The organism is Geomonas silvestris, assembly GCF_014193515.1.
Taxonomy (GTDB): Bacteria; Desulfobacterota; Desulfuromonadia; order Geobacterales; family Geobacteraceae; genus Geomonas; species Geomonas silvestris.
Map to the genome: position 1 here is coordinate 1 of NZ_BLXX01000007.1, position 57430 is coordinate 57430.

The following is a 57430-nucleotide window of genomic DNA, read 5'->3' on the forward strand; positions in this document are numbered from 1 at the left end:
ACTGGTGGATGAACGACTACAACGAGCTACGCCCGCACGATGCCCTTGGGGATCTAACGCCCTCTGATTACATGAATCGCTACACCAGAAACTCTACTTATGAAATGTCTACTTGACGGGGGAGCTTACGGTACGGCCCACCCTTTTTTACATGTTTTCCGGCAAGGATCACGGTGCCGGACTCAATACCGAGCCGTGTCCTCTTATGTTTGGCCATCAAGACTACCGGCACCGTCACCGGAGCGATGCGGGAGCTGCTGCGAGTCGGCTTGTTTTCTTTGAGCGGCAGCCCGGTGTTCTGCAAAAGGGTCGGATCCTGCTTCTCGAGGGCTCGCATCACCACGTAGTTGATTATCAGCAGGATATCGAGTTCGGCCCGCGCCCTGACCTGGTCGCGCAGTGCCTTCATTTCCCGGTCGCCCCGGTCTGCCCCTACCCCGTACTCCTTCATCTTAGTCACGTGGCCCCGCAGATTTAGGAAGTTCGGCACATAGGATTCCCAGTTATCTTTGAAGAAGTGATGAACCTCCAGAGCATCGGCGGAATCGGAGAGTACCAGGTAAAATTCCGGATACGGCAGTTTGCGCAGGTTGGGTTCAAAGATGGCGTACGCTTCAGGTATAGGCATCTACATCACCTCCAGACGAGAGTAGAATTTGTTTTCACTAATCTTACAGACCCTAAAGGGCGATGCAAGCCCCTTCCAACGATTTTTTTTCGTGATCAGCAATTTTTTTCGACCCGGGCCATTTTCAGGCTGCTCGCCAGAGGTCCCCTTTCAGCCGCGAAACGAAGATGGGCGCCCCTCGAGGAGCGCCCATCAGTTATGCTGCGTTTGCGGTAAGGATCTTCTTTCCGAAAAACTTATTTGGCCAGCTCTGCCAGGATTTCCTTAAGGTGGTCGATGTGCGACTGGAGGTGGAACTCCCCCACCCCCGCGATGAGGCCGTCCAGGGTCGGGTAGTCGCCAAGGGGAGAATCTTTCAGCTTCGGTATGTATGCGGTCCGCGCCAGTTGCTCGTCGGAGAGCTCGGTCGCGAACCTCGCTATCCCCTGGTACTCCTGCTCGCACTCGCGCACCAGTTGCGAAAAGCTGGTTTGCGCCCGGGTTTCGGTGAAAAAAGGGTCCTCGGTCCGAAGGTCGATGGTGGGGGTCTCCTCCTTGAGAAACGCCTTGAAGATCGGCAGGTGCCCTTCCCTCTCGGGGCCGCAGAGGTGAGAGAGGATCTCCTTGGGCGACCACCTTCCCGAAGGGGCTCGGGATGCGGTGGCCTCGTCGACGCCGTCGCAAACCTCCTTGAGGCTCGCCATTTTCTGCAGGATCTCCTGCGCCAGCTGTTTGCCGCGTGAACTTGCCATGTCAGATGTTCCTCCTTGCCAAGACAGTCCGAGTTACTGGCTCAAGCATAGCACGTTGCAGGCGTTCGGCGAATGTTCCGGCTGGCGATGGCGGCCGCCCGGCACGGGCAACCCTGAACCCGGGGCGTGATACCGAGGCTCTGCCGCGTTATGACTTTGCAGAGCTGCACGGAGGTGGTACCGTATGCCAAGGTGCTGCGTTACCGGTATCTCTCAAGGAGGATGACATGGTGCAGCCAGCGAAGAATACAGTCTGCCTTTGGTACGATGGGACCGCCGAGGAGGCGGCGCGGTTTTATGCGGAGACGTTTCCCGATTCCTCGGTCGATGCAGTGCACCTGGCACCGGGAGACTTCCCCTCGGGAAAGGAAGGGGTCGTGCTGATGGTCGAGTTCACCGTGATGGGGATCCCCTGCATCGGGCTCAACGGCGGCCCCGAAATCAAACACAACGAGGCCTTTTCCTTTCAGGTAGCAACCGCCGACCAGGAGGAAACGGACCGTTACTGGAACGCGATCGTCGGCAATGGCGGCCAGGAAAACGCCTGCGGCTGGTGCAAGGACAAGTGGGGGATCTCCTGGCAGATTACCCCGACCGCCCTGATGAAAGCGGTCACCGATCCCGATCGCGCCGCCGCCAAGCGGGCCTTCGAGGCGATGATGCAGATGATGAAGATTGATATCGCCGCTATCGAGGCAGCTCGCCGCGGCTGACCTCCACAATTTTTTTACCGGAGCAGGAAACGAAAGGCCTGTCGTGAATAAGCGACAGGCCTTTGCATTCTTTCCGCGGCATTGATACCGCTACAACAAGGGGTTGATATTCCGACGGAGACCGGCTATCTTCCAGTTTCGATTTTTGCTGATGGGCACCCGTTTCGTAGCAAAGTCGATAGGAATAGCGGAATGGGTTCGCATCGGGCCCGTTTCTCAGAAATGAGTTGGAAAGGACCAGGAACGTGACCAAGAACGACGCTCTCTACGCTGCGCCCCTGCAGGAAATCATCGATTTCGCTTTCGATGAACGGGTCGTCGCAGTTTTTCCCGACATGATACAGCGCTCGGTCCCCGGGTACGGGATGATCATTGCCAATATCGGCATCGTCGCCGCGAAGTACGCCCAAGCCGGCACGCACTGCTACGACCTCGGCTGCTCCCTGGGGGCGGTCACCCTGGCCATGCGCCAGCGCATCACCCAGCCGGACTGCGACATCATCGCCGTCGACAACTCTCCGGCGATGATCGAGCGCGGCCGCGAACTTCTGGCGCGCGACAACGGGTCGAGCGTCCCGGTGACCATGATCTGCGCCGACCTCAAGGAGGTGAAGGTCGAGAACGCCTCGGTGGTGGTTCTCAACTTCACCCTGCAGTTCGTCCCGCCGGCGCAGCGCCTCGCGGTGATCCGTTCGATCTACCAGGGGCTCCGGCCGGGAGGTGTCCTGGTCCTGTCCGAGAAGATCGCCTTTGCGGACCCCGCACAGCAGCAGGTTCTCATGGAACTGCACCACGACTTCAAGCGGGCCAACGGCTACAGCGATCTGGAGATCAGCCAGAAGCGGACCGCTCTGGAGAATGTCATGATCCCGGAAACGCTGGCCTGCCACCAGGAGCGGCTTGCTGCCGCGGGATTCTCGGCCAGCTATCTTTGGTTCCAATGCTTCAACTTCGCCTCCCTGGTGGCCATCAAATGAACTGCTACGATCCCCTCTATCGGCAACTGGCGGAACTTGGCCTGGGTGCCTGGGCGGAAAAGCTGCGGGCGCACCTGCCCGAGAGACTTGCCGAGCGGCTGGCTGCGGTAGAGTCGCTACCGAAGCTGCGCCCGTCGGGAATCGAACTCAAGGACGAGGTGCGCATCGGCCAAGGTGCGGATCTGGGCGATCTCGACCGCGATCAGCTGGTCGCCCAGCTCCAGGGCTTCCACCCCTGGCGCAAAGGGCCCTACCGTTTCTTCGGCATCGACATCGACACCGAATGGCGCTCGGACTGGAAATGGGAGCGCGTTCTCCCGCATATCCAGCCGCTCGCCGGGCGCAGGGTTCTCGACGTCGGCTGCGGCAACGGCTATCACGGCTGGCGCATGCGCGGCGCCGGCGCCGAGTTCGTCCTCGGGATAGAGCCCTTCTTGTTGTCGGTGCAGCAGTTCCTGGTGATGCAGCGCTACCTTAACGACCCGCAGCACCACGTCATCCCGGTCGGGATCGAGGAGGTCCCGCAGGATATCGCCTGTTTCGACAGCGTCTTCTCGATGGGGGTCCTCTACCACCGCCGTTCGCCCCTCGACCACCTCTACCAGCTCAAGGGGTGCCTGCGCCCGGGCGGGGAGCTGATCCTGGAGACGCTCATCGTGGATGGGGGGCGGGAAACCGTCTTCGTGCCGCAGGGGCGCTACGCCAAGATGCGCAACGTCTGGTTTCTCCCTTCCCTAGCCGCGCTGACCTTGTGGCTTGAGCGCTGCGGCTTCACCGACGTCGCCTGCGTCGGCACCAACCGCACCAGTGTGGAGGAGCAGCGCTCCACCGAGTGGATGCGTTTCGAGTCGCTGAGGGATTTTCTGGATCCGGAGGACGCGGAGAAGACGATCGAGGGGCACCCGGCGCCGGTGCGGGCGGTATTCACCGCGACACGGCCTTAGGAGAGGGATATTCGCCACGGAGACACGGAGCACACGGAGGACGTCAAGAACAGGAACTTGTTTTTCTCCGTGGCCTCCGTGTCTCCGTGGCAGGCTTTCGTTTCTTTGACAAAGTAAAACAACAAGGAAGGAGGTATTCATGCGCTACATCAATACCGACAGGATCCTCGCCGCACAGCTGACTACACCCGCGGAAAACCCTCTTTTGGGCGACGACACGCGACTGGTCGACGCCTGGTTCGACGGCGGCGCGGTGCATAAACAGCTTTTCAAGAAGGTGACGAAGGCCGAACAGGAATCGCTGGCGCAGGACCTCGTAACGAAGGGGTTCATCCGCACCGGAAACCTCCTCCTCAACCCGCGGGCGGTCCTCTTCGCGGAGATGGAACACGAGATCGTGGGGGGCGTCGTCACGATCGGCTACCAGGACAACGGCAACCCGGTAGAGCTTAAGGTGGACGGCGGCGCGTTCAAGGAGCTCTGCGAACGACTCAGGGCTTAAGGGGCGGCCGGGCCGGCCGGCGCGGTACCGGCCTTCCCCCGCAGGGCCTTGTCATAAAACTCGACGAGCGCCTTTCGGTAGGGGGAGTCGGACTGGGCAAAGGCCCCGGCGTGCACACCCCCGGGCACCTTCCAGAACTCCTTGGGCTCGCGGGCCTTCTGGTAGAGCTTCTCCCCCTCGGAAATCGGGACGATGTTGTCCTCGGTCTCGTAGATGAGAAGAAGCGGCACGGGGGAGATGGCAGCCACCGCGTCGATGGGGCTGTAGCTGTCCCCGATCAGCAGGTAGGAAAGCGGCCAGCGCAAAAGGGAGAGCACGGGAATCTGCGCCATCTTCTCCCTGACGATGCTTCGATAGCTGGCAAAGGCGGACTCGACGGCCACCGCTTGCACGCGGGGGGCACCGGGCACCCCGAGTGCGGCGATCGCATTGGCGCCCCCCAGGCTCTGCCCCAATACCACGAGGCGCTCGGGGTCCACGTCGCTTCTCCCCGCTACGTAGCGCAGCGCCGCCTGCGAATCCCGGAAAAGCCCGGCACGGTCCGGAGCGCCGGCAGACTTTCCGTAACCACGGTAATCGAAGAGGAACAGGTTGTAACCGGCCCGGGGAAGCCAGTGCACGAAGCTGAAATGCGCCGTCATGTTCTGGGCGTTGCCATGGAAGTGGACCACGGTCCCTCGCGCCGCGCCGGGCGCCGGGATGAACCAGCCGGAGAGGCTCGTGCCGTCGGAACTGGGAAAAGTCACCTCCTCGTAGCCAAGCCCGACCTTCGCGGGGGTATGGTACACGTTGCGGTCGGGATAGTAGAAAAACCTCCCGAGACACCCCTGACAGCAGACAACCACGAGCAGCAGCACCGCCCGAAAACTCCACCTGGTCATCACGATCGCTCCTTTAGCTGCAGCTCTCCCCCCTTGCGACTTCCCGGCTGCAATAATAGCCCAGCCCGCCTAGGAGTCCACTGAAACCATTATAGTTTCACCTGGCGCCTTTTCCGCTGCGCCCCCCGCCTGGAAAACCGCGCCGACAGGAGCGAGCCCTCCCCTCCCCTTCCCTGCACGACAGTTTCAGCCATTATTTTTCCCCAATCAGGGAGAACCGGACGCCGAGACTGGTCTTACCAATTCGGCGCCGATAAAACAGGGTGCCAAGGATTTTGCCGTGGAAACCACCGGTGGAACCGCCCCTTTCACCTGCGGCAACAAGGCTCCCTGCCGGAAGCAGAACACCGTTAGCCTTATTTCTCATTGGACTGCCAGCAACCCGGCTGTAAACGGGATGAAATTACCTAAAGTTATCAGGTGGTTCACCGAATGAGTTTCCTAACATGTAATATCTGCACCTACACGCATAGGAGGATACGGTGAAAAATTGGACCATCGGTAAACGGTTGAGCGGGGTATTTGCGGTAACGATCACGTTGTTCGTGGCGAGCATCGTTTACACGTCGTTAGAGTTCAGCAAGATCCAGAAAAGCAGCAAGCACATCTCCGAGGCAAACCTGCCGAAGATCACGCTGATAAGCAACGCGGCCAACTCCATCCAGACCATAACGCGCACGGTGGCCCTCTATGCCGCGATCCAGGACCCCGAGTTCCGCAAGAGCGCCCGCGCCACCATCGACTCCGACCGCGCCGTGTACCGCGACGCCATGAAGAAGCTTGAGGATACCCCGGTAGCGGACACCCCGGCCGGCAAGAAGTACAAGGAGCAGCTGGTCGCCTTCAAGGACGCCATCAAGGAGTGCTCGGGGCTCAACAACACCGTGATCGAGGTTGCCACCGCGGGAAACCAGGAAGACACGGCCCGGGCCCTGAAGGCAGCGGCACCGTCCCTGGTGCGGGTCAACGAGGCCTCCTCGTCCCTTTTGAAGTCGCAGCAGGATGCGGTTTCCGGCCGCATCAAGAACGACATCGTCGCTGCCCTGGGAGAGGCGCAGGCAGCACTGTCGGTGATAAGCCTGCTGGTCGTGGCGATTTCCGCGCTCTCGGCCTACCTCTTGATCCGCAGCATCATGAAGCCGGTGAACGCGCTCGCCGAGGTCTCTGCCCGGCTCACCACCGGTAGCCAGGAGCTCTCCGCGAACGCCCAGACCATGTCGCAGGGGGCCAGCGAACAGGCGGCAGCGGCCGAAGAGGCCTCCTCGAGCATGGAAGAGATGAGCGCCAACATCCGCCAGAACGCCGACAACGCGGCCCAGACCGAAAAGATCGCCATCAAGTCCGCAGAGGCTGCCAAGGAAGGGGGCAAGGCGGTCGAGGAGACCGTCGGCGCCATGAAGGAGATCGCCTCCAAGATCAACATCATCGAGGAGATCGCCCGCCAGACGAACCTTTTGGCACTGAACGCCGCCATCGAGGCGGCCCGCGCCGGCGAGCACGGCAAGGGGTTTGCGGTGGTGGCAAGCGAGGTGAGGAAACTCGCGGAGCGCAGCCAGCGCGCGGCCGGCGAGATCTCCGAGCTTTCGGCGAACAGCGTGAACGTCGCGGTACGGGCAGGCGAACTCCTCTCCCGGATGGTCCCCGATATCCAGAGAACCGCGGAACTGGTCCAGGAGATCAGCATCTCGAGCCGGGAGCAGGACAGCGGCGCCGAGCAGATCAACAAGGCGATCCAGCAGCTGGACCAGGTCATCCAGCAAAACGCCAGCGCGGCGGAGGAGATGTCCTCCACGGCCGAGGAACTCGCCGGCCAGGCGGTGCAGATGCAGGAGGCGATCACCTTCTTCAAGGCAAGCTCCGAAGATCCGCGCTACCAGGCACCGCAGGCGCAGATGCGGCGCAACGCGGCACGGCCGGCTGCCGCCCCCAAAAGGGTAGCGGCTCCCATGGCCTACCGGCACCAGGGGGTCGAGCTGGAGATGGACGAGAAGTTCGAGAGGTTCTAAGGGTAGTCCGGCCGCGGCGTCGTGGCAAGGGATTCGGTGCTTCGCGGGCAGTAGCATCTGGGCATAAACGAAAGGCACCCGGCCGAAACCGGGTGCCTTTCATCGTTTGGTGCGTGCGGGAGAGCCTTTAACGGGGGGGGGCACTCCTTAGCTGCCGGCGGGCTCCCCTTCGGCCGCGGAAGGCTCATCCTCTTCGGCGGTGTACCCGAAATAGATCTGCCTGTGCAGTTCCTCACTCCAGTTCGGGTTTTCCTTTTCCTTGCCGTTCACCGGCGTCTGTGCCTCTTCCCACTCCAGTAGGTCAGCGAGCTCCCGGCCGATGTCCCTCACGGTCAGGGTCTGGCTCTCCTTTTGATAGTCGTAAACGTACCAGCTGCGCGCCGGTTTGGTGCCGACCAGGCGGCCGAGCGCAAACGACTGGGAAATTCTGTTCTCCCCGTAATGGTAGAGAGCTGCCTTCTGCCGTAAGCGAACCATCAAGGTGCCGGTCTCGGGGCTCAGACCGAGCTTGCGGTGATTTTCGGCGAAGAAAAAACAGCACGACGAGTTGGAATAGGTTATGCGGTTTTCGTAGTCGGCAATGTTGGCCCTCTTCAAAATCGCGCGGTCGAAGTAGTAGAAATGCCCGTTAGCCGCGTCGATTTCCCAGACGTCGCGCGGCGGCATGTCGAGACTGTAGTCCGAGGTGAGGTTCTTGAAGCAGAACTTCATGATGTCATCGCACCCGATGATGAATTTGTCGGGGTAGCTGGAAATCCGCAGCACCTCGGGGCGCAGCCTGCTGCCGACCTGCAAGTTGACCGCCTGGCATTTGTTCCCAATCTTCCTGCGGACCACCCTCCCCGGCTGGGTTTCTTTCGCGTCCCAGATGACGACATAGTAGTCGGAGGCCCGCTCGGAGGAAAAATAAACGGACACGGGAACGTCGTCTCCGGTTTGACTGAACTCCCTGATGTCGACACAGGCGGTGAAGACGCATTCCTCGTCGTTGAGCACCGCCCGCCACTTGTGCAGCGGGTCCTCCGTGCTGCTGAAGAGGAAGGTATCGTCGGCCGGAAGAGCATCGAGAAGGTACACTCCCTTCAGATGCGGCGAGACGAACCTCCCCGCCTGGCGCTTGTTGACATCCAAGACCACCAGGGCATCCTCGCCATCCTGCCACACGATATGGCGGTCGGTGGAGCCGATCCACTGCAAGGGTGCCTCGCCGAAAAGGTCCGGGGGGAGCGTGCCGGAGAACTCCAAGCGCAGGGGGGTGCGTTCGATGGCCAGGTCTGCGGCAACTTCGGCAGCGCACCTTTTAAAATCCTCATCACGACCGGGGAGCATGTTTCTCACCAGGTCGGCCCGGTCGTGCACCCCCGACCTGACGAAGTAACGGTAGGCCTCGAAAACATCCTCGTCGGAGTGGGTGGGGGTCAACTCCGCGATCCGCGCCTCCAGTTTCCGGCCGATCTCGGCCCTTTCCTCCAAGGGAAGGTGGAGCATCGCCTTGCGGGCCGTGTTGGAAAAAGCCTGGACCTGGCCCAGGGTGGTACCCTCCCGCCCCGCTGCGGCGAGTATCCCCTCGATCTCCTCCCGTGCCCTCCCCTGTTCCCAGACGAGAGCCGCGTCGTAGACCTCCTGGAACTCCCGGTACTTTTCGAAGTAGTGCCTCACCCGTTCCAAGATGTCCAGGCACCCTGCCGGTTCTCCCGCCTGGCAGGAGCCGAGGGCAGCAACCAGGTCGAGCCAGGCCTGGCGCGCGCTTTTATCGGGAAGCCTCTCCAGCCTGCGGTTTCCCAGCAAAAAGGCAAGGTAGGGAGAGAGGGAGCAGGCCTCGCGGCAGTCTTCCCGCAGCTCCGCCTGTTCGTTAAGCCACCAGACGATGTCGAACGCCTCCGGCCAGCAACCCTCGACAACCAGGACGCGCAAGCGCTCGAGGCGCGTTTGCGCCCAGGCCTTTTTCTGTTTCCCCCTCTCCTGCGCGACCAGGGCGGCGAGCGGTACCTCGTTGGCGCGGTCCCGGGCCAGGAGTTTCTCCAGAAGCTCCAGCCGCGCCTCGCACCCTGCGGTCTGCGCGAGACGCTCCCACAGGAGGGCGATCTCGGCGGCTTCCCGGTCGGCCGAGATCGCCGCCACGACCTCGCGCGCCCGCGGGTTGCCCGGGAAAAGGTGCAGCACCTCCCGCGCCAGGGCCTCGGCCCCGGCCAGATCTGCGCCCTGCAGCGCGGCGCAGGCCGCATCGAGGAGCGGGGCGACCTGCACCTGCAAGGCGGCTTCCACCTCCTGCTTCAACCCCTCCAGCCCCCCGGCGAACCCTTCGGTCTCCTCCGCGGTCTGCAGCAGCTTGAGGGCCAGGGCCAGGTTCCCGTCCTTGTGGGCGATGTCGGCATAGGCCACCAGGGCTTCCTTGTCCAGCTCCTTGCGCTGCAGGCCGTCGAAAATAGCCCGCGCCTCGGCAAAGGCGCCGCATAGGTGGTAGGCCCGGGCCGAAAGGACGCGCAGCCTGGGGTCGCGCAGGAACTGGTGCTGCTGGGCCAGAACCAGGTCGACAGCCTGCTGGTACCCCCCCATCTCCTCGATCAGGGCCCGAACCGCCCTCTCCACGGTCGGGACATCGTCCCGGTCCGTAATGCGGATGCTGCACAGGACCTCCTCCGCAGCCGCGAAATCGTACCCGGCGAGAAACTCCTGCGCACGCCTCAAAAGCTCCCGCGGGGTCCCGGCGGGCTCGGGGGCTTCCTTGTTCGCCTTGCGCGCTTTTTTCGGCGCTACCTGGGCGACAGGTTCGGCTTCGCTCAGGGCCTGGTCGAGGGCCTTTCTGGAAAGAGCGGCCAGCGGGGTGTGGCAGGCGTCGATGGATGGCAGGGCGGCGTGCTTGATGAGAACGATCTCGGAGTTGAGGGGATGGGGAACGAGCCGGAAGGTCTCTCCGTAGTGTTCCAGCAGCAGGTTCTGCAGTCTCGATTTGATCTCGTACCCCTTCAGGCGCTGGGTTTCGGAGAGGCAGACCGTGGTCGGGTTCACCTTCTTGATCAGGGAGATGAGTTCGAGCGAAGAGGGAATGACGGCGGAGTCCAGCGTCTTCAGGGCGTCCTGCACGGCGGCATGCCAGCTCATAGCGCATCTCCTTTTGGTCGCACGTAAATTTGAGAATTTTAATATTATAACAGGCGCTGTCAAAGGGGAAAGGTTCGAAACGGGAGGGGCGCTCCGTCAGGGGCGGGATGCCGCGGCATTTTCGGGCCAAACGGGAAAGAGCGCCGCGTTGCGGGGAAACCCGGTGTTCCCGCAGCGCTCCATCCCGATAACCTGCTGGTTTACCCGGTAAATGCCGGAGGAACCGACCTTCACGGGGAGGTCTGAGACCGGCAAAAGTGCCGGATGTAGGATCTGCCGTTGCGGTGACGGGGGTCACCAACGGTTCGCTCTTCCCTGTGCTACCGTCCTTGCAACGAAACGAAAACGGAATAGCGATAGACGACAATACTAAAACTTCCGCGAGGGAGTGACGGAAAGCCTAAGGGTCTCACCGAGACAGCCGGGTCGCCGAAATATCACAGCATGCTGATATGAGGCCCCGGTTTTTTTGCGTCCGGAGTCGGGACCACGGGCTCATCAGCACCAGGCAAAGGAGAGTCAATGAGGGGGAAGGAACCGGAAAACTCGACCGGCTGGCAGCGCAAAAGCCTAAGAGGTGAGCACCGTCCTGCACCGGCCCGACGACCGCAACCGTCACAGAAACAAGGAGGCTACATACGTTTATGATGAACACCGGCTACTCGAAACGAACCAACCTGCCCGCCCGGATCGCGTTTTGCGCGCTCATCCTGGCAACGCTTGTAACGGCGCAACTGTTGCCGACCGCCACCGCCCACGCAGCACAGGCGACCATGTCCTGGAGCGCTCCGACGACCTACTCCGACGGCAGCACCCTTTCCGGTCTGAAGGGGTACAAGCTCTACACCGGCACGACCCGCGGGAGCTACTCGAACCCTGTGGACGTCGGCAACACCAATTCCTACACCATGACCGGGCTTGGCGACGGCACCACCTACTACTTCGCCGTCACCGCCTACGACAACCTGGGTAACTCGAGCGGGTACTCCAACGAGGTGAGCTACAGCACCCCCGCAACCGGCGGCACCGGGAGCACAACCGGCGGCGGGACCGCTTCCGCCTACACCGTGACCGCCTCGGCAGGTAGCGGCGGCAGCATCACCCCCGCCGGGGCAACCGTGGTCTCCAGCGGCGCCACCCAGGCCTACACCGTCACCCCGGCAACCGGCTACTACGTAGCGAGCGTCACCGTCGACGGCAGCCAGGTCGCCTCGAACATCGCGGGGGGAGCCGGGTACAGCTACAGCTTCACGAACGTGAGCGCCTCGCACACCATCGCGGCCAGCTTCGCGGTCCGCTCCTACCACATCGTGGCAAGCGCGGGCGCCAACGGTACGGTATCCCCCGGCGACAGCTGGGCCCAGTACAACACGGCGCAGACGATCAGCATCACCCCGGCCAGCGGTTACCAGGTGGCCAACGTCACGGTGGACGGCAAGTCCGTAGGCGCCGTCACCTCCTACACCTTCAACAACCTGAACGCCGACCATACCGTCGCCGCCACCTTCGGCAACGCAGGCTATACCATCACGGCCTCGGCCGGGGCAAACGGTTCCATCACCCCCGCGGGTACCGCTACCGTCAGTTCGGGGAGCACCCCGACCTACACCGTCACCCCCGCCACCGGTTACTACGTGGCAAGCGTCACGGTAGACGGCACGGCGGTGGTTTCCAACATCCCCGGCGGTGCGGGGTACAGCTACACCTTCACCGGCGTGACGGCGCCCCACACCATCGCCGCCAGCTTCGCGGTGCGGTCGTACCACGTGGTGGCAAGTGCGGGGACCGGCGGCTCGGTCACCCCGGGCGACAGCTGGGTCGCCTATAACACCGCGCAGACCATCGCCATCACCCCGGCAAGCGGCTACCAGGTAAGCGACGTGACCGTGGACGGCAAGTCGCTGGGCGCCGTCACCTCCTACACCTTCAACAACCTGGCCGCCGACCATACCGTCGCCGCGACCTTCGCCGCCGGCTACACCATCGCCGCCTCCGCAGGGGCCAACGGCAGCATCACCCCGGCCGGGACCAGCGCGGTCACCGGCGGCGGGAGCAAGTCGTACACCATCACCCCGAGCACCGGCTACTACATAAAGAGCGTGGTGGTCGACGGCGCGACCGTGGCCTCCAGCGTCGCCGGCGGTGCGCCCTACAGCTACACCTTCAGTAACCTGAGCGGCAACCACACCATCTCGGCCAGCTTCGACGTGCGCTACTACAACATCCAGACCACCGCGGGGAGCGGCGGGAACATCAGCGCGGGGAACTGGGCACTCTTCAACACCTCGCCGGTGATCACCATAACCCCGGCAAGCGGCAAGAAGATCGCCTCCGTCACGGTGGACGGCGTCTCCGTCGGCGCCCTCTCCAGCTACACCTTTACCAACGTGAGCGCCGACCACAGCATTTCGGCAACCTTCATGTAAGCGCCCCCTCCGGGCCGCCAGGCGGCCGGAAGAGGCCCACGGCGCGGCTAACGAAGGCCGCGCACCGGGAAGCGGGCGGCGCGTCCGCCCGAGCAAGAAGCCGGCATCCGGGACGACCGTGTCCCGATGCCGGCCCCGCTCAGGCTTGCGTTCGGCGCACCGAGCACACCACGTACACCAATCGAAACAGGAGATACTGATGTCTTTTAAGAAACCGACCCAGTTGCGACGCATCACCATACTGAGCGCGCTGGCAGCTCTTTTGATGTGCTCCTCGAGCTGGGCTGCCACCTACTACGTCGACCCCAACGGCAACGACACCTCGGGCAACGGCAGTTCGACCTCCCCCTGGAAGACCCTGTCCACCGCCTGCTCCAAAGTGACCAGCTCCGGCAACACCATTTACCTGAACGCCGGCACCTATAGCGACAACAACCGCTGCAACCTCGCCCTGGGGGTCAACATCCAGGGCGCCGGCAAGGGCTCGGTGCTCATCAAGACCGCCTACAACGGCGGCTGGGGCACCGGCTACATCTTCCGCCAGACCTCGCCGAGCGCGCCGATGGTGCACGGCAACAACGAGATCAGCGGTTTCACCCTGGACGGCAGCGGCAAGACGCTCTCGGCCGGCATCTTCATCCGCGGCACCGACCAGATCAACATCCACGACGTCAAGTTCCAGTCGATCAAGAGCAACGCCATCTGGCTCGAGGGGTACTACGACTGGTCCAACAACACCATGGTCGAGCCGCCGGCCTACGGCCTCAACGACATCATCCACGACGTGGAGACCAACGACACCACCACCGACGCGAACAACGGCCCGGGCGAGCGGATGGGCGCCATCAACATCGGCGGCATGGCCAACGCCCAGCTCTACAACCTGACCATCAACGAGAACCTCCCCAACAGGGGTACCGGCGTGAAGTCCGTCCCGGGGTGGCTGAAGAACTTCAAGGCCTACAACTGGACGGTCAAGACCGACGTCACCGACACCAACGCCTTCGTCTTCGAGATGTACAACTTCCTGGGCGATTCCGAGATCTACGCCTCGACCTACTACCACACCCTGTCGCTCAACGGCGGGCCGCAGAGCCTCTCCTCGGGGAGCACCTGGAACCTGAAGATCCACGACACGGTGACCGACCTGACCAACGTGAACCTGCCGGGGGTGGTGGGGCACGAGTTGTCGCACAACTACCTGGATTTCTACAACAACTACATGGCGGGGATTCAGGGGCGTGCGGCCGGCCTCTGGAGCACCAACTACACCACCGGCTCCGGGGTAACGCACTGGAGGTTCCGCAACAACGTGGTCTACAACTGCGGTGACGGCCTGCACATCGTGCGCGGCAACAACTCGTACGTGGAGATCTACAACAACGTCTTCGATACCATCACGGCCAAACCGTGGGGCGGCAGCGGCATCGACGGCTCGGCCTTCTCCGGCTCGCTCTCGGGGACCAAGATCCAGAACAACCTGATCATGAACACGGCGGCTGCGCCGATCAGCATCGGCGGCTCCATGAGCAGCACCCTGGTGGACCACAACTGGTTCTACAACACCGGCAACGGCAACACCGTCGCCAACTCGAGCTCCAGCACCACCCAGACCAACAACACCAAGGGGGTGGCCCCGCAGTTCTCGTCTTCCGGCGTCCGGCCGGACCCCTACTACCGCAGCACGAGCGGGAACCTGGTCGACGCCGGCGTCAACGTGGGGCTCCCCTACTCCGGCCAGGCACCGGACATCGGCGCCTTCGAAGGAAAGCGCCTCTCCGCCCCGGTCCTGAGCCTTAACTAGGCGGGCTCCGGCCGAACCGGCCCCTAACCGCAACAAACGAACTCCCCCAGACCTCCGGGTCCGGGGGAGTTTTTTTTGGCGGTCGGCTGCGATGCCGAAAAGATGGAGGAGTGTACTTCGGGGACCTGCCGGGGAGGGAGTTTCGGTTTCTGAAGGTGGCGTGGCGCGCGGGGATTGGGCGGATGCGTTCCCGGGGGAAGACCGCCCTCTTTACTTAAGCGCCGCCTGATATACCTTGCGCAGCGAAGCGGTGAGGTACTCCCAATCGTAGGTTTTCTCCACCAGTTCGCGCCCCTGCGAGGAGAGCCTCAGCCACTGCGAGCTGTCTTCGATAAGGGAAACCACCTTTGCCGCGAAGGCTTCGGGGGAGTCGGCGATCATGATGTGTTCCCCGTCCGAGACCTCGAGCCCCTCGCAGCCGACCGAGGTGGATACCACCGGGGTCCCGGTCGACAGCGCCTCGATGATCTTAAGCCTGGTTCCCCCGCCGGAGCGCAGCGGAATGACCGCGACCAGCGCCTTTTGGTAGTAGGGCCTCAGGTCGTCCACCCGCCCGGTCACGACCACGTCCGGATTGCGGGAGAGTTCCCGGACCTCCCGGGGAGGGTCGCTCCCCACCACCATAAAGCCCAAGTCCGGCACCTTTTCCTTGATCAGCGGGAAAATTTCCCGGTGGAAGTAGAGGACCGCGTCGGCGTTCGGCCCGTAGTCCATGAGCCCGACGAAGATGATGTTCCGCTTTCGGCCGGCAAGCGGGGTACAGGAGAACTTCCGGGCATCGACCCCGTTGGGGACCACCGAGACGTCGAGCCCCGGGTTCATCAAGCGCAAAAGGATCCGGTCCAGCTCGGACACCACCAGCGACTTGTGGAAGCGCTGGGCGATCTTCGACTCCCACCTGAGCATCGGGACCCACTCGAAGAGGCACTCCACCTTCCTGACGAGCCGCTTTTCCAGCTGGTAGATCCGGTAGTACTGCAGCGAGGCGATGTTGTGGAAGGAGAGGACCGTCTTGCAGCTCAGCTCCTTCGAGAGGTATTTCACGTTGTACGCCATGTAGGAGTGCTCGAACTGGATGATGTCGTAGTTGTCGCGCTCGCAGACCTGCTCGAGCGCCTTTTTGAGCTCGGGGGCCTGGGCGTACTTGAGCATGAAGGGGAGCCCCCTGACGAAGTTGTAGAGCACGCCGGGGAGCTGCAGGAGGGCCGGGCGCCTGTTGGTGCGCACCGCGTGGACCTTCTTGCAGTAACGCTGCATCTCGGGGACCGCATCGTCGTCGCTGCAATCGGTGAGGCTGATCAGGTGGACCTCGTCTTCCCGGGAGAGGTACCTTATGATGTTGAAGATCCGTATCTTCGCGCCGCTGTCGGGCGGGTAGGGAAACGAGGGGGTCACAATGAGTATCTTCATGCGCAAAGCTCCTTTGGATGAACCTGCCCGGTACCGGCCGGCTGCAGGGGTCTTATCCTTTCACCGGTTGTTCGCGGCGCCCCCGGTACCCGGTGAGCCAGTGCCAGTACCCCGATGACATGCAATTGGCCAGGCGGAACTCCCCCTTGGCCAAAAGCCTGAGAAATTCCCAGAGGTCGCTGCCGAAGCGGCTGAGCCAGCGGGCCTTTGCGCCGTTTCGGCTCATGAAATAAAGCCTGTTGCGGGTCATGTAGTAGACCCAGGCGCCGGCGAGCTTCCGGGTCGAGACCGATTCCTTGTGCCAGACGATCGAGGCGGGCACGTAGAGCAGCCGGTACCCTTGCCGCTTGGCCCGCAGGCACCACTCGCTCTCCTCGAAGTACAGGAAGTACCCCTCGTCCATCATCCCGACCTGCTCGACGACCTCCCTCTTGACGAGAAGGCTGCAACCGGTGACGTACCCGGTGTCGGTCACCTGGTCGAACTGCCCCCGATCGGGGACCCCCAGCCCGATGTGTCCGGTTTCTCCCCGGTCCGCCTCCACCCAGCCGCCGGCGAACCAGATGAGCGTCGGATCGAGGTAGCTTAGGATCTTCGATCCCAGGATCCCGGCCTGCCGCTCCGCCTCCGCGACCCGGACCAGCTCGGTAAGCGCCTCGGGGTGCACCGTGGTGTCGTTGTTCAAAAGCCAGACGTAGTCGGCGCCGCGGTCCAGGGCGTAGCGGATCCCGACGTTGTTCCCCCCGGCGTAGCCCAGGTTGCTGCCGGTCTGGAGCACCGGGAGGCCGGGAAACCTTTGCCGCAGCTTTTCTTCGGAACCGTCGCGGGAGGCGTTGTCCACCACGACGACGGTGGCCGGCCGGTAGCTCAGGGCCCGGCACGACTCGATGCACTCGACGGTATCCTGAAATCCGTTCCAGTTGAGCAGGACGATGTAGACGGTTTTTCCTTCCGACAAGCCGACGGCGCCCATCAGTTCTCCTCCGTTTTTCAGGTGGCCGGCTCCTCGGCCGGTGCCGGCAGCACGGCCTGCGGCGCGGGGTGAGCGCGGTTAATGAGTATCGTTTCCGACAGGCCGATCAGGATGGACAGGACCACGATGGAGTGCCATTCCAGAAAGAGCGGGATCACCAGGGCCATCGGCAGGGCCGCCACCCCCATCAAGAGAGCTCCCGCCGCTATCGACCTGAGGTACGGGTCCTGCTGAGTCCTGGCACTTTTGAAGGCGCGCCATAAAAAGGTCAGGTAAAAGGCGAAGAACAGCAGGCACCCCGGAAGCCCGAAGTCCAGCACCAGCCAGAGGTAGACGTTGTGGACGTAGTAGGTGATCTCGTCGTCGGGGCCGTAGAGCTTGGGACGGTAGTCCTGCCCCAGTCCGATCCCCAAGAGCGGATGCTCCCCGATCTCCTTCAGTGCGTAGCTGTTCTCGATCTGGCGGTCGTTGAGCGAGTTGGTCTGCACCAGCTCCTTTCCGGCGAAGAGGGTGGAGAACCGCCCCGATATCGCCGTGAGCGTGCTTTGGAACCTCCCGCCGGCCCCCCAGGCCCCTGCGGCGAGCAGAGCGAAGAGGAGCGACCCGCAGACGACGAACCTGGCCAGGCGTCTGCGCTCATCGGGGCGCGCCACCGCGAAGTAGAACGTGATGACCAGCGCAATCGCCAGGAGGTAGGTGCGCACGTAGGTGAGCAGCACCCCCCCCCCCAACAAAAGCACCAGGTACAGGTAGCGCGAGCGCAGCGACAGCGCGGAGCGCAGGTTGGCGAGCAGGGCGATGACCGTGATGAGGCAGGCAAGCAATAGGGTCTGCCCCGGCGGCTGAAGGCGCATGGCGTCCACTTCCGCTTCCATGACGTCGACCCGGTACTGCTTTCCCGGGATGAGCTGGACGGAATCCCCGATCACCAGTTGAACCAGCATGGTGAGCGCGACCAGGGCGGCGACCAGGAACAGGGCGTTCACCAGGAACCTGATCTGCTCCTTGGTGCGCACCAGGTTGGTAATCATGAAATAGATAAGGTAGTAGCTGACCACCCGGAAGAGCCTCAGCACGGTGTTCAGGTCCATCCCCAGGAGTACGATCGACAAGATTGCCGTGCCCACGGCGTAGACCATGAAGAGGAGCAGCAGCCTGCTGACCGGGCTGGGGGTTGCCGGGTGGGAATCCCGGGTGGAGAGGTGTTTCCAAAACGACATGGCGAGAAGCACGAACACCAGGATGTCCGTGACGTTGAGGCTGCCGGGGCCCAGCGGGACGAGAGGAAGCGTGTAGACGTCGATGACGCTGGCGATGATGACGACGATGGCGACGATGCTCAGCTCGGGTTTCTTGACGGTGACAAAGAGCGCGAAGAGCGCCCCCAGCAGGGCGAAGGTGTACAAAAGTGACATCTTCACGAGGAGAAATCCGATGGCGAGCCCGCACGCCAGGTAGGCAGCGAATGCCAGAAGCGAAGTCCCGTTGCGGTCCGCAGCGACAGTCATAGCGGACCCCCGACTTGATCAGCGGCGCCGTTACCTTGCGGTATCCCGATTTGCAGACACTGTTCGCACATTTTCCACACTCTCGGCAGATCACGGTATCGGTGGCAGGTTCAGCACTGGTTAAGGGTATATTGGATTTTTCTAAGGTCAACAGGATTGGAGAGAGAGGGGGGCGGGGCTCGGAGCACTTCCGACAAGGAAGGAGCCAGAGCGTTTAAAAGGCCCTGTGGCTAGTAGGCTAGGCATGACGCGTTTGAGGGAAGGCTGGGGATCTGAAGAGCGGGGACTGGGACTGGAAGCTGAGAGCGGGGCAAAAGAGAGGGGGGATTGACGGAGAAGAGGGACGAGCGGCGCTGCTCGAATCGAAAGAGGCACCTGGCCGAACCGGGTGCCTCAGAATCCAAAGCCGGAAATGATGCGGAGACCTCAACAGTCAGGCGCCGCCGGCCCGACGGTTCTGGCTGCGGAACAGGTGGTGCTCTTGAGCCAGGAAGCGAAGCGGTCCCGGGTCCTGCGCGAGAGGATGCGCTGGAACTGTTCCGGATCGTAGAGGTACAAACAGTGCCGTATCGAGGTATAGGCGCTGAACCCTTTCTCGGGATTCTCCGCCCGCACGAAGTCGCGGTACTCCCGAACCGTCTTCAGGTTCTCGTTGAGACAGCGATGCAGGTCGGCCTTGCGGAAGCTGCCGTTCAACTCCAGGATGTCCTGGACGAAGTCGTCGATTTTGGCGTCTTCGAACTCGAAGTCGCGGAAGAAATGGCTCGCTATCGGCAGGAAGTTGAAGGCGTTCACCAGCTTCGACCCGGCGGCGCTGCCGGACTCCGGCACCCCGGGGAGGCTTTCGGGAAGCTCGTCTATCGGGGTCACCGTCGCCTGCTGCATGAGGTCGACGGTCGCGTTGCGGATCTCCTTGAATTCGCGGTCGGCGAGTTCAAAGAGGGCGGCAAGGACGTTGATCCTGCGCTTGAGGTCGACGGGGATCGATTTCTTGTACTTGATCATGTGATCCAGCCGGCTCCAGGCGTCCTGGATCAGGGACCGTATCTGCACCTCGAAGCTGAGGACCAGGTGCGGCATCCCCTTGAGCAGACCGTCGGGCTCGGGCGGGAGCGCCAGGTCGAGGTGCAGCCCCTTGTAGCCGAAGGAATCCTCGGTGCTCTCCACAGCCGAGGTCTTGTCGGTTACGTTGAGGGTGACGAAGTATCGCTGCAGCAGCTCCGAGACCATCGGAACCTGGTCTTCGTAGAGACAGACGATGCGGATTCCGATCAGGTCCGAGATGAAGTCGGAGATCCGGTAGGGTTGTTCGTCGGCCTCGACCTTGCTCTGGTATTTGCGCTGGAACTTCCGGATGCACTCCTCTTCTTCCTTGATCCGCCCTTCAATCTTGGTGACGACCCCCACCTCGGACTGCTTGATCAGGGCACGGATGGCATCCATGTAGCTGTTCTTGGCGGCGACGAGTTGTTTGCGATTGGCCTGGTAGAAATCTGCAAAGGCCTTTTTTTCGGTCTCGAAGTCGATCGATGCCATGGTATTCCTCTTTTGAGCAGGCACCCTGCGGCGCCGAATTTTCCCTAAACGGAAGCAAGACGACACGGGGTGCGGATAACCAGCGGCGGAGCCGCGACGATGTGCTGCGCCGCCCGCGGAAAAAACGAAAAAGGCACCAGGTCGGAACCGGGTGCCTTCTTATATTGGTTGCGGGGATAGGATTTGAACCTATGACCTTCGGGTTATGAGCCCGACGAGCTACCAGACTGCTCCACCCCGCGTCATTGACTCACCACTTGTAGCACAGCCTCACCAATGAAGTCAACCTCTTGTTCCTCCCGGCGCGGTATACGCAAGCGGCGCGACGCCTCCTGAAGCGCATTTCGGGGAATATATCGGGTAGATAACGGTTGAGGAAAAAAGTGGCGCCGCCGCCGGCTTGCGGCCAGGTAAAGGCGAATCCCCCCTGCCCCCCCCTTTGCGAAGGTGCATCGGGAAAATCCGAGGGAAGCTGGAAAGAATTGCTCTACAGCACTGCTGGCGGCCTTACGTTCTCCCCTTTGCGAAGGGGAGACAGAAGGGGATTTGCTGTTCGCCTTCGTGGCGCGCGTATCGGACAGTGGCAACTCCGGATGAAATCCCCCCTGCCCCCCTTCCAAAGGGGGGGACGAGAGATCTGCCACCGTTTCGAGGAAAGAAACGCTCGCGCTTCTCGGAAGTCCCGGAAGAGAACTTTTTGCAGGCGCACATTTTGAACCAAAAAGGGCGGCCGCACCCCAGGGTGATGCGGCCGCCAAGCATTTCTCGGAGAGAGAAACGTAGTAGCTGTCTACGGGAAGTTGATGTCGAGCTGGGTGGTGAAGGTGTTGTTGCCGGCCAGGGACTTCTTGGTGTAGACGTCGTAGCCGAAGATCACCGAGACGTTCTTGGCAAAGTTCCAGGAGGCACCGAAGTTGACGGCGCCATCGGCGTTGTTGCCACCCATGTAGTCGACGGCAAACCAGAGCTTGTCGGAGATCTCGCTCATGGTGCGGTCCCAGGAAAGAAGCACGCCGTCGTTTTCGGGCTTCAGGGTGTTGAAGTCGCTGACCAGGGCGCGCTCGCTGCCGCGGTAGTAACCGGCGGAGAGCCTGCCGACTACGGGGAGGGTCTTGGCGACCAGGCCGTAGGCGATGTTCTGGCCGGAAGTCACCCCGGGGGCCATGCTGCTGCTGAGGGTGGGTCCGATGTTATACATGCCGACCGCAATGGCCGGGGAGTACTTGAAGAGGGAATCCTCGGGGGTGCCGATCTTGAAGTTCGCGCTGAGCGGGTGGTTGTCGTTGGGCTCGTTGGCGGTGACCAGGTAGTCGAAACCGATTTCGGCCTGGATCTTTTCGAAGGGGAGAATACCCACGGTGGGGCCGATATCCATAACGTTCGCGTCGCGGGTGGCGCTGGCAGTCGGGGCCGACTTGGGGACGCCGGAAGCGCGGAAGTAGTTGTCGATGTTCAGGTGGACCGTCCCGAAGGACTGGATGTCGGTGGACGGGATCCAGATCTGGGTGGAAGGGGTCGCCGAGGCGATACCGGAGGTTGCAGCAGTCAGCGCCATTGCCAGCATGAGAATCTTGGAAATTCGTTTCATCGTTTACTCCTTTGTAAGTTTGGTGAAAAGCAGGTGTAAAGCAGAGATGGGAGCCGGGGACCGCAACGTAGCGGACGGTTTCCCTCGGCTGACCGCACTGTCAATCTCGATAACGACCTGAATCCTCCCTTCGCATGTAGTGAAAACCGGGGACTTGAAACTGGGGGCCGGTGGCCAGGGAGGAGTTTTCCCTCACTGGATCCTGCCGCTTTTGGCAATGGGCTGCGATGAAAATAAAAAAGGCGCTTCTCACCTGGTGGTGAAAGGCGCCTTTGCCTGTCTCAGTGCGACCTGGCACTGCACTGTGCCGGTAACTGTCATCATTAAAGCAGAAGCTGTGCCAGAACGTCAGGCCGCGCTAACCTCCCGAAATACAGTGCATCAGTTGCGAGAGAGTATACGAGCCATTGCTGCAGCGACGAAATTACAGGCAGCTCAGCTTAGATATTGTGCAGACAGCGAGTTCATCCGCCGATTCGGCAGCGCGGAACATTAGTTGCCGCTTGCCCATCTCATTTTTGTTTGTCTCCCGGACGCGAACAGGCTACTTTGTGGCCGCACCAGTTGAAGAACTGGCATCATCGCTTCGGGAGCAGCTTTCGTGGTCATTACCTTCATCGAGATCTTCCTGCTCGGGATCGGCGCCGGCATCATGGGGTCGATGCTCGGGCTGGGCGGCGGCATCATCATCGTCCCGGCGCTTACCATCTTGTTCGGCATGTCGATGCGCACCGCAGTGGCGGCATCGACCGTCTCCATCATCGCGACCTCCACGGGCGCGGCGGTCGCCTACCTGCGGGACCGGCTCACCAATACCCGCGTCGCGATCTGGCTCGAGATGGGGACCGCCCTGGGCGCGCTGGGCGGTGCGCTGATCGCCGGGGTGATCAACCAGCGCGTACTCTACATCATGTTCGGGCTCCTCTTGGGCTACTCGACCTACAACATGTTCAAGGCGCGCAAGCAGGAACTGCCGTCGGGAATCGTCCCGGACGCCCTGTCGCAAAAACTCCGCCTGGGCGGCTCGTACTACGACAAGGCGCTGGGGCACCGGGTGGACTACCAGGTGACGCGCACCGTGCCGGGACTTATCATCATGATCTTCTCGGGTGCCGCGGCGGGACTGCTGGGGATCGGGGCGGGGATTTTCAAGGTCCCGGCCATGGACCAGGTGATGGGGATGCCGTTCAAGGCCTCGACGGCGACCTCGAACTTCATGATCGGCGTCACGGCGGCCTCGGGGGCGGTGGTCTACTTCGCGCGCGGCGACGTGCAGCCGCTGGTGGCGGGGCCCATCGTCCTGGGGGTGCTTCTGGGCGCCATAATCGGGGCGAAGCTCATGGTGCGGCTACGGGCCAACCTGATCCGCCTCTGCTTCATCCCGCTCATCGCCTATACGGCGCTTACCATGATCTACCGGGGGGTGAAATGGTGGTAAGGGAGGATTCGGTGGAAACGAAGCACGAAGCGATCGAGTTGGTGCTGGCGCGGCTCTTGCGGTTGGGGTCTCTGGTCGCCGCGGCGCTTTTGGCGGTGGGGCTGACGGCGATGGTCGTGGGGCTTACCGGAATCGCTCCGAGACTGATCACTGCGGGTCTTCTGGTACTTTTGGGGACGCCGGTTTTGCGGGTGGCTGCCGCGGCGCTCATCTTCGTGAGGGAGCGCGACTGGTACTTCGCCTTTTTCTGCGCGGTGGTGCTGGCGGCACTTGCCACGGGGATCTTGCTGGGGCGGGCGGGGGGATAACAGTGCCCGAGGAACGTTCACAGCGGGAAGAACGCGGGTCTTCAGCAAGGCTCGCGGGGGATCAGTCGGCGGGCGGGACCTCGCTCTTTTTTTTCGCCTGTTCCATCCGCTCGCGCTTCTGGCGCTCGAGCTTCTTGCGCTGGGGACCGCTCACGAAGGTGTGCTCCAACACGATGATCAAAAAAAGGCCGGCCGCGAGGATCGCACCGACTCCCAGAATCTGTAACCAGAACATTTACGTCTCCCCTTCTCTCTAGATCGACCTTCCAATCAAGCTCAACAGATGACGAAGCCGCCCCGCTCCCGGCGGATGAACCCTTCACGCTCGAGCCGCTCGAGGTTGCCGGCCAGCGACTCCTCCTGCTCGGGGAGCGCCCGCACCAGATCCTTCTGGGTGATCCCGGGTGAGGCCAGGATGCTGCGCAGGATGAGGCTGCGGCGCTCGCGGTTGGAGCCCCGAAACGGCGACTGGCGCACGTGATGCGCGCTCTGCCGGCTGGGATTCACCCGGGTTTTCTTCAGCATGGCTCCGTAGTCCATGAGGGCGTAGTACCACTCGCGGGGCCTTTCCCGGACCAGGGCCGCCTCGACCAGGGGGAGCAGCTCACGGTCGTGCACCGACTCCGCCCCGGGGAAGAAGTGCAGGATGAACACCGAACGGATGTTGGTCTCGATGAAGGCACTGGGGATGTCGAAGGCGAACGCGGCTACGGCTCGGGCGGTGTAGGGGCCGATGCCGGGGAGCGACTCGAGCCGGGCGATGTCGGCCGGCAGTTTCCCGCCCAGCTGCTCGACGGCCGCCTGGGCGCAGTTCTTAAGCGCCACCGCGCGGCGGTTGTAACCCAACCCCTGCCAGACCGTGAGCACCCGGGAGAGCTCGGCCGCTGCCAGGGCCTCCAGGGTCGGGAACTCTCCCAAGAACTCCCGGTACTTCTCCCGGACCCGGTCCACCTGGGTCTGCTGCAGCATGATCTCTGAGACCAGGATGGCGTACGGGTCACGGGTCTCGCGCCAGGGGAGCGTGCGCCCCTGCGCCGCGTAGAAGTCGAGCACCACCTCGCGAAAGGCGGCGACGTCAGCGGCATCGGGGACGGCGCCCGAAGCGGGCCCGGGAGCTCTCTGCTTGGGCGGGCTCATCTTCAGCGGTAGGTCCGGTAAAAGACGGCGGCGGTCATCAGGAAGGTGAGCAGGGTGATCCCCAGGCGCACCTTGTCCTGGGGAAGCTTTCTGGTGTAGTGGGCGCCGAAATAGCCGCCCACGACGGCGGAGGCCATCATGACGAGCGCCTGGGGCCACCAGACCTTGCCCGCGATGACGAAACAGACCACGGCGGTCGCGTTCATCGAGCCGACCAGGAGCGTCTTCGCGGCGTTCATGGCGTTGATGTTGGCGTTGAAGAAGAGGCTCCAGACGGCAAGGGTCATGATCCCCACCGCGCCGCCGAAGTAGCCGCCGTAGATGGCGAGCACGAACTGGCCGAACAACAACACCGCCGGCCCGATGTGCACCACGCGCCGCAGGGCCGCTCCGGCCTGGCGCCCGAAGGTGAACGCCAAGGTCCCGAAGAGCAAAAGCCAGGGGAAGATCCGGTCGAAAGTGGTGACCGGCGTGAAGAGGAGCAAAAGCGCCCCCGCCAGTCCGCCCAGTACGCTCGCGACCCAGAGCGCACGGATCGAGACCCCCTCGAAGGGAACGAAGTCGTGCCGATAGGCCCAGGCGCCGGCGAAACTCCCGGGAAAAAGGGCGACCGTGGAGGAGGCGTTGGCGATGACCGAGGGGACCCCGGCGAAGACCAGCACGGGGAGCGTCACGAAGGAGCCGCCGCCCGCGGCCGAGTTCATCACACCGGCGAGGAGGCCCGCGAAAAAGATCAGAAAGGGATGTTCCATGCGGCCTAATGTGCCCGAAGCGGCGTGCCTTGTCAATAATGAGAAGCGCGCCTGGCGCCCGGGTTTCAGCGGCGGGCGATGAGGGTGGCGCCGGCGAAGAGGAACAGGCAGCCGAGGAGGCGCTTGAGGTCGAAGGGGACGTGGCGCAGGCCGAAGGCGCCGTAGTGATCGAGGAGCACGCCGGTGGTGAGTTGGGCGGCGATGACCACGGACATGGCGGCGGCGGTACCGACGCGCGGCACCACGAAGATGGTCATGGTGACGAAGAAGGCGCCGAAGGCCCCGCCGGTCCACTCCCACCAGTTGGTGCCGGCGGCGGCTCTCAGGTTCCCCTTGCCGGCGCTGAGAACTACCGCGATGAGAACCAGGGTCCCCACCGCAAAGGAGATGCAGGAGCTTTCCAGGGCGCCGACCTTCTGCGCCAGGCGCGCGTTTATCGAGGGCTGCACGGCGATGGCAATGCCGCCGCAAAACATCAATACCAAGAGTACGAGGTTGGTCATGGATCGCTCCTTCGGGGGTGCAGAGATAAACGGATAACAGGATAAATCGATAACAGGGATACATGGGATGAACGGGATAAAAACGTATCCCCAAATGCCTGATACTTGATATGGACGACAAAGATAGCAGGGACGACGAAGGCTCGCAAGAACATCGGTTGGGCGTGATGGCTTTGCCCTGCTACTTACCCCCAGGAATTCCCGACTGAACCTGCGCTACTGGGTGAAGATTTCCTTTGAGACAGCGACAGCTCCCGCCGAAACGTCCTATGATATTGGCAGGAGCACTATTTCAGGATACAATGCCGCATTACAAAAGCTGACAACCGTTCCGGCACCGGGAAAATGGATACCCGGCGGGAACGTTATTTTCCGGGCGAGACCCGGATCTCACAGGAGGAGTCTACATGAAGAGCAGGAACCTGGCGGGCAAGTTGGCAATCGCGGTGGCAACTCTGGCAGCATCAGTAGGCCTCGCCTTCGCATCGGCGGGTACGGCCGGAGTGGGCGCGGACGAAGCACTGCAGAAACTGATCGACGGCAACAAACGCTTCGTGGAAGCCAAGATGAATTCCACGTCCATGTGCGACGCCACGGCTCGCGGCAAACTCGCCAAGTCGCAGCACCCCTTTGCCATCATCCTTTCCTGCTCGGATTCGAGGGTTCCGCCCGAACTGATCTTCGACCAGGCCCTGGGCGAGATCTTCGTCATCAGGGTCGCCGGCAACGTGGCTGATCCCGTCGTGCTCGGGAGCATCGAGTACGCCGCGGAGCACCTGGGTTCGCACCTCATCATGGTTTTGGGCCACGAGCGCTGCGGCGCGGTGACCGCGACGGTCAACGCCAAGGGGAAACCGGAAGGAAACCTCGGCGCGATCGTGAAGGCGATCGAACCCGCCGCCAAAGAGGCCAAGAAGATTGCCAAAGGAAAGCCTGCCGAAGAGGTGGTGGAGTGCGCGGTGGACGTCAACGCGAAGCTGGTGGCGGCAAGCCTCACCAGGCGCTCAAAGCTGCTCGCCGAAGAGCTGAAATCGGGCAAGATCAAGGTGGTGGCGGCCAAGTACGACCTGGACGACGGGACGGTCTCCCTGCTGAAGTAGCTACAGGAAGGACTTAAGGAACCACAGGGACGTTAACGAGGTTAAGGAACCACAGGCCCGGAGAAAATACAAAGACCAAGGGGAGAGCTCCACCCCCTTGGTCTTTTTTTCGCCGGCACCGCAGCCGCACTCCCCCGCAGCCCCAGCCGCTAGTTCAACAACAACCACAGCCGTCAATTGTCAATTGTCAATTGTTCCTTGTAGGTATTGTGCCGCAGCTTGCCGTAATCGAGCCCGGAGGCGGGTACCGGGGTGCGCTTCTCGGCCGGGTGGCCGACCGCGATGATGCAGGCCACCTTGAGCCCCTCGGGAACGTCCAGCACCTGGCGCACCTGCTCCTCGGCACTGGAAGCGGCATCGTGCCGGCGCTCGCGGATCTGGATCCAGCAGCTCCCCAGCCCCAAGGACTGCGCCACCATCTGCACCAGGATCGCCGCGATGGAGCAGTCCTCTACCCAGACGTCGCAGCGGGCCGGGTCGGCCAAGACCACGATCCCTAAGGGCGCCCCCTTCAGGAAGGCGGAGCCGTGCTCCTTGGCCCGGGAAAGCTTCTCCAGCTGCTCCCGGTCGTCCACCACAACGAAGGACCACGGTTTGAGGTTGCGGGAGGTGGGGGCACGCAGCAGGGTCTCGGCCAAAAGGGCGACCTGCTCGGGGCTCACCGGCTCCTGGGTGAAGGATCTGATACTGCGACGTGCACGCACGATTTCGATCATGTCATGTTCTCCTTTAGCTGAATTGCGATGCACCCCGCGCGAGCCCCTTAGGAGCTGTGCCGGTGCGCCTTGAAGATGAGCCGTTCCGGAACCTCGGCCATGCGCTCCTCCCCGAGGACGGCGAGCTCTGCCTCGAGCAGGCCTGCGGCGACGATGAGCCCCGCGACGTCCACCCCCTCCAAGACGTCGGCCACCCGGCTCAACAGGCCGCAACCGCCGCGCAGCAGGATGAGCGCACCCTTGAAGTTACCGTTGCGCCAGTGGTGCAGGGCGACGGCCAGTTGCAAAAACCCCTGGTAGAAATCGCGCCGCTCTCCGCTCGCCCCGATCCAGAGTTCCTCGAGGGTCTCGTGGCACTCGAACCACTCCCGACGGTTGAACTCCCGGACCGCACGGTCCAGTTCCTGCCCCTGGCCCCCGACCTCTTGCCTCATGCGTCCCCTTCCCGTTGGCGACCGTCTAATGACAGCGTCTTATCGCGGCATGTAGTCATTTGACCAAATCAAAATTCGGTTTGCAAGTCAACCACAAATGACATAGAACCGCGCCTGGCAAGGTTTCGTATCGTATACGACATCTTGGCGAAGATTATGCAGATTCATCTTCGAAACGATCACTGACAAAGGGAGATTGAGGAATCGTCTTCTAAAGAAGGAGAAGCTGACCGCTACTCCTGCAGCAGGGATTCCAACTGTTTTTAACTGGCGATTGCCAGACTGAATTTGTTTTTTATGAATGCAATGTTATCCGATGCCGTACCTGTTATGCCATGTGATGTGATGCTTTCTCTTTTTATGAAGTGCATGCAGCTGCTATGTGATGTCATCTAATGTCGTGCGATGTTATGAGGGGGGGCTGTACCACAACTGAATAGGAGTACCCGGGAAGGTTGCCTGGCACCTTCCCCCGCATTCCCGGACCGCAAGACGGTTCTGGTTGTTGGTATCGAAGGCTGACCGCAGTGTTGCGGATCAGCCTTCCGTTTTTTTGGGCCGCTGCTGCCCCCGCTACTTGACCAGGACCGGGTGCAGGGCGGGCAAGCGCTGCAGGTTCTTGCTGCCGCACCCCACGCAGGAGATGCGGTCGAGGAAGAGGCCGCTCTCTCCGGCGGCGCAGGCAAGAGCCGGGGTCTCGCGCGGAGCGTCCTGCTGCTGGCATCCGGCGGGGCCGCTGGTGCAGATCCGGGTGATGCGCACCAGGGAGTACTGGGTGACCGGGTGCGTCTCGAAGGTCGCGCCGGAACTCGCCGTGCTGCAGTCTACCACCGGGGCGAGCACCCACCACCCGACGAGCCGGCCGTTTTTGTCGTACTCCTTGTTGGAGCGGTCGAACTTGGGGTTGTACATCATCGCCCGGATGTCGCGCAGGATGTCGTCGGAACCTGCCGAGGTGTAGATGGGGCGCCCGCAGACCTCCTGGCCGGGAGCCTCGCCGCAGACCAGGTCGCTCATGGTGTTGGTGACGGTGACCGGGTGCGACAGCGAGGTGAACAGGTAGCGGTTGTTGGCGGGGGGTTGCCCGGGGCTTCGCGAGGCGCGCTCCATGTGGCGCTCCTTAACGGCGCAGACCTCGGGATAGACGCAGGCGGGATCGCAGTCAACGCTGCAAAGGGCGAGGTTCGCGCGGGTACGCGCCGCGATGGAGGCGATGGCGACCGGGGTTGAGCCGAAGGTTTCGGTGCCGGTTATCTTGGCGAGGAAGTCGCCCAGGGAGCCGAGCCCCACCGAGCTGCTCTCGGCGGTGCGCCGGGTGCGCACCTGCATGGCGTTCACCGGCGTGCCGCCGGGGGTGTAGCTTTGGCTGCTTACGTTCCAGAAACCGACGGTGACGTCGTTGTCGGCGCTCAGGGCGTTGCCGTTGTTGTTGGCAAGCCCCACCAGGGCGACCGAGGTGTGCTTGCCGGAAACCGCCTCCACCGCCACGCTGCGCGCCTGCGCCTGCACCGGGTCCTCGACCGCTGCCGGGATCTGCCGGGGATCCTGCTGCACCTGCATGAGGATCCGGTTCTTGATGGACTGGGTCCCGGCGAGCGCTGCGGTTTCGGCGGCACTTTGCAGATCCTCCTCGCTCACATACAGATAGCCTATGTCGATGGCAAGTCCCGTGAGAACCAGAAAGACGATCAGCATGATGGTGACGTAGGTGGTATCCATGGCGACTCCTCTGTGGCCGTGACTGGTAACGCATACTTACACTAATACTAAAAAAAGGGCCATGCACAATTTGCATGACCCTTTTTTGTGTAACCACGAAGACTAAGACAGTTGAGCGGTTCGAAGGGATCCGGAGGTTCTTGCGGAGGTAGTAAAGAGTGCCTCCGACTCCTTAAGTGCCCTGCCAACGCCTCCGTGGCCGAGGCTTCTGGCCAGAGAGCTATGCGGAGACCTTCTCCACCGCCAGTTCGCCGGCAGGCACGGTAGCTTCCACGGCAACCGCCTTCTTCTCACGCAGGAAGAAGGTGAGGATCACGCCGGAGGCCAAGAGGGTGCCGGAGAGGATGAAGGACTTGTTGAGACCGCCGGGCTGGGCGTTCAGCATCTCGGAGAGGCGCCCCATCACGAAACCGCCCACGCCCCAGGCGCTGAAGAGCACGCCGTAGTTGAGGCCGTAGTTCTTGAAGCCCCAGTAGTCCTTGGCGAAGGAGGGGAACAGGGTCAGGTTCGAGCCGTAGTTGAAGCCGATCAGGGAGGCGAGCAGGACCAGCAGCACTGCGCTCTCCGAGCCGACCACGGGGATGGCGGCGAACATCAGGATGGCCTGGAAGGCGAGCATGATGGTGAGGGTGGCGCGGCGGCCGATCTTGTCGGAGAGTACGCCGGCAATGACGCGGCCCGAGGCGTTGCCGATAGCCATGATGGCGACGGCGACGAAGGCCATGCTCCCCATGGAGTGCTTGGCGAGGCCGGCGACCGAACCGATCACCATGAGGCCCGCGCCGGCGCCGATAAAGAAGGTAAACCACAAGAGGTAGAACTTGGGCGAACGGAGCATCTCGCCTACGTTTGCGTCGTACACGGATTTCTTGGCCGGGGCCGGCTTGCCGTCGTCTTTCACGGCCGGCTCGGCGGGGACGAAGCCCTTGGGCGGGTTCACCAGCGCGAAGGAGAGGCCGCAGACGATGACCGCGAAGCCGGCGGCGAGGATCAGCATGGATTTCTGGATGCCGTAGATCCCCAGGAGGTAGCTCGAGAGCGGTGCGATGTAGACCGGGGCCAGACCGAAGCCGGCCACGACGATACCCGCGATGAGGCCGGTCTTCTTGGAGGAGAACCACTTAAGTGCCGGCGGGGTGGCAGCCGAGTAGCCGAAGCCGAAGCCGGAGCCGGCCAGCAGCCCGAAGCCCAGGACCCAGGCGGCGTAGCTGTTGGAGTAGGACATGAGGGTGAAGCCGGCGCCGACCAGGACGCCGCCGATCAGGGCGGTGCGCGCCGGACCGATCTTGTCCTGGCACTTGCCGGCGACGATCATGGAGAAGGCGAAGGCGAGGCAGCAAACCGCGTAGGGATCGTTCACCGAGGACATGCTCCACTGGAAGGCGTCCGGACCGCCCGCCTTGATGGAGGCCTGGATTGCGCCCTTGAAGATGCTCCAGGCATACAACACCCCGAGCGCCAGGTTGATACCGGTACCAGCGATGACTACCTGCCAGCCCTTGTTAGATGACGTAGACATGTTGTTTATACCTCCGCTTTGTGATTGTGACGCGATGCACAAGGCTTTAGCAACATGCATACCAATGTTCTAAATTTTTGTTTTCGGCATTTTTATGCGGTTTTACACCTACTTGGCGCCGGATCGCTTTTCGGGGATCGCAGAGCGCCAACCGGCACTTTTTGCAGTTGGGCAAAAAGGTTTGAGAAGAGGGAGAGCGGGAGACCGGGGCGATAGCACGTAATTTCAGCGCCTTGGACAAGATTAACCGGCCATAAGGGTCCTTTTGCAGAAATGCGAAAGCCCCAGAACCCTTTTTGCAAATCTGAAAAACGCCGCAGCCGCACGAGCGGATCGGCACAAGCGATATTACCGATTGCTATCTCGCCTCCCCTTTAGTATCTTACGCGGCGAAACAAGCCCCCGATCCGGTCCCTGCCACGCAGACCGACCGGTGCGGCAGCCCCCCCGGAGGGGTGCACCCGAGGTCGCCGACATGCCAAACTTCGCCAGCACCAGACACGTTGACCGCTCCATGGGGCTTTTCATCCTCATGCTGCTGGCGATCTTCGCCACCGAGCTCGCGGTCAACGAGCTCTTGAACACCCTTCTGGGCGGACTGGAGACCCTGAAGACCGGGTTCATCGACGCGGGGCTTTTGATCGTCTTCTGCGCCCCACCGCTTTGGGCGGTCTGCCGGAAGCACTTCGCCGAGGAGTTCGCCGCCCGGGGCCGCAGCTTCACCATCCACCTCGCCCTGGTCCTCATCGGGATCTTCGTCATCGAGCTTTTGGTCACCCTGCTGCTCCCCCGGGTGATGCCCACCTCGGACCACCAGGCGCTCGACCTGGCCGACGCCTGCCTCTCCACGCTTTTCAGCGCGCCGCCGCTTTGGTGGCTTTTGTTCCGCAAGTCCCAGCCCCGCCGGGTGCCGTTCACCGACCTCCTGGTGATCCCCTTGCGCCTGTACGTGCTGCTGCTCGTGCTGATCTTCCTGGTCGACCTGGTACAGGAACTGGTGCTCTCGCACAGCTTCGGGCTCCCCGCCTCCGGGGCGCGCATCGTGGACGCCTTCCTGAACACCGTGGTGATCGCCCCCCTGCTCTGGCTCTTCGTGATCCGGCCGCTCCAGAAGGTGGCCCAGTCGGACCGGGTCAGAGCCAGCGCGATCCACGACCAGGTCAACGACGCCATCGTCTCGCTAGACGCCAGGGGGAGGATCCTCTCCTTCAACCCCGCCGCCGAGCGGATCTTCGGCTGCGGCGCTGCGGCGCTCACGGGGACTCCAGCGGCGGCGCTTTTCACCGAAGGCGCGGCAGGGCTCGCCACGCTCCTCGAGGCGGCCCAGGCGCAGGAGCGGGCCCCGGTGTACCGGGAGATCTCCGGCAGGCGCTGCAACGGCACGCCGATCACCCTCGAGGTCTCCATCAGCGCCATCAAGACGGCTGGGGGTGGCTACCTGCTTATCATGCGCGACATAAGCGACCGCAAGAAGGCCGAACAGGTGCTGCTCGAATCGCTCTCGCTGCAGCGCGCCACCCTGGAATCGACCGCGGACGGCATCCTCGCCGTAGACCTCTCCTACCGGGTGCGCACCTGCAACGACAACTTCCTGAAACTCTGGCAGCTGCCGCGCGAGCTGGTAACCGCCGGGGACCGCGAGACGCTTTTGGCCCGGATCTTCGCCCAGCTCAAAGAGCCCGGGGACTTTCAGGCGCAGCTCGAAGAGCTCTACAGCCGCCCGGAGCAGTCCGCCAGCCGCGACATCCGGCTCAAGGACGGACGGGTCTTCGAGTGCTCTTCGCTGCCGCAGATCCTGGACCAGCACGTGGTGGGGCGGGTCTGGAGCTTCAGGGACGTAAGCGAGAAGAAAAAGGCCGAGGAGGCGCTCAGAAAAAGCGAGGAGCTCTTCAGGCAGGTCTTCGACCAGACCGAGGACGCCATCGTCTTCTTCGCCTGCGGCAGCTGCGACATCCTGGACCTGAACAACAAGGCGGAGCGGGTCTTTGGCTACGACAAGGAGGAACTCGCCGCGCAGGGGCTGGAGGCGATCTGCCGCCCCGAGGACTTCCCGATGTTCTGCGGCACCATCATCGGCACGAGCATCGAGCGCTCCTCGCTTTTGGACAACGCGGTCTGCCGGCGCAAGGACGGCTCGGAGATCATCGTGACCATGCGCGGCAAGATCCTCACCCTCATGGGCTCCCAGGTGGTCTACTGCACCTTCCGGGACGTGACCGAGCGCATCCGCATGGAGCGCGAGGCGCGCAACATCCAGTCCAAGCTGATCCAGGCCAACAAGATGACCTCGCTTGGGCTCCTGGTCTCCGGGGTGGCCCACGAGATCAACAACCCGAACAACTTCATCATGGCGAACGCGCGGGTGCTCTCGCGCGCCTGGCAGGACGCCCTGAAATTTCTGCGGGAATACCAGCGGGAAAACGGGGAGTTCCTCCTGGGGGGGATCCCCTTCTCGGAGCTTGACGCCCATTCGGGGGAGCTCTTCGAGGGGATCATCGACGGCACCTTGAGGATCGATGCCATCATCAACAACCTGAAGGGGTTCGCCCGGCAGGAGCGCACCGTGCAGGAGGTGGAGGTGGACCTGAACAAGGTGGCCACCTCCGCGGTGACGCTTTTGCACCACGAACTGGTCAAGTTCACCAGCAACTTCCACGTGGACCTGGCGCAGAAGCTCCCCCGGGTGAAGGGGAACGTGCAGCAGCTCGGGCAGGTGATCATCAACCTTTTGACCAACGCCTGCCATGCCCTGCCGGAGAAGGGGCGCGGGATCTGGCTCGCTACCGGCTACGACGAGGCCAGGGGCGAGGTGATCATAACGGTGCGCGACGAGGGGTGCGGCATCACCCGGGACGACGGGAGCCGGATCATGGAGCCCTTCTTCACCACGAAGCTCGACAGCGGCGGGACCGGGCTGGGGCTCTCGATCTGCTGTTCGATCGTGAAGGACCACAGCGGGCGGCTGGAGTACGACTCGGAGCCGGGGCGCGGCACCACCTTCACGGTCAGGCTGCCGGCCCAGCCCTAAGTCCTGGGGAATCCCCCCGCTCCCTTCTCAGCAAAATAGGACATTGCCCCGGCGTTCCGGGCCGCGGTAGGTCCTCCCCCCCATGCCGCGCACCCGCCCCGAGCCGAGCTGCACGTTTTCGCCGTCGCTGCGCCGAAACGAGACGATGGCCGCCTTTTGGATAAGTTCCTGAAGCTCCTCCGCCCTCACAAACCCCCTGTGCTGATCCGCAAACACCACTGCAATCTTCATGGACTCCTCCTTGAGAGCTGGCGCCAAAACAATTAGAGGATTCTAGCATTCCCTCAAGAGATGGCAACGCCCCGTCGAGAAAAGCCGGGACAGGCACAGTGGCGAAGCCCCTTAGTGTCGGTGCTGCGGTTAAGACAGTATCTCCCGAGGAGGCTTTCCCCGATCCTGGCAGAGGGGTCCGCGGAAGCCGGCCGACTGAGCGTCGGGAGCTCCGGGGACCGATCAAGAGACAAGGAGAACGCCGCTTCCCGCTCAAATAGCGTCACGAGCACTGGCAAGCTGTCGGATTTTTCCTCACTTGGTGCACAATTCATCCACAATGCCGTGCTAGGATGAGCCTGAAACTGGGGGAAGATAGAGCATTTTGGCTTGACGCGGCACGGTTTTGAGCCAAGAATAGACCCGTAATGATCCTGACACGTTGGGCGGGTTCGCGCACCCGATCCCGGCACGAAGGGGAGGTAGCTTATGAGAAGATCGATCTCGTTACTTTTTACGGTAGCAGTCCTGGTGCTGGGCTTCAGCGTGCCGAGCCAGGCCCATGTCCGGGGGAGCGTCTGGATCGGCCCTGTCTGGGGACCGGGTTGGGGACCGGGCTGGGGGGGCCCCTACTACAGCTACCCGTACCCCTACTATCCCCCCTCCCCTCCGGTGGTGATCCAGCAGCAGCCGCAGGAGTACATCTACCAGCAGACCCCGGCTCCGCCGCAGTCCGAGCAGAAGTACTGGTACTACTGCAGCGAGTCGAAGACCTATTACCCGTACGTGAAGAGCTGCCCGGGCGGTTGGAAAAAGGTGCTGCCGCAGGTAAGCCCCCCGAAGCCCGAGGCGGCGCCTGAGGACGACAGCGACATGGAGGAATGACGTCATGAGAAAGGGAACCCGGAAAACGCTGGTCGCGGCAAGCCTGGGGGCGCTGCTCATCGCGGGATGCGCCACCATGCCGAGCGGGCCGAGTGTCATGGTGCTGCCGACTCCCGGCAAGCCGTTCGAGGTGTTCATGCAGGAGGACGCCGAGTGCCGCATGTGGGCGGAGCAGCGCCTGGGGATCTCACCCCAGGAGCAGCACGACCAGAGCGTGGCGCAGGGTGCCGCGGTGGGGACCGTGCTGGGGGCCGGAGTCGGGGCGATGCTCGGCGCGGCCTCGGGTAACGCGGGGGCCGGCGCCGCCATCGGGGCCGGCAGCGGGCTGTTATTGGGGAGCGTGAGCGGCGCCGACGCCGGTCAGGCCTACGGCTACCAGGCCCAGCGCATCTACGACAACAGCTACCTGCAGTGCATGTACGCCAAGGGAAACCAGGTGCCGGGGACCGTGCGCAGGGAGTACCGCCAGCGCCGGGCGACTCCCCCCCCTCCGCCGCCGAGCTACAACAGCGTACCGCCGGACTACCTCGAGCCGTAGCTACAACTTGAACACTTCCGGCAGCGACAGCAAACCCCTCCGACCATCATGCGGAGGGGTTTGTCGTTTCAGAAAGCGCGTTGTCCTTTGGCCCGCCCCTTACTACAATGAGGTGAGCCAACAACAAGGAGCACCATAATGAGAATAAGCGTAGCGATCATCATGGCAGTACTCTTGGGGGGGTGCGCCACCGCGAACTACCCGGACGTGAGCCGTCAGCGCATGGCGAGCCTCCCCGGCCACTATAACCAGTTCGACCTGCAGCTTGCCTGGGCCACCCGCGCCGTCGACGACCATAGCGTCGTCGAGGGGATCGCCCGCAACGTCCGCTGGGCCTACATGTACGACCTGGAGATCTGGGTGGCGATCCTGGACCCGGCCGGCAAGGAAGTGGCGCGCTCGGCGAGCTTCGTGATCCCCCGGCAGCTCGATCAGGACGAGGCGGCCCCGTTCAGCGTGAAGCTCCCCAAACCGGCCCCGCCGGGAACCAAACTGCGCTTCACCTACCAGTACCGGGGCAGCGACGGCGGCGACCGGGAACGGAAAGGGGGCGCCGGCGGCATGCGCTGGATGCAGTCCTTCGAGTCGACGGTCCCCTGAGGGGGCGCAACGGCGGGCAGCGGCTCTTTGCCTTAAGGCCGCTGCCACTCCCCCTCCCCGCAGGCACAGCGCCAACCGGCCGTATAAAGAAGACTCTCAAGCCCCAGACTCTATTCGCTGCTGCAGTCTTTAGATTAGCAACCTCTGTCTTAACTCCCTCCCCCATGGCACGCCTTCCGACAACCGCTGACACAGCACACCCCAAAGATGCTGTCGAAAGAACTTCCTGAACTCAGATTGTGATAAACTAACGGGTATGATCGGAGAATTCGGAGCATATCAGCAAGGCGTCGAGAGCCTCACCAGTATGACGGTCGAGGACGAAGTACTGCAGGGGCTTGCGGTGCTGCTGAAGAAGTCGCTGCACGCGCGCTGGGCGGCGGTCTATTTCAGGGACCAGGAGCGTACCGGCTTCGACCCGGTGCGCAGCAGCGGCCTCTCCGCGCGGCAGCTGGAACAGGTGCGCCAACTCCCGGTCCCCGCCCAGCAGATCCCGGTCCTCAAGAACCTGCTCGTGAAGAGAAAGTACCTCCTGATCTCCGAGCGCAGCGTCTTGCCGCTGCTGCCGGCCGAGTTGCGCCAGCTCCTGCACGGCTACAGCCTGGTGGCGGTGCCGATGCTGGTGCGCAACCAGGTGGAAGGGGTCGCCTTCGTGGCCCGACGCGCCGGGGATCCTCCCTTTACCGGCAACGATATCGAACTCACCAAGCTCATGGTCTCCCACGCCACTTTGCTGGCGAGCCACATCAGCCTTTTCAACGACTCGCTGGAGATGTCGGTCACCATGGCCAGGCGCTCGGACGTGATCTTCGCCCTGGACGAGATCAACAAGTCGATCTCCTCGTCCTTGAGCCACGACCAGATCCTGGAGACCGCAGTGGAGCGGATCGGCTGGATCATCCGCACCAACTTCATAAGCGTCCTGGGCCAGGTGAAGGGGTCCCTCATCGTGCAGGTCAGCCGGGGTACCGGCGTGCGGGTCCCGGAGAGTTTCCAGCCGGGAAACCGCCTTTTGGGGCGCAGCGTGGCGGAGGCGGCCTTCCAAAGCGGCGAGAACCAGCAGGCGACGGCGCTCGACGAGATCCCGGGACGGTGGCCGGCCGACCTGGCCTTAAGCCGGGCGGGGCTCGTGTCGCTTCTGGCCATCCCCCTGATCAGCAAGGAGACCCCCAAGGGGGTCCTGCTCTTGGGGCGCGCAGAGGCGGGGAGGTTCAGCGCCGAGGACATCTTCGCCATCGAGAAGATCGCGGCGCAGGTGGCGGTGGCCCTGGAGAACGCCAAGCTCTACGAGGAGCTGCGCGAGCTCTTCATCAGCACGGTGGCGAGCCTCACCAACGCGATCGACGCCAAGAGCCCCTGGACCTGGGGGCACTCGGAGCGGGTCATGCACCTCTCGGTCGCCCTGGCAAACGAATTGAAGCTCGACGAGGCGCTCACCGAGCGGGTGCGGCTGGGGGCGCTTTTGCACGACATCGGGAAGATCGGGGTGATCGACTCGCTCTTGGACATCAAGGCGCCGCTGTCGGACAGCGAGTTCGTCCCGATGCGGCTGCACCCCGAGGTCGGGGTGGCGATCCTGGAGCCGATCGAGCGACTGCGCGAGGTGCTCCCCGGCATCCTGCACCACCACGAATGGTTCGACGGCACCGGTTACCCCAAGGGGCTCAAGGGGGAGGAGATCCCGCTGGAGGCCCGGGTGATCGCTGTGGCCGACGCCTTCGATGCGATGATCTCCAACCGCCCCTACCGCGGCGCCGCCCAGAGCTCCGAGGCCCTGGCCGAGCTGCGCTCCCACGCGGGGAGCCAGTTCGATCCGCGGGTGGTCGCAGCGCTCGAGCGCTACAACCGGAAGCTGGAACAGGAGCGCCTGCCGGATAAGGAATGATCCCTGCCCCGCCCCCTCCCCTCATCCCCGCCCTCCCCTTTGTCTTGCCGCTTGGGAATCTATATAATGAGAGAAGAGTTTCCGGCAGCTAACCGTTGGGATACGGAGTTCTGCCGGTTCCAAGGAAAACGGTGGACGCTATGGCTAAATCGGACGACAACAAGCAAGCAGGCGCGGAGCAGGCTGCCACGCGGGCCCCGGTAGGCGCAGACCAGTTCCTGCAGATGGTGGAGCAGGTCAAGGACTACGCCATCTTCATCATGGACCCCAAGGGGTACATCCTCTCCTGGAACACGGGTGCGGAGCGCTTGAAGGGGTACCGCACCTCCGAGATCATCGGACGGCACTTCTCGGTTTTCTACACGAAAGAGGACGTGAAAAACGGCCTCCCCCAGCGCGAGCTGGAGATTGCCCGGTCGCTTGGGAGCGTGACCCAGGAGGGGTGGCGGCTACGCAAGGACGGCAGCCGTTTCTGGGCCGCGGCGACCATAACCGCGCTGCACGACGGGGACGGGGTGCTGGTGGGGTTCGGCAAGCTGACCCGGGACGCCACCGAGCGGCGCAGTGCGGACGAGGCCCTGGTGAAAAGCCGCAACATGTTCGAGCGGCTCTTCGAGAGCGCACCCGATGCGGTGGTGGTGGTCGACAGCCACGGCCAGATCCGCAAGGTGAACCAGCAGACCGAGGCGCTTTTTGGCTACATGCGCGAGGAGATGATCGGCAAGAGGGTCGAGATGCTCCTGCCGGAGCGCTACCAGAAACGGCACCGGCAGCACCGCAAGAACTACTTCGCCGACCCGCGCGCCCGGAAGATGGGGATCGGGTTGGAGCTCTACGGCAGAAGCAGCGACGGCCGGGAGATCCCGGTGGACATCATGCTGAACCCGATAGAGACCCCGGAAGGAACCTGGGCCTTCGCGGTGATCCGCGACATCACGGTACAAAAGCAAAGCGACGCGAAGATCGTCGAGCTGAACGAGGCGCTGCGCCGGCAGGTGGCCGCCCTGGCCGCCACCAACAGGGAACTGGAGGCCTTCAGCTATTCGGTGTCCCACGACCTGCGCGCGCCGCTGCGGCACATCATCGGCTTCGTGGACCTCTTGAACTCGCGGGACATAAGCGCTCTGGACGACAAGAGCAAGCACTACCTGCAGGTGATCACCCAGGCGGCCCAGCGCATGGGAAACCTGATCGACGACCTGCTCTCCTTCTCGCGTATGGGGCGCGCCGACCTGATGAAGATCCAGGTCGATTTCGACAAGCTGGTGCGCGACATCGTGAAGGAGCTCAGCGAAGATGCCGGGAACCGGTCGATCCAGTGGGAGATCGCGCAGCTCCCCACGGTCACCGGCGACGCCGCGATGCTGCGCCAGGTGATGGTGAACCTCCTTTCCAACGCGGTGAAGTTCACCCGGCCGCGGGACCTGGCCCGAATCGAGGTGGGGTGGATGGAGCAGCCCACTGAGGTTCTGTTCTTCGTGAAGGACAACGGGGTGGGGTTCGACATCAGGTACGTGAACAAGCTGTTCAGCCTGTTCCAGCGCCTGCACTCCAACGAGGAGTTCGAGGGGACCGGGGTGGGTCTGGCGAACGTGCAGCGCATCATCCTGCGCCACGGCGGCCGGGTCTGGGCCGAGGGGTCGCTGGAAGGGGGTGCGAGCTTCTGGTTCGCGCTCCCCAAAGAGGCGGCGTAGAGGTGAAAAAGCCGGCAGCTCCCCAGAGCGCCGGCTTTTTTCTGCTGCGTGACAGGGTGCCTGAACTAGCCCCCGAAAAGGACGATCACCAGGTCCCCTCCCCTCCCGGCCGCACCGGTTCAAAGCGTAGCGTGAGGATGCTGGCCGCCTCCAGGCAGCACCAGCGGTGCTCGATCCCGGCACCCCAGGCGACGAAATCCCCCTGGCGGGACAGGACCACGCGGCGCACCTGGTCGGGGGGAAATTCCGGCGAGCGGCAGAACTCCACCTGGAACGCCCCTTGAGTGACCAGGAGGGAGACCGTGCGCCCGACGCTGACCGGCTTGGGCGCGCTGCGGTCTCCCGTCGGGTGGTCGTACCACTTGAGGCAGAGCCCGGCCACGGACTCCCCGCGCGGCACGAAGAGGAGCTCGGAATTCTCGCGGCACCAGTCACTGAACCCGAGGAACCAGCCGGTGCCACGGGTGTCGGCGTCGTGGGCGTTGCCGGTAGCGATCTCCATTTCCATGATCCTGCCTCCTTGCGGTGGTCGAGGCCATGCGGTGGCCACCCCGGCAAGTTGTACATCATGCAGGCGAACATGCAAACCCGCCCCTGAACTCGTACGGGTGCAGGTTCCACGCAAGGGAACCGGGTACCTGACGGAACAAGTCCCCCTCCTAGGTCCCTCTGGCCATCGGCGAATACTCCACTAACAAGATAGACAAAACAGATTTTTTTCTTGACTGGTTTGATGCGTATCTATATCTTGTAAAAACCCAGACAGGGCTCAGGTACTTCGAACTGTGAGAGCGTGGCAGTAACAGCCGAGTAGAGAGAGCAGGAGCCAGATGAAGATCGACCAGCACAAAGTGAGGGAGTTCCTGTCCCGAGAGGAGCGCGGCGCGGCAGCGGACGAGTTGCGGCGCGAGGGGAACGTCTTCTTCGTCGGGGGAAACCTCCCCGAGCGCCAGACCCTGGAGACCCTCTTCGAGAGCCACTACCAGGAAAACGCCTCCCTGTTCCATCTCTCCTTCGGGGGCCCGGACCACTTTGGCAACGGCGAGGGCCTGGCCCGCCAGATCAAGAAGAACTTCAACGCCCACCTGGTGGGGTGCCTGGATTATCCGGCCTCCGCATCGGTCCTGGAGCGCGCCTACGTCGCCGGGGTCGACATCCTGGAGCTCCCGCTGGGCGCCGGCCCGCTGCACCGATTGGAGGAGCGTCTGAAAGCCCTGGAAAATGCCCGCGCCATCTTCCCGCGCTGGGCGGTCGCCGCGACCCTGGTGGCCGGCGCCGAGCCGGCCTCCCTCACCCGCGAGAAGATCGACCGGCTGCTGGAGCAGGAGGTGATCCCGCTGGTAACCCTGGGCCGGCCGGGGACCGAGCTCTCCGCGCAGGAATGCACCGACCTGTTCCACCACCTCATGGCAGCCTGGCGGCGCAGCAAGGCGCTCATAAAACCGCTGCTGCCGCTCATCTACCTCAGCGCGCCGCTGGTGCCGGCCTCTTCGCGCACCGGGCTGCGGGGTTTCATCGACCTCATCGAGGGGCGGCGCCTGTTGGCCACCTCGGACCTGCGCCGCGTACTGAGGGTGAAGGAAGTCGAGGAATCCTTCGCCTCCTCCGGCCTCTAACTCCCAACACCCCGAAGGCCGCCATGAACGACAACAACCAGTTCCTCGAAAAGCCGCTCAAGATCGACAACCGCCCGATGTGGCTCATCCTCTTGGACAAGACCGCCCGCTACCAGGTGATGGCCGCCGTCGTGCTGGTGACGGCGCTCGTGCTGCGCCTGGAGCCCCCCGCCGATCTCTCGGTCAGCGGTTACCGCTCCCTGGTCCTCTTCGGGGCCACCATCTTCTTCTGGATCTCGGGGATGCTCCCGATCGCGGTCACCGCGCTCCTCTCCATGGCGTTCCTGCCGCTTTTGGGGATCATGGACGCCAAGAAGACCTACTCGATGTTCGGCAACGAGGCGGTCTTCTTCATCCTGGGCGCCTTCATCCTGGCGGCGGCGATGACCGGCACTGGGATCTCGGCGCGCCTGGCCCGCGCCATGCTGGCCAGGTTCGGCAGGACCCCGACCCGGCTCGCCCTCACCGTCTTTCTCCTGTCCGCGTTTCTCTCCTTCGTCATGAGCGAGCACGCCGTGGCGGCCATGCTCTTTCCGGTGGTTGCCGAGATCAGCACCGCGCTGGGACTGGAAAAGGGGAAGAGCAACTTCGGCAAACTCCTCTTCATGGCGCTGGCCTGGGGGTGCATCATCGGCGGTATCGCCACCTTCCTCGGGGGGGCGCGCGCCCCCTTGGCCGCCGGGCTCTTGAAGGAGTCGACCGGGCAGCACTTCTCCTTCCTCGAGTGGACCACCGCCTCGTGCATGATCGTCCTGCCGCTTTTGGTGATCGCCTTCCTGCTCCTCATCCGGTTCTTCCCGGCGGACCTGCAAAGCGTCGAGGTGGGGCTCAAGTTCCTGAACCGCAAGCGCCTGGAAACCGGCAAGATGAGCTACGACGAGATGCTGACCGCGCTGGTCATGGTGGCGACCGTCGCCTGCTGGATCATCTTCGGCGAGAAGGCGGGACTCGCCGCCATCGCCATCCTGGGTGCGGGAGCACTCTTCACCTTCAAGGTGGTCTCCTGGCAGAAGATCGAGGAGTACGTCAACTGGGGAGTGATCCTCATGTACGGCGGGACCATCGCGCTCGCCTCCGCTCTCGAGAAGACCGGGGCTGCGGTGTGGGTGGTCAAGAAGGGGCTGGGGACGCTGCACCACTCCCCCCTGGCCATCATCGCCGTGATCTCGCTGGTCGCCATCGTGCTCACCGAGTGCATCAGCCACGCCGCGGTGGTGGCGATCCTCATGCCGGTCGGCATGGGGCTTTGCCAGACTACCGGTCTCGACCCGAAGGTGATGACCCTCTCCATCGCGCTCCCCGCGGGCCTTGCCTACTGCCTCCCGATGGGGACGCCGGCCACCGCCATCGCCTACGCCTCGGGCTTTTTAAAGAGCCGGGACATCATCGTCTCGGGGGTCACGGTCATGGCGATTTCCTGGCTTTTGTTCATGGCCTCGGTGCTCTTCGTCTGGCCGCTCCTCGGGCTGAGCATCTGATACTACGTCCCCGCCGGCGCGCCGGGCGTATGATCATGCGCCCCTACCTGTCCGTTACCCCCTGAAACCGATACGCGTGAAGGCTCCCCCACTCCGCGCAACGGTGTACCAGCCTGGGCTCTTCTGCCTCAGCGCAGCCACCTGCTCCGCACGAGCTGGAGGCGAAGCTGCGTCGTCTTCGTTCCCCGACCTTCCAAGCCCTGCCCGAATAGGTCTTCAGCCGCCTTTTCCCCCTCCCCACCGTTGCCCTGCCCCCCTGCCGGATATCCCGGATCACCCAACGACCTGCTAAAGCAAAAATAATGCTGGGACGCCATCTTCCGGCTAAAGTGTTTCCCTCCGTTTCCGATTATCTCCTACATCGCGTTTTCCAAATTACGTATCCGCAATCCCTGAGACGAGCGGGTGCTCTCTCCGGTGGTAGCGGGTCAACGGACCTGGGCGATCGCCATCCCACTGAAAAAGGAGTAGCTACATGACTTGGTTCAACAACCTGAAGATCGGCGGCAAAATCGTCCTGGTCGTCGCGGGCGTCCTGGTGCTTTCCATCGTCCAGGGGGTGATCTCCCTGAGCCAGCTCTCGAAGGTGAACGGCTCGACCCTGGAGATGGCCCAGCAGCGCCTCCCCAGCGTGCGCTCCATCGGCCGGATCCAGACCCTGGTGGGCGATTTCCGGCGCGCGGAGTTCCAGCACCTGCTCTCGGATACCGACCAGGACATGGAAAAGTACGAAAAGCGGATGGTGAAGACCATCGAGGACATCAAGAAGCTCACCACGGAGCACGAGAAGCGGATCGGTAACGCCGAGGAGAAGGCGCTCTTCAACGAGTTCAACGCCAACTTCGCCTCGTTTTTGACCGAGCACCAAAAGCTGGTGCAGCTCTCGCGCGCGGACAAGAAGCAGGCGCTCACCGCGCTGCGCGGCGACTCCTACAAGTTCTACCTGGCCGCCGCGGCCGCCCTGGAGAAGGAGGTGGCGCTGAACGACAAACTCGCCGACGGCTCCTTCCACAGCTCGCAGGCCACCTTCGCGACCTCGCGCACCACCATTGTGGCGGTGATCGTGGCGGCACTCCTCATCGGGGCACTCCTCTCGCTCTTGGTCGCACGGGTCATCAACCGCTCGCTCAGGAAAGGGGTCGAAGTGGCGGACCGGCTGGCCCAGGGTGACCTGGAGGTGCAGATCGGCGAGACCTACCGTGACGAGACCGGCCAGCTGCTCTCCTCCATGGCCTGCATGGTGCAGAGCATCCAGGCGCTCGCGGCCGATGCCACCAGCCTCTCCCACGCCGCCATGGAAGGCCGGCTCGCCACCCGCGCCGACGCAACCCGCCACAAGGGTGCCTACAGAAGCATCGTCGAAGGGGTGAACGGCACGCTGGACGCGGTGATCGGTCCTTTGAACGTGGCGGCAGAGTACGTGGACCGCATCGCCAAGGGCGACGTCCCGCAGAAGATCACCGACGAGTACCGCGGCGACTTCAACGAGATCAAGCAGAACCTGAACAACTGCATCGACAACGTGAACGCCCTGATCGCCGACGCGAACCACCTGGCGGGAGCCGCGGCGCGAGGCGAGCTGGCCACCCGCGCCGACGCCGGGCGACACCAGGGCGATTTCCGCAGGATCATCGAAGGGGTGAACGGCACCCTCGACGCCGTGATCGCTCCCCTGAACGTGGCGGCCGAGTACGTGGAGCGGATCTCCAAGGGTGACATGCCGGACCAGATCAAGGACGAGTACCGGGGCGACTTCAACGCCATCAAGAACAACCTGAACACCCTGATCCTGGCAACCAGGAACATCACCAGCGCCGCCCAGGAGGTCGCCCGCGGCAACCTGACCGTGCAGCTCACCGAGCGCTCTGAGCACGACGAGTTGATGCGCTCGCTCTCAAGCATGGTGGCGAAACTGTGCGAGGTGGTAAACGACGTGAAGTGCTCCTCGGACAACGTCGCCAACGGTTCGTCGCAGATGTCGGCGAGCTCGGAGGAGCTCTCCCAAGGGGCGAGCGAGCAGGCGGCCGCCGCCGAGGAGGCGAGCGCGGCGATGGAGGAGATGTCGGCCAACATCAGGCAGAACGCGGACAACGCGCTGCAGACCGAGAAGATCGCCGTGAAGTCGGCGCAGGACGCCCAGGAGAGCGGCAAGGCGGTAGTGCAGACCGTGAACGCGATGAAGGAGATAGCAGGGAAGATCTCGATCATCGAGGAGATCGCGCGGCAGACCAACCTGTTGGCGCTCAACGCGGCCATCGAGGCGGCGCGGGCCGGCGAACACGGCAAGGGGTTCGCAGTGGTGGCTAGCGAGGTGAGAAAGCTCGCCGAGCGCTCGCAGCGGGCCGCGGCCGAGATCTCGCAGCTCTCCAGCTCGAGCGTAGAGGTAGCCGAGATGGCCGGCGCTATGCTGACCCGGATGCTTCCGGACATCCAGCGCACCGCCGAACTGGTCCAGGAGATCTCCGCGGCATCCCGCGAGCAGGACACCGGGGCCGAGCAGATCAACAAGGCGATCCAACAGCTCGACATGGTGATCCAGCAAAACGCCGCGGCTGCCGAGGAGATGTCCTCCACCGCCGAGGAGCTCGCCTCCCAGTCCGAGCAGTTGCAGGACGTCATCTCCTTCTTCGACCTGGGGGTCGAGCGCGCTGCCGGCAAGCCGGCGCGTCAGGCCGCCAAGTCCGAGCGGCCGGTGCTGAAGAAGGCGTCCCAGGCGCCCCGGCTCACCCGTGCCTCCCGCAAGGGGGCGGACCTGCACCTGAGCCAGGACGACGAGGCGTTCGAGAGCTTCTAAGCTGCACGGCGGGCATGGCACCCCGCCCTTTCCGAACCAAATGGAAAAGGCCCACTTTCTTGAGAGAGTGGGCCTTTTCGTTGTCTGCAGCAGGATTGCGAGCCTGTACGACGTGTGCTGCCGACGTCGAGGCCGCCTCAGGCGTTTTCCGTTAGAAGCGGTAGCCGAGACCGAAGGAAACCAGGTTCGGGTTCAGGTCCAGCTTGTACTTGGTGCCGGCAACCCTGATCTTCGTGTCGACGTTGACGTACTTGTAGTCGATGTTGAAGTAGACGTTCTCCTTGATCTTGATATCGGCGCCTGCCTGGGCGACCCAGCCAATCGTGTTGTCGATGCTGAAGTCGTCCACGCCGTTCAGCTTCGACTTGAACGGGAAGGTTGCGTTGATGCCGACACCCACATAGGGGCTAACCGGCATGCCGGCCAGCGGGTGATACTTCACGGAAAGGGTCGGCGGGAGCAGCCAGGTGGAGCCGACGAACTGTCCGGCGCTCTTGATGTCGTGCCGGGTCACCGCCGCCATCAGCTCGGTGGAGATGTTCTTGGTGAAGAAGTATTCGAAGTCGATGGCCGGAACGATGTCCTCACTTACCTGCAGGTTCAGGGCGCTGAGTCTGCTGTCAAAGGATTCCGCAGGAATGACATAGGTACCCCTGACGCGCACGCCGAACTTGTAGTCCTCGGCACTCGCCAGAGATGCCACTGCCAGCATGAGAACCATCAACAACCCGAGCACTTTAAACATCTTTTTCATCTTGTACTTCCTCCTGTAATAAAATATGGGGCATTCCCCGGATAACACTACATTGTGTAAACACAGGCGGTTTTGTTAGTTATAATATGAATACATAAAAGTCAACAACTAAGATTTTATAATCGTAAACGCATCCAAGACAGACCAAATACAGTCTATGTATACACTATGTCAGTATCTTGTATACACTATTAGCTTATTCTTTAGTAATTAATATTTTAGAAACTGAATAGGCACCAACAGAGACATTTGCAGCAGTTGTTGCGCTCAACAAACGGAAAAAATTATTTTCTTTTTATGGAATATTCAGAGCGTGCGGTGCGCAGCTTCCCAGTGAGCAAGCAGCTGAGCTGGCGGGCCGAAAGGCGAAGAGAAGCAGGCGGTGCAAGGTGGGAGGACGGGGTAGCAAGGGGAGCGCCAACCGCGGACCGAATCGGCCGACACGCGGTAGCCGGGTTTCTCGTGGTTACGAATCGAGAAGAAAGTCGCGAACCTCGGCCAGGGATGGGAGCGCAGTGCGACCGCCCAGTTCCCGGGTGTTCAGCGCGGCCACCGCACTGGCAAAACGGAGGGAACCCTGAAGGTCGAAGCCGCGGAGGGTGCCATACAAGAAGCCGCCGTGGAACGCGTCGCCCGCCCCGGTGGTATCCACTGCATCGACCGCGTCGAAGGCCGGCTGGTGGACCACCTCGCCCGAGGCGTCCCAGCCCCAGCTCCCTTCCCTGGCGGCGGTTATCACCACCGTTTGGGCGCCCTGCTCGCGCAGCCGTGCGGCGGCCTCGTCCTGGTCCTCGGTCCCGGAAAAGGAACTTGCGAACTCCCGGGCCACGACGCAGAAGTCGCTGAGGGCCACCAGTTCGCGGAGTTCCTCCCGGTAGCGGTGCGCTCCGCCGTCGAAGGAGACCGGCACGCCGTTTTTGCGGGCCCAGCGCGCAGCGGCGAGGCTTGCCTCGAGATGCCTGCCGTTCAGGTGGAGGAGCTTCGCACTGGCGAGAAAGCCAAAGTCGAGGTCGGCAGCAGAGAGCTCTGCGGTATCTCCTGGAGCGTAGACGATGGTGCGGGCTCCATCGCGGCGGCGCACCAGGATGGAGGCGATGGAGGAGGTAGCTCCCGGCACCACGGTCAGGCGATCAGCTGCCACCCCTTCCTTGGCAAGCTCCTCCAGGACCAGCTTGCCGCGCCAGTCGTCCCCCAGCTTGTCCAGCATCGCCGTCCTCACACCGAGTCGCGCCAGGGTGACCAGCGCCGTCGCCACCGGTCCGCCTCCTTGCAACAGCGAGGTCTCGGCGCGCTGCACCAGCTCTGCGCCGGGGAGCTCGTCGACCACCATGAAGAGGTCCAGGGTGCTCACGCCAATACCGACGACATCGAAGGAATGCCGGTGAGAGATCATCAGATTACCTCGGAGGGATCCGACAAGAGTGCAGCCATCAGCGGGCGGAGAGGATCAGCTTGACGCCCAGCACGGACATGACGGCGCCGGCGGAGCGGTCGATCCAGGATTTGAAGCGCAGGTAAGCGGCGCGCGGCTGGGAGGAGGAGAGCACCAGGGCCACCAGGGTGTACCAGCCGGCCTCGATCAGGAAGATGACCAGGACGGTGCTCACCGCAAGGGAGCCGGAGAAGTTGGGTGGCAGGAAGGCGGCGAAAACGCTCGCGTAGATGATGGCGGCCTTGGGATTACTGAGCTGGGTCCCGGTGGCCAGCAGGAAGGAGCGGCGGGCGTCGTTCTCCGTCGTCTCTGCTGCTTCGGATTGCGCCGCGAGGGGAACGGCAGCGCCGCGCCAGATGCGGCAGCCGAGGTAGATGAGGTAGAGGCCGCCCAGGATCTTGAGGGCGAGAAAGAGGCTCGGGACAGCGGCGAAGACCGCCTGCAGGCCGGCCAGTGCGGCAATGGCGAAGGAGACGCCGCCCAGCCCCATGCCGAGCGCGGCGGCGAGCCCTGCCGAACGCGAGGAGGCCACCGCGGTGCGGGCCACCATCAAAAAGCTCGGTCCCGGGCTCATGGCGCCCACGGCAATGGAACCGGCAATGCCTACCAAAGGAAGTAATTCTTGCACACGAGACTCCTGCTTCGTTCATCTGACAATATCGGCGACCACATCCCCCCCTCCCTTGACGGGAGGGGGTCGAGGGGTGGGTGAAGCTGCCATCGACAGTGATGTTGCGCCTTCCCCCTCACCCTGTCCCGCAGGGGGAAAGGGGACCCGATTTGGACTTTTCTCCCGAAATTTTCGGACGAGCTTCGAGATGTAATCCCAGTCCCTAGCCCCTAGCCCCTGCCTCTCCAGGCAGCCTGTCCAAAAGCCTTAAGAGGCCGTCCAGGATGGTGGCGGGGTGCGGCGGGCAGCCGGGGATGTAGAGATCGACCGGAAGCATGCCGTGCACGCCGTCGTGCGCCTCGGGGGAACCGATGAAGGGGCCGCCGTTGATGGCGCAGGCACCGCAGGCGACAACGAGCTTCGGTGCCGGGATCGCCTCGTAGGTGAGCAGGAGCGCCTCGCGCATGTTTTCGGTGACCGGGCCGGTGACCCAGAGCCCGTCGGCGTGGCGGGGGCTGGCGACGAACTGGATCCCGAAGCGCCCGATGTCCCAGCCGATGGTGGATAGGACGTTGGTGTCGGCCTCGCAGCCGTTGCACCCCCCCGCAACCACCGAGCGGAACTTGAGCGAGCGCCCGAAGAGCTTCAGCATCTTCTCCTCGAGGGCCTGGGCCAGGCGGTACTCCTCCCCTTCCTGCGCCACCAGGTCCTCGCGCCGGTTGGCAGCGAGCCGGTAATCGTTACCGTAGGAGATGCCGCCGTGCGGGCAGGCCTTTTGGCACTCGGCACAGAAGAGGCACTTGCCGAGATCCACCGAGAGATTGGGCGTGCAGCTGATGGCACCCGTGGGGCAGACTTCGCGGCAGAGCTGGCAATCGGCGCGGCAGGCGGAGTTATCCAGTTGAGGGAACCCGCGGAAGCGCTCCGGGATCACCACCGGTTCCTGCGGGTAGCGCATGGTGCGGTGCCCCTGCTTCATGCGGGCGAGTATTGCCTTGAACATGACGACTCCTTAAACAAAACCGCTCACCACAGAGGACACGGGGCACAGAGGAAACGCAAAAAGACTGACTTGATTTTTCCCCTGTGTTCCTCTGTGTGCTCTGTGGTTAATGCTTTGCTTTTGCCAAAGGCGAAAAACACCTTACAAATCGACCCCGCAGTACGACAAATTGAAGCTCTTGTTGTTGAGCGGAAAATCCGAGATCTGCCCGCCGCGCAGCGCCATGGCAAGCCCCGGCCAGTTGTGGAAGGACGGGTCGCAGATCTTGTAGCGCTCGAAGCGCCCGCGTCCGTCGGTCAAGGCCACGTGGCAGATCTCGCCGCGCCACCCCTCGGTCAAGGCCACCGCCAACCGGTCCTCCCCAAGGCTCCCCACCGGGTTCTCGATCCCCCCGCCCGGCAGCTGGCGCAGCTGCTCCTCGACGAAATCGAGCGATCTCTCGATCTCCAGCCAGCGCACCAGGGTGCGGGCATAGACGTCACCGGCCCGCGCCGTCACCACCGGGATATGCGTCATGTTGTAGATCCCGTAGGGGTGATCGCGGCGGATGTCCCGGTTCAAACCACTCGCCCTTGCCGCCGGCCCCACCAGCCCCAGCTCCCGCGCGGTCTCCTTGGATACCACGCCGGTCCCTTCCAGACGCGCCAAGACCGAGGGCGTGTCCCACAGGAGCTCCACCGCGTTGGTGAGCTCGTCGCGCGCCGCCAGGAGCCGGCGGCGCAGCTTCTCGACGGTGAGCGCGTCGAGGTCGAAGTTGACCCCGCCCGGGGTCAAAAGCCCCCGCCCGAAGCGGCTGCCGCAGATCTCGGCTGTCAGGTTCAAAAAGTCGCCGCGGATCCGCCCGCAGTAGGAGGCGGTGGGAAGATATCCCACGTCCCCGGCGATCGCCCCCAGGTCCCCGGTGTGGTTCGCCAGCCGCTCCAGTTCGGCACCGATGCCGCGCAGGTCGTGGGCGCGCGCGGGGACGCGGGTTCCGGCAAGCGCCTCCAGGCACATCGCGTAGGCGAGCCCGTGACCGACGGTGGTGTCGCCGGCCACGGTCTCCATCTGGCGGAAGGTGACCGGGTAGGGGCCGCCTAGAACCAGCTTCTCGACCCCGCGGTGCTGGTAACCCAGGGAGATCTCCAGGTGCATGACCTCCTCTCCCAGGCACTGGAAGCGGAAGTGCCCCGGCTCGATGATGCCGGCGTGCACCGGGCCGACCGCCACCTCGTGCACCTCGCTCCCCTCGACCCGGTAGAAGTCCATGATGCCGATCTTTCCCGGCCCGGTGGGGCAAAAACCGGGGAGTGTGGCCAGGGGCGGGGCGAAGCGGACCGGCTTCATCCAAGGGTGTCCCTCGAAGATGACGCCGTACTGCTCGGCCATCTCGCGCTCGAAGAGGTGCAGCTGCGGCGCATAGGGGACCAGCGAGGTGAAGCCGCCGTCGTCGAGCCTGGTATGCAGGACGCCGAGGGTCGCATCGGCCTTCAGGGAGAGCACGCAGTAAAGGGCGAGCCCCTCACCCTCGGGGAGCGCGAAATAGGAGACGACGCGCCAGCCGTGGTCCAGGGCGGAGAGGATCTCCTCCAGGAAGTGGTCGCCGTGCAGCACCGGGATGTCGCGCCTGGCCAGGGAGGCGCCGTTTTGCAAAAGTGTCAGCCTGTTCATCTGCCACCCTCCAGAAGACCGGCCGCCTGGTGCAACAGCTCCTGCAGCGATTCGGGGAGCCACAATCCGAGCATGAGGACCAGGGCCATGAGTACCAGCGGAGGCCAGACCGTCGGCGCAGTGTCACGGTAGGGGGTCCGCTCCAGGTCGTCGGGTACTTTACCCAGGACCACCGGGATCACCGTCGAGGCCATGCCCATGAAGATCATCGCCAGAAACAAAAGGAAGAGCGCCGCGGTCCAGTAGTTCTGCTGCACGAAGGCGGAGCTTACGATGGTGAACTCGCTTACGAAGGGGCCAAAGGGGGGCGAGCCGGTGATCGCCAGGAAGGCGGCCAAAAAGAGTGCGCCGGACCACGGGGTACGCCTCAGGGCGCCGCGCACGAACTGGGTGCTCTTCGAGTTGTAGGCGCGGTGGATGTTGCCGCAGGAAAGAAAGAGGACACCCTTGGTGAGGGCGTTGTTCACCATGTGCAAGAGCGCACCGAAGAGGGCCCCCTTCCCCAGCCCGAGGGCGACGGCGATGATCCCGACGTGCTCGACGCTCGAGTAGGCGAGCATCCTCTTGAAATCGCTTTGCCGGGCCATGAAGACCGCCGCGAACGCCATGGAGAGGAGCCCCATGCCGAGCAGCACCTCCTGGAAGAGTTCGGCCTCGGTGGAGGCGACCGCGATCTGATAGACCCTCAACAGCGCCAGGAGCGCGCAGTTGACGAGCCCCCCCGCCAGGAGCGCACCCACCAGTCCCGGCGCCTCGCCGTAGGCGTCGGGCTTCCAGGTGTGCAGCGGCGCGAGCCCCATCTTGGAGCCGAAGCCGACCAGGAGGAAGATGAAGGCGGCGTGGCGCCAGCCAGCATGCAGGTCGGCGGCCGTGTCGATCAGGGTCCCCAGAAGAAGCGTCACCTCCTGCTTGGCCACGATGGTCGAATAGGCCAGGAAGAAGAGCCCCAAGAGCGCGATGGCGATCCCCACCGAGCAGATCAGGAGGTACTTCCAGGTCGCCTCGATGGAGCGGGCGTTGCGGTTGAAGTAGATGAGCGGCGCCATGGTGATGGTGGTCATCTCAAGCGCGATCCACAAAAGCCCCAGGTGCTGGGCGATCGCCACCAGGGTCATGGCGGAGAGGCAGACCAAGAGCGAGATGCAAAGGACCCGGTTGGGGCGCTTGCGCCTGAGTTTCAGGTACCCCACCGCGTAATTCGCGCAGACGAAGAAGAGGATGCTGTTGCAGAGGAGGCTCAACTTCCCCAGGGGATCGAGGAAGATCCAGCGGTCCGGGGACGGAGGGGGCGTCTGGACCAACAGCGTCACGGTGAGGGCCAGGTGCAGGGCGGCGACCACCGGAAGCACCAGGGCGCGCCGGCGGTTATCCGGGATGAGCCAGGCGACCAGGGCGCCCAAAAGCGGCAGGAGCACGAAGATCCAGATCAGGTACATCTCATTCCTCCCGCAGGGTGCTCAGGCGCGAGGTGTCCAGTGAGGAGAACTCGCGGCTGATGTGGTTGATGACGATCCCCATGACGAAGACGCCGACCAGGAGGTCGAGAAGCGCCCCGGCCTCGACCATGACCGGCATCGCCTCGGCCAGGAGCAGGCCGAAGATGAAGATACCGTTCTCCATGAGGAGGTAGCCGATCACCTGGCTGATCGCCTTGCGCCGCCCCATGAGCACCAGGAAACCGCACATGAGGGTTGCCAGCGAGGCCGGCACGAAGAGGAGCCCCTCGTGCTCGGGGGCCAGGGGGAGCCTGGAGGCGAAGATGAAGGCGAGCGCGGTGAAGATGGCGCCCAGGACCAGGGAGGGGATGTAGCCTATGAACGGCTCGAACTCGCGCTGGATGTCGGCCTTGAGGATGGCGCGCACGATGAGGATGGGGATCGCCGCCCCTTTCACCAGGATGATGCCGGCCACGATGGCGACCAGGTGCCAGGAGAAGGGGTGCACCAGCGCGGGGAGTACGCCCAGGACCACCCCCTGCAGCGCGACGGCGCGCACCGAGAAGGCGAGCCGGCTGGTGCCGAGCACGGCGAAATTGAGCAAGAGGCAGAGGACCAGGAGTTGATCGGCCAGGGCAGTCATCGGATCACCTCACCACAAGAACCAGGGAAAAGGCCGTCAGGATCAGGGCCGCCACCAGAAGCTGCGGCACCCGGATAAGCCTCAGGCGCGCCATCACTGACTCCACCACCCCCACCGCGACGCTTAGGGCAAGCATCCCCGCGAGGAAGACGAGCCAGTCCGCGAGGCTCGAGCCGGTGGTAAAGGGGAGCGCCACGTTCACGAAGAGCGCGCCCAACAGGAAGAGCTTTAAGGCGGCACCGTAGAGGATGCAGCCGAAATAGGGACCGGAATGGTCCAGGACCATCACCTCGTGGATCATGGTCAATTCGAGGTGCGTGTTGGGGTCGTCGAAGGGGATGCGGCTGTTCTCGGCCAGGAGCACCACGAAGAGCCCGGCCAGCATGAGGATGAGCGCGGCGCCGGTCCCGAGCCAGACCGAGAGGTCCAGGTGGTTCAGCATCGGGGTGAGCGAGAGCGTTCCGGAGAGTCGGGTCAGGGTGATCAGGGCGAAGAAGAGGGTCGGCTCGGCCAGGCAGGCGAAGCTCACCTCGCGGGCCGCCCCCATCCCCTCGAAACTCGAGCCGGTATCGAGGGCGGCGATGGTGGTGAAGAAGCGCCCCAGGGCGAAGAGGTAGGCGAAAAGGACCAGGTCGCCGTCGAAGGAGATGGGGGCTGTGTGCCTGCCGAGCGGGATCAACAGGCCGGCGCACAGGGTGGCGGCCAGGGTCACCGCCGGTCCGGCGCGGAAGATCCAGCTGGTGGTTTCACTTATGACCACCCCTTTTCTGAAGAGCCGGGCCAGGTCGTAGTAGGGCTGCAGGAACGGAGCCCCTACCCTGCCGGCGAAGGCCGCCTTGGTCTTGCCGATCACCCCGAGCAGCAAGGGGGGCAAACCGAGCGCGATCACGATATGCACCAGGATGTCGATCATCTCGTTCTCCCGAAATCTCAAAATCCTTCAGATACTTGTTGCAGCAAAAGGCCGGAGGCCGGTTTTCAGCCGCAGGTTCCCGGTTTTTCAGCCCCTGAGCCCTGAGCCCTGAGCCCTGAGTCCCCAGTCCTGCCTTACCTTACCTCACCTCACCCAGAGCATCAGTGCGAGCAGGGTGATGAAGATGTAGATGATGTACAGGTGCACCTCGCCGTGCTGCACCCTTCTCAGGTACCTGAAGGCGATCCCCACCAATCCCAGCGCCGGGAGGATGAGCCGCTCGAGCAGGGTCTCCTCCGGGAGGTAGCCGGCTCGCGCCGCACCGGGGACCAGACCGCGCGGAGCCCGGGTGCTGGTCCGGGTGCGCACCACTCCTGAGCTGAAGCTTCCGAAGAGCAGACCGAACGAGCTCCCGGTGTACTCCATGCGGGGAGTGGGCGCCAAGTAGCCGCACCCCCAGGTCGGGCCCGTTTCGGCCGGGAGAACCTGCTGGCGCCGACGCAACAGCCAGGAGAGCCCCAGCGCCAGGACCAGCAGAACGCCCCCGGCGGCGGCAAACCAGAGCAGGCTGTAGGGGAGCCCGGCAAAGCCGGCGGCCTGGGGAACCACGGTCGCCAGAACCGGCTGGACCAGGGTGAGGAACAGCACGGGGCAGAGCCCGCCGAGCAGGCAGAGCACCCCCAGGACGGCCATCGGGAAGAGCATGGCAGCCGGCGCCTCATGTCCGTGGGCCGCCGCCTCGCTGCGTGGCGCCCCGAGGAAGGTGATGCCGTAGAGTTTCACGAAGGAGATCGCCGCGACCCCCCCGACCAGCGCCAGGACCGGCACGCCGAGGCCCAGGTAGGGCAGCGGGGCGCGTGCCTCACCGAGGAAGCCGAGGTAGAGCAGGAATTCGCTGGCGAAGCCGTTAAACGGGGGAAGGCCGCAGATCGCCACGGCGCCCACCAGGGAGAGGAGTGCGGTCCGCGGCAGGCGCTTCCCAAGCCCCCCCATGAGATCGAGGTCGCGGGTGCCGGTGGCATGCAGCACGCTCCCGGCGCAGAAGAAGAGCAGCGGCTTGAACAGGCTGTGGTTCAAGAGGTGGAACAGGGCGCCGGCGAGCCCCAGGTAGGCGAGCCGAGGATTTCCGGTTTCCTGGCCGATGAGCGCCATGCCGATTCCCGCGGCGATAAGGCCCAGGTTCTCGATGCTCGAGTAGGCCAAGAGCCGCTTGAAATCCTTCTGGACCGCGGCAATGGCGATGCCGAGGAGCGCGGAGACGAGCCCCAGCACGAGGATGGTCCCTCCCCACCAAAGCGGCCGCTCGCCGAAGAAGGAGAGCACCCGCAAAAGGCCGTAGATCCCCATCTTGAGCATCACCCCGGAAAGCAGAGCGGAGACGTGGCTCGGGGCGTTGGCGTGCGCGGCGGGGAGCCAGATGTGCAGCGGCATGAGCCCGGCCTTGGAGCCGAAGCCGACCAGGGCCGCGAGAAAGACAACCGTTGCCGCCCCCCCGGCCAGCGCGAGCGAGCCGGTCTCGGGAAACAGAAAGCTCCCGGTTACCATCCTCAGTTCGGAGAAGAGCACGAAGAGGCCGGCCACCCCCACGTGGCTCGCCACCAGGTACACGGTTGCCGCGCCTCGCACCTCTGCCGATTCGTGCTCGGGGAGCAGCAGGAAGAACCCGGAGAGCGCCATCACCTCCCAGGCCATGAGCAGCAGCGGCCCGCTATGGGCCAGCACCACCAGCGCCATCGAGGCGCTCAGGAGGCCGTAGAAGAAGGTGAGGGACGGGCCGGTCGAGGGGCGGCTGGCGTTTGGCCAGTAACCGAGGGCGTAGAGGGAACCTAAGGGGAAGACCAGGAAGATCGGGATCAGGAACAGCAGGGAGAGCGGATCGAAGGATAGTTCGGTAGGGCCGAAGGGGAGACCCCAGTTGAAAACGTAGCGGGAGGTTTTGCCGGCAACCAGCAGTGAGATCAGGGCCGGGAGAGCCAGGGCGGAAGCGGCGACAGCCAAGAGGCTGGCCAACTTCTGCCCCGATTCCCCCGGTCGCAAAAGCAACCCGGGGACCCCGGAGAGTGCGGCGAGCAGCACCGCGCCCAGTACGACGAGGGATGGGTCTTGCAGCAGACTGTCAAACATCAAGTGGACCTTTCTTTTCGAGCGGTTCCCGGCAGCGGGACAGGAATCGTAAGTAATAGCACAATCCGCGCCCCATGAAAAGAAACAAACATGCAGGAAATCACTTACAGGACAGATTTCCCGGTTTCCCTTTAGCGCGTGGTCAGGATGAACAGGACGACCAGCGTCAAAAAAGTGTAGACGATGTACAGGTTGAGCTTGCCGTGCTGCAGGTGGCGCACCGGCGCGCTCTTTTCGTAGAGGTACTCCAAAAGCGGCAGGAAGAGGCGCTCCAGGGCGGTCTCGGGGAGGTGGCTGCGGTACGCTGCCGGTCCCGGGAAGGATCCCGCCGGATCGGTCCGGTGCACCTCGGGGCGCAGCACCACGCCGAACCAGGCAACCAGGAGCGACCCGAAGGAGCTTGCGCTGTACTGCATGCGCGGCGTCGGTTTCAGGTAGCCGCACCCCCAGGTGCGCGAGGTTGCAGCCGCGCGGCCGGTCCGCCTCCGCAGCCAGAGGGCCGCGCCGGCCGCGAGCATGAGGAGCAGCACGGCGAGCAGGGTGATCCAGGTAAAGGGGACCATGGGGACCAGCGCCTGCTGGACAAACCCACCGCGGTAGGCCGCGAGGGCGTTCTCCAGCGGGCGGGCCACGCAGATGGGCGCCACGCCGATCAGCACGCAGACCAGGGCGAGGAGCGCCTGCGCCCCCAGCATGCTGGCCGGGGGATCACCTGTGCCCACATGCTCCGGACTCCTCGGTTCCCCCAGGAACACCACCCCGTACACCTTGACGAAGCAGGC

The 57430-nt window shown here is 63.4% G+C and carries 50 protein-coding genes, 1 tRNA gene and 1 riboswitch (1 of these 52 cut by a window edge); of the genes, 21 read left to right on the forward strand and 30 right to left on the reverse strand.

Annotation, left to right across the window (positions count from 1 at the left end; all coding sequences use genetic code 11):
* On the forward strand, nucleotides 1-116 hold a 116-nt coding region (locus GMST_RS22595), incomplete at its 5' end, for an integrase core domain-containing protein (protein ID WP_183354928.1).
* Here the strand turns inward: GMST_RS22595 and GMST_RS12125 are convergent.
* Together GMST_RS12125 and GMST_RS12130 are read right to left on the reverse strand one after the other, a co-directional pair.
* Nucleotides 98-628, reverse strand: coding sequence for a hypothetical protein (locus tag GMST_RS12125; protein ID WP_183354929.1), 531 nt, complete (start codon nucleotides 626-628; stop codon nucleotides 98-100). The two genes, GMST_RS22595 and GMST_RS12125, sit on opposite strands and share 19 nt — an antisense overlap.
* Nucleotides 629-864: 236 nt before the next feature.
* Nucleotides 865-1359 carry a maleylpyruvate isomerase gene (locus GMST_RS12130; RefSeq protein WP_183354930.1) on the reverse strand — a complete coding sequence of 165 codons (495 nt, stop codon included), beginning with the start codon at nucleotides 1357-1359 and terminating at the stop codon, nucleotides 865-867.
* A gap of 227 nt (nucleotides 1360-1586) precedes the next feature.
* Here GMST_RS12130 and GMST_RS12135 point away from each other — a divergent pair, with 227 nt between their 5' ends.
* The 4 genes from GMST_RS12135 to GMST_RS12150 all read left to right on the forward strand — a co-directional run bounded on the left by GMST_RS12135 (nucleotide 1587) and on the right by GMST_RS12150 (nucleotide 4495).
* A complete protein-coding gene (locus GMST_RS12135; protein WP_183354931.1) occupies nucleotides 1587-2072 on the forward strand; it encodes a VOC family protein in 486 nt (161 codons plus the stop codon).
* Between the two features lie 245 nt (nucleotides 2073-2317).
* Nucleotides 2318-3049, forward strand: a complete 732-nt coding sequence (gene cmoA, locus GMST_RS12140) for a carboxy-S-adenosyl-L-methionine synthase CmoA (RefSeq protein WP_183354932.1) — start codon at nucleotides 2318-2320, stop codon at nucleotides 3047-3049.
* On the forward strand, nucleotides 3046-3993 hold the full coding sequence (gene cmoB, locus GMST_RS12145) for a tRNA 5-methoxyuridine(34)/uridine 5-oxyacetic acid(34) synthase CmoB (RefSeq protein WP_183354933.1): 948 nt from the start codon (nucleotides 3046-3048) through the stop codon (nucleotides 3991-3993). Before cmoA ends, cmoB begins: the two co-directional genes overlap by 4 nt.
* 139 nt (nucleotides 3994-4132) lie before the next feature.
* Entirely contained in the window at nucleotides 4133-4495 is a 363-nt protein-coding gene (locus GMST_RS12150; protein ID WP_183354934.1) for a hypothetical protein, read from the forward strand.
* Here GMST_RS12150 and GMST_RS12155 read toward each other — a convergent pair.
* On the reverse strand, nucleotides 4492-5376 hold the full coding sequence (locus tag GMST_RS12155; protein ID WP_183354935.1) for an alpha/beta hydrolase: 885 nt from the start codon (nucleotides 5374-5376) through the stop codon (nucleotides 4492-4494). The two genes, GMST_RS12150 and GMST_RS12155, sit on opposite strands and share 4 nt — an antisense overlap.
* A gap of 482 nt (nucleotides 5377-5858) precedes the next feature.
* On the opposite strand from GMST_RS12155, the gene GMST_RS12160 reads away from it, so the two are divergent.
* The gene (locus GMST_RS12160) at nucleotides 5859-7382 is read left to right on the forward strand and encodes a HAMP domain-containing methyl-accepting chemotaxis protein (protein ID WP_183354936.1); all 1524 of its coding nucleotides are present in this window, start codon (nucleotides 5859-5861) and stop codon (nucleotides 7380-7382) included.
* Between the two features lie 147 nt (nucleotides 7383-7529).
* Here the strand turns inward: GMST_RS12160 and GMST_RS12165 are convergent, their stop codons facing one another.
* Nucleotides 7530-10484, reverse strand: coding sequence for a tetratricopeptide repeat protein (locus GMST_RS12165; protein WP_183354937.1), 2955 nt, complete (start codon nucleotides 10482-10484; stop codon nucleotides 7530-7532).
* Nucleotides 10485-10842: 358 nt separating this feature from the next.
* A riboswitch (cyclic di-GMP riboswitch) is annotated at nucleotides 10843-10918 on the forward strand.
* 210 nt (nucleotides 10919-11128) lie between these two features.
* On the opposite strand from GMST_RS12165, the gene GMST_RS12170 reads away from it, so the two are divergent.
* Nucleotides 11129-12910: a fibronectin type III domain-containing protein gene (locus GMST_RS12170; protein WP_183354938.1), complete on the forward strand. Its 1782-nt coding sequence runs from the start codon at nucleotides 11129-11131 to the stop codon at nucleotides 12908-12910.
* A gap of 199 nt (nucleotides 12911-13109) precedes the next feature.
* Entirely contained in the window at nucleotides 13110-14714 is a 1605-nt protein-coding gene (locus GMST_RS12175) for a right-handed parallel beta-helix repeat-containing protein (protein ID WP_183354939.1), read from the forward strand.
* A gap of 210 nt (nucleotides 14715-14924) precedes the next feature.
* On the opposite strand, the gene GMST_RS12180 is transcribed toward GMST_RS12175, so the two are convergent.
* The 6 genes from GMST_RS12180 to GMST_RS12205 form a co-directional block, all read right to left on the reverse strand.
* Entirely contained in the window at nucleotides 14925-16124 is a 1200-nt protein-coding gene (locus GMST_RS12180) for a glycosyltransferase family 4 protein (protein ID WP_183354940.1), read from the reverse strand.
* A gap of 52 nt (nucleotides 16125-16176) precedes the next feature.
* Complete coding sequence (locus tag GMST_RS12185) at nucleotides 16177-17097, reverse strand: glycosyltransferase family 2 protein (protein WP_183354941.1); 921 nt, start codon at nucleotides 17095-17097, stop codon at nucleotides 16177-16179.
* A gap of 17 nt (nucleotides 17098-17114) precedes the next feature.
* Nucleotides 17115-18605: an O-antigen ligase family protein gene (locus GMST_RS12190; protein WP_183354942.1), complete on the reverse strand. Its 1491-nt coding sequence runs from the start codon at nucleotides 18603-18605 to the stop codon at nucleotides 17115-17117.
* Nucleotides 18606-19031: 426 nt separating this feature from the next.
* On the reverse strand, nucleotides 19032-20141 hold the full coding sequence (locus GMST_RS12195) for a GTP pyrophosphokinase (RefSeq protein ID WP_183354943.1): 1110 nt from the start codon (nucleotides 20139-20141) through the stop codon (nucleotides 19032-19034).
* A 165-nt stretch (nucleotides 20142-20306) separates the two neighbouring features.
* A tRNA-Met gene (locus tag GMST_RS12200) sits at nucleotides 20307-20383 on the reverse strand.
* Nucleotides 20384-20931: 548 nt separating this feature from the next.
* The gene (locus GMST_RS12205) at nucleotides 20932-21729 is read right to left on the reverse strand and encodes a hypothetical protein (RefSeq protein ID WP_183354944.1); all 798 of its coding nucleotides are present in this window, start codon (nucleotides 21727-21729) and stop codon (nucleotides 20932-20934) included.
* Between the two features lie 154 nt (nucleotides 21730-21883).
* Between GMST_RS12205 and GMST_RS12210 the strand changes: the two genes are divergently transcribed.
* The 3 genes from GMST_RS12210 (at nucleotide 21884) to GMST_RS12220 (ending at nucleotide 23475) form a co-directional block, all read left to right on the forward strand.
* Entirely contained in the window at nucleotides 21884-22225 is a 342-nt protein-coding gene (locus GMST_RS12210) for a hypothetical protein (RefSeq protein WP_183354945.1), read from the forward strand.
* A 105-nt stretch (nucleotides 22226-22330) separates the two neighbouring features.
* A complete protein-coding gene (locus GMST_RS12215) occupies nucleotides 22331-23167 on the forward strand; it encodes a sulfite exporter TauE/SafE family protein (protein ID WP_183354946.1) in 837 nt (278 codons plus the stop codon).
* A gap of 11 nt (nucleotides 23168-23178) precedes the next feature.
* Entirely contained in the window at nucleotides 23179-23475 is a 297-nt protein-coding gene (locus GMST_RS12220) for a DUF1634 domain-containing protein (protein ID WP_246399515.1), read from the forward strand.
* Nucleotides 23476-23536: 61 nt separating this feature from the next.
* Here the strand turns inward: GMST_RS12220 and GMST_RS12225 are convergent, their stop codons facing one another.
* The 4 genes from GMST_RS12225 to GMST_RS12240 all read right to left on the reverse strand — a co-directional run bounded on the left by GMST_RS12225 (nucleotide 23537) and on the right by GMST_RS12240 (nucleotide 25867).
* Nucleotides 23537-23710: a hypothetical protein gene (locus GMST_RS12225; RefSeq protein ID WP_183354948.1), complete on the reverse strand. Its 174-nt coding sequence runs from the start codon at nucleotides 23708-23710 to the stop codon at nucleotides 23537-23539.
* A 41-nt stretch (nucleotides 23711-23751) separates the two neighbouring features.
* Nucleotides 23752-24612, reverse strand: coding sequence for an A/G-specific adenine glycosylase (locus GMST_RS12230; RefSeq protein ID WP_183354949.1), 861 nt, complete (start codon nucleotides 24610-24612; stop codon nucleotides 23752-23754).
* A 2-nt stretch (nucleotides 24613-24614) separates the two neighbouring features.
* Nucleotides 24615-25364, reverse strand: coding sequence for a sulfite exporter TauE/SafE family protein (locus GMST_RS12235; RefSeq protein WP_183354950.1), 750 nt, complete (start codon nucleotides 25362-25364; stop codon nucleotides 24615-24617).
* Nucleotides 25365-25429: 65 nt separating this feature from the next.
* Complete coding sequence (locus GMST_RS12240) at nucleotides 25430-25867, reverse strand: DMT family transporter (RefSeq protein ID WP_183354951.1); 438 nt, start codon at nucleotides 25865-25867, stop codon at nucleotides 25430-25432.
* Nucleotides 25868-26274: 407 nt separating this feature from the next.
* Here GMST_RS12240 and GMST_RS12245 point away from each other — a divergent pair, with 407 nt between their 5' ends.
* Nucleotides 26275-26967: a carbonic anhydrase gene (locus GMST_RS12245; RefSeq protein ID WP_183354952.1), complete on the forward strand. Its 693-nt coding sequence runs from the start codon at nucleotides 26275-26277 to the stop codon at nucleotides 26965-26967.
* A gap of 173 nt (nucleotides 26968-27140) precedes the next feature.
* Here GMST_RS12245 and GMST_RS12250 read toward each other — a convergent pair whose 3' ends face one another.
* The 4 genes from GMST_RS12250 to GMST_RS12265 form a co-directional block, all read right to left on the reverse strand.
* Nucleotides 27141-27683: a nitroreductase family protein gene (locus tag GMST_RS12250; RefSeq protein ID WP_183354953.1), complete on the reverse strand. Its 543-nt coding sequence runs from the start codon at nucleotides 27681-27683 to the stop codon at nucleotides 27141-27143.
* Between the two features lie 47 nt (nucleotides 27684-27730).
* Nucleotides 27731-28117: a DUF309 domain-containing protein gene (locus tag GMST_RS12255; protein ID WP_183354954.1), complete on the reverse strand. Its 387-nt coding sequence runs from the start codon at nucleotides 28115-28117 to the stop codon at nucleotides 27731-27733.
* A 573-nt stretch (nucleotides 28118-28690) separates the two neighbouring features.
* On the reverse strand, nucleotides 28691-29836 hold the full coding sequence (locus GMST_RS12260; protein ID WP_183354955.1) for a pilus assembly protein TadG-related protein: 1146 nt from the start codon (nucleotides 29834-29836) through the stop codon (nucleotides 28691-28693).
* A 220-nt stretch (nucleotides 29837-30056) separates the two neighbouring features.
* A complete protein-coding gene (locus GMST_RS12265) occupies nucleotides 30057-31355 on the reverse strand; it encodes an L-lactate MFS transporter (protein WP_183354956.1) in 1299 nt (432 codons plus the stop codon).
* A gap of 475 nt (nucleotides 31356-31830) precedes the next feature.
* On the opposite strand from GMST_RS12265, the gene GMST_RS12270 reads away from it, so the two are divergent.
* On the forward strand, nucleotides 31831-34383 hold the full coding sequence (locus tag GMST_RS12270) for a PAS domain S-box protein (RefSeq protein ID WP_183354957.1): 2553 nt from the start codon (nucleotides 31831-31833) through the stop codon (nucleotides 34381-34383).
* 27 nt (nucleotides 34384-34410) lie between these two features.
* On the opposite strand, the gene GMST_RS12275 is transcribed toward GMST_RS12270, so the two are convergent.
* Nucleotides 34411-34614: a GSU3473 family protein gene (locus tag GMST_RS12275; RefSeq protein WP_183354958.1), complete on the reverse strand. Its 204-nt coding sequence runs from the start codon at nucleotides 34612-34614 to the stop codon at nucleotides 34411-34413.
* Nucleotides 34615-35082: 468 nt separating this feature from the next.
* On the opposite strand from GMST_RS12275, the gene GMST_RS12280 reads away from it, so the two are divergent.
* From GMST_RS12280 to GMST_RS12300, 5 genes are all read left to right on the forward strand, one after another.
* Entirely contained in the window at nucleotides 35083-35478 is a 396-nt protein-coding gene (locus GMST_RS12280) for a hypothetical protein (RefSeq protein WP_183354959.1), read from the forward strand.
* Nucleotides 35479-35482: 4 nt separating this feature from the next.
* The gene (locus GMST_RS12285; RefSeq protein ID WP_183354960.1) at nucleotides 35483-36016 is read left to right on the forward strand and encodes a glycine zipper family protein; all 534 of its coding nucleotides are present in this window, start codon (nucleotides 35483-35485) and stop codon (nucleotides 36014-36016) included.
* A gap of 138 nt (nucleotides 36017-36154) precedes the next feature.
* A complete protein-coding gene (locus tag GMST_RS12290) occupies nucleotides 36155-36616 on the forward strand; it encodes a hypothetical protein (RefSeq protein WP_183354961.1) in 462 nt (153 codons plus the stop codon).
* 307 nt (nucleotides 36617-36923) lie between these two features.
* Nucleotides 36924-38501, forward strand: a complete 1578-nt coding sequence (locus tag GMST_RS12295; protein ID WP_246399517.1) for an HD domain-containing phosphohydrolase — start codon at nucleotides 36924-36926, stop codon at nucleotides 38499-38501.
* 140 nt (nucleotides 38502-38641) lie between these two features.
* Nucleotides 38642-40195 carry a sensor histidine kinase gene (locus GMST_RS12300; RefSeq protein ID WP_183354963.1) on the forward strand — a complete coding sequence of 518 codons (1554 nt, stop codon included), beginning with the start codon at nucleotides 38642-38644 and terminating at the stop codon, nucleotides 40193-40195.
* An 85-nt stretch (nucleotides 40196-40280) separates the two neighbouring features.
* On the opposite strand, the gene GMST_RS12305 is transcribed toward GMST_RS12300, so the two are convergent.
* Nucleotides 40281-40703: a hypothetical protein gene (locus tag GMST_RS12305; protein ID WP_246399520.1), complete on the reverse strand. Its 423-nt coding sequence runs from the start codon at nucleotides 40701-40703 to the stop codon at nucleotides 40281-40283.
* A gap of 322 nt (nucleotides 40704-41025) precedes the next feature.
* Here GMST_RS12305 and GMST_RS12310 point away from each other — a divergent pair, with 322 nt between their 5' ends.
* From GMST_RS12310 to GMST_RS12320, 3 genes are all read left to right on the forward strand, one after another.
* Nucleotides 41026-41811, forward strand: coding sequence for a hypothetical protein (locus GMST_RS12310; protein WP_183354964.1), 786 nt, complete (start codon nucleotides 41026-41028; stop codon nucleotides 41809-41811).
* 23 nt (nucleotides 41812-41834) lie between these two features.
* A complete protein-coding gene (locus GMST_RS12315; RefSeq protein ID WP_183354965.1) occupies nucleotides 41835-43289 on the forward strand; it encodes an SLC13 family permease in 1455 nt (484 codons plus the stop codon).
* Nucleotides 43290-43764: 475 nt separating this feature from the next.
* A complete protein-coding gene (locus GMST_RS12320) occupies nucleotides 43765-46083 on the forward strand; it encodes a methyl-accepting chemotaxis protein (RefSeq protein ID WP_183354966.1) in 2319 nt (772 codons plus the stop codon).
* 151 nt (nucleotides 46084-46234) lie between these two features.
* On the opposite strand, the gene GMST_RS12325 is transcribed toward GMST_RS12320, so the two are convergent.
* From GMST_RS12325 to GMST_RS12370, 10 genes are all read right to left on the reverse strand, one after another.
* A complete protein-coding gene (locus GMST_RS12325; RefSeq protein ID WP_183354967.1) occupies nucleotides 46235-46837 on the reverse strand; it encodes an OmpW/AlkL family protein in 603 nt (200 codons plus the stop codon).
* 466 nt (nucleotides 46838-47303) lie between these two features.
* Nucleotides 47304-48230, reverse strand: coding sequence for a carbohydrate kinase family protein (locus GMST_RS12330; RefSeq protein WP_183354968.1), 927 nt, complete (start codon nucleotides 48228-48230; stop codon nucleotides 47304-47306).
* Between the two features lie 37 nt (nucleotides 48231-48267).
* On the reverse strand, nucleotides 48268-48897 hold the full coding sequence (locus GMST_RS12335; RefSeq protein WP_198424555.1) for a LysE family translocator: 630 nt from the start codon (nucleotides 48895-48897) through the stop codon (nucleotides 48268-48270).
* 205 nt (nucleotides 48898-49102) lie between these two features.
* Nucleotides 49103-49882 (reverse strand): NADH-quinone oxidoreductase subunit B family protein, encoded by a 780-nt coding sequence (locus GMST_RS12340; RefSeq protein ID WP_183354969.1) that lies wholly within the window; start codon nucleotides 49880-49882, stop codon nucleotides 49103-49105.
* Nucleotides 49883-50023: 141 nt separating this feature from the next.
* Entirely contained in the window at nucleotides 50024-51532 is a 1509-nt protein-coding gene (locus GMST_RS12345) for a hydrogenase large subunit (RefSeq protein WP_183354970.1), read from the reverse strand.
* Nucleotides 51529-52962, reverse strand: a complete 1434-nt coding sequence (locus GMST_RS12350; RefSeq protein ID WP_183355124.1) for a proton-conducting transporter transmembrane domain-containing protein — start codon at nucleotides 52960-52962, stop codon at nucleotides 51529-51531. Before GMST_RS12350 ends, GMST_RS12345 begins: the two co-directional genes overlap by 4 nt.
* 7 nt (nucleotides 52963-52969) lie before the next feature.
* Nucleotides 52970-53611: a hydrogenase gene (locus tag GMST_RS12355; protein WP_183354971.1), complete on the reverse strand. Its 642-nt coding sequence runs from the start codon at nucleotides 53609-53611 to the stop codon at nucleotides 52970-52972.
* A 4-nt stretch (nucleotides 53612-53615) separates the two neighbouring features.
* Entirely contained in the window at nucleotides 53616-54524 is a 909-nt protein-coding gene (locus tag GMST_RS12360) for a respiratory chain complex I subunit 1 family protein (RefSeq protein WP_183354972.1), read from the reverse strand.
* A gap of 144 nt (nucleotides 54525-54668) precedes the next feature.
* Nucleotides 54669-56648, reverse strand: coding sequence for a proton-conducting transporter transmembrane domain-containing protein (locus GMST_RS12365; protein ID WP_183354973.1), 1980 nt, complete (start codon nucleotides 56646-56648; stop codon nucleotides 54669-54671).
* 131 nt (nucleotides 56649-56779) lie between these two features.
* On the reverse strand, nucleotides 56780-57430 hold the 3' end of the coding sequence (locus GMST_RS12370) for a proton-conducting transporter transmembrane domain-containing protein (RefSeq protein WP_183354974.1). The gene runs 1347 nt beyond the window's last position; only the last 651 of its 1998 coding nucleotides appear in the window; the start codon falls outside the window, past its right edge; its stop codon occupies nucleotides 56780-56782.

Bases quoted from the DNA above. Each gene is read 5' to 3' on its own strand.
- GMST_RS12195 (WP_183354943.1), bottom strand. From the start codon at position 20,141: ATGGCATCGATCGACTTCGAGACCGAAAAAAAGGCCTTTGCAGATTTC.
- GMST_RS12365 (WP_183354973.1), bottom strand. From the start codon at position 56,648: ATGTTTGACAGTCTGCTGCAAGACCCATCCCTCGTCGTACTGGGCGCG.
- GMST_RS12295 (WP_246399517.1), top strand. From the start codon at position 36,924: ATGACGGTCGAGGACGAAGTACTGCAGGGGCTTGCGGTGCTGCTGAAG.
- GMST_RS12135 (WP_183354931.1), top strand. From the start codon at position 1,587: ATGGTGCAGCCAGCGAAGAATACAGTCTGCCTTTGGTACGATGGGACC.
- GMST_RS12315 (WP_183354965.1), top strand. From the start codon at position 41,835: ATGAACGACAACAACCAGTTCCTCGAAAAGCCGCTCAAGATCGACAAC.
- GMST_RS12265 (WP_183354956.1), bottom strand. From the start codon at position 31,355: ATGTCTACGTCATCTAACAAGGGCTGGCAGGTAGTCATCGCTGGTACC.
- GMST_RS12180 (WP_183354940.1), bottom strand. From the start codon at position 16,124: ATGAAGATACTCATTGTGACCCCCTCGTTTCCCTACCCGCCCGACAGC.
- GMST_RS12125 (WP_183354929.1), bottom strand. From the start codon at position 628: ATGCCTATACCTGAAGCGTACGCCATCTTTGAACCCAACCTGCGCAAA.
- cmoB (WP_183354933.1), top strand. From the start codon at position 3,046: ATGAACTGCTACGATCCCCTCTATCGGCAACTGGCGGAACTTGGCCTG.
- GMST_RS12225 (WP_183354948.1), bottom strand. From the start codon at position 23,710: ATGTTCTGGTTACAGATTCTGGGAGTCGGTGCGATCCTCGCGGCCGGC.
- GMST_RS12190 (WP_183354942.1), bottom strand. From the start codon at position 18,605: ATGACTGTCGCTGCGGACCGCAACGGGACTTCGCTTCTGGCATTCGCT.
- GMST_RS12290 (WP_183354961.1), top strand. From the start codon at position 36,155: ATGAGAATAAGCGTAGCGATCATCATGGCAGTACTCTTGGGGGGGTGC.
- GMST_RS12155 (WP_183354935.1), bottom strand. From the start codon at position 5,376: ATGACCAGGTGGAGTTTTCGGGCGGTGCTGCTGCTCGTGGTTGTCTGC.
- GMST_RS12255 (WP_183354954.1), bottom strand. From the start codon at position 28,117: ATGAGGCAAGAGGTCGGGGGCCAGGGGCAGGAACTGGACCGTGCGGTC.
- GMST_RS12280 (WP_183354959.1), top strand. From the start codon at position 35,083: ATGAGAAGATCGATCTCGTTACTTTTTACGGTAGCAGTCCTGGTGCTG.
- GMST_RS12150 (WP_183354934.1), top strand. From the start codon at position 4,133: ATGCGCTACATCAATACCGACAGGATCCTCGCCGCACAGCTGACTACA.
- GMST_RS12185 (WP_183354941.1), bottom strand. From the start codon at position 17,097: ATGGGCGCCGTCGGCTTGTCGGAAGGAAAAACCGTCTACATCGTCCTG.
- GMST_RS12345 (WP_183354970.1), bottom strand. From the start codon at position 51,532: ATGAACAGGCTGACACTTTTGCAAAACGGCGCCTCCCTGGCCAGGCGC.
- GMST_RS12235 (WP_183354950.1), bottom strand. From the start codon at position 25,364: ATGGAACATCCCTTTCTGATCTTTTTCGCGGGCCTCCTCGCCGGTGTG.
- GMST_RS12240 (WP_183354951.1), bottom strand. From the start codon at position 25,867: ATGACCAACCTCGTACTCTTGGTATTGATGTTTTGCGGCGGCATTGCC.
- GMST_RS12175 (WP_183354939.1), top strand. From the start codon at position 13,110: ATGTCTTTTAAGAAACCGACCCAGTTGCGACGCATCACCATACTGAGC.
- GMST_RS12340 (WP_183354969.1), bottom strand. From the start codon at position 49,882: ATGTTCAAGGCAATACTCGCCCGCATGAAGCAGGGGCACCGCACCATG.
- GMST_RS12130 (WP_183354930.1), bottom strand. From the start codon at position 1,359: ATGGCAAGTTCACGCGGCAAACAGCTGGCGCAGGAGATCCTGCAGAAA.
- GMST_RS12300 (WP_183354963.1), top strand. From the start codon at position 38,642: ATGGCTAAATCGGACGACAACAAGCAAGCAGGCGCGGAGCAGGCTGCC.
- GMST_RS12245 (WP_183354952.1), top strand. From the start codon at position 26,275: ATGAAGAGCAGGAACCTGGCGGGCAAGTTGGCAATCGCGGTGGCAACT.
- GMST_RS12170 (WP_183354938.1), top strand. From the start codon at position 11,129: ATGATGAACACCGGCTACTCGAAACGAACCAACCTGCCCGCCCGGATC.
- GMST_RS12285 (WP_183354960.1), top strand. From the start codon at position 35,483: ATGAGAAAGGGAACCCGGAAAACGCTGGTCGCGGCAAGCCTGGGGGCG.
- GMST_RS12165 (WP_183354937.1), bottom strand. From the start codon at position 10,484: ATGAGCTGGCATGCCGCCGTGCAGGACGCCCTGAAGACGCTGGACTCC.
- GMST_RS12360 (WP_183354972.1), bottom strand. From the start codon at position 54,524: ATGATCGACATCCTGGTGCATATCGTGATCGCGCTCGGTTTGCCCCCC.
- GMST_RS12250 (WP_183354953.1), bottom strand. From the start codon at position 27,683: ATGATCGAAATCGTGCGTGCACGTCGCAGTATCAGATCCTTCACCCAG.
- GMST_RS12320 (WP_183354966.1), top strand. From the start codon at position 43,765: ATGACTTGGTTCAACAACCTGAAGATCGGCGGCAAAATCGTCCTGGTC.
- GMST_RS12230 (WP_183354949.1), bottom strand. From the start codon at position 24,612: ATGAGCCCGCCCAAGCAGAGAGCTCCCGGGCCCGCTTCGGGCGCCGTC.
- GMST_RS12330 (WP_183354968.1), bottom strand. From the start codon at position 48,230: ATGATCTCTCACCGGCATTCCTTCGATGTCGTCGGTATTGGCGTGAGC.
- GMST_RS12355 (WP_183354971.1), bottom strand. From the start codon at position 53,611: ATGACTGCCCTGGCCGATCAACTCCTGGTCCTCTGCCTCTTGCTCAAT.
- GMST_RS12260 (WP_183354955.1), bottom strand. From the start codon at position 29,836: ATGGATACCACCTACGTCACCATCATGCTGATCGTCTTTCTGGTTCTC.
- GMST_RS12205 (WP_183354944.1), bottom strand. From the start codon at position 21,729: ATGAAACGAATTTCCAAGATTCTCATGCTGGCAATGGCGCTGACTGCT.
- GMST_RS12305 (WP_246399520.1), bottom strand. From the start codon at position 40,703: ATGGAAATGGAGATCGCTACCGGCAACGCCCACGACGCCGACACCCGT.
- GMST_RS12270 (WP_183354957.1), top strand. From the start codon at position 31,831: ATGCCAAACTTCGCCAGCACCAGACACGTTGACCGCTCCATGGGGCTT.
- GMST_RS12325 (WP_183354967.1), bottom strand. From the start codon at position 46,837: ATGAAAAAGATGTTTAAAGTGCTCGGGTTGTTGATGGTTCTCATGCTG.
- GMST_RS12275 (WP_183354958.1), bottom strand. From the start codon at position 34,614: ATGAAGATTGCAGTGGTGTTTGCGGATCAGCACAGGGGGTTTGTGAGG.
- GMST_RS12310 (WP_183354964.1), top strand. From the start codon at position 41,026: ATGAAGATCGACCAGCACAAAGTGAGGGAGTTCCTGTCCCGAGAGGAG.